Annotated in this window: 52 protein-coding genes and 1 riboswitch (1 of these 53 running past the window's edge); of the genes, 17 read left to right on the plus strand and 35 right to left on the minus strand. The window is 74.3% G+C overall.

Going from position 1 to position 57171, the window contains the following annotated elements; genetic code table 11:
- Nucleotides 1-46: 46 nt before the first annotated feature.
- Together NMK34_RS17110 and NMK34_RS17115 are read right to left on the minus strand one after the other, a co-directional pair.
- Complete coding sequence (locus NMK34_RS17110) at nt 47-1297, minus strand: hypothetical protein (RefSeq protein ID WP_318334255.1); 1251 nt, start codon at nt 1295-1297, stop codon at nt 47-49.
- Nucleotides 1298-1607: 310 nt separating this feature from the next.
- The gene (locus NMK34_RS17115) at nt 1608-2474 is read right to left on the minus strand and encodes a DUF2726 domain-containing protein (protein ID WP_318334256.1); all 867 of its coding nucleotides are present in this window, start codon (nt 2472-2474) and stop codon (nt 1608-1610) included.
- A gap of 107 nt (nt 2475-2581) precedes the next feature.
- Between NMK34_RS17115 and NMK34_RS17120 the strand changes: the two genes are divergently transcribed.
- Nucleotides 2582-3673 (plus strand): DICT sensory domain-containing protein, encoded by a 1092-nt coding sequence (locus tag NMK34_RS17120; RefSeq protein WP_318334257.1) that lies wholly within the window; start codon nt 2582-2584, stop codon nt 3671-3673.
- Between the two features lie 33 nt (nt 3674-3706).
- Nucleotides 3707-4429 (plus strand): helical backbone metal receptor, encoded by a 723-nt coding sequence (locus NMK34_RS17125; RefSeq protein WP_318334258.1) that lies wholly within the window; start codon nt 3707-3709, stop codon nt 4427-4429.
- 30 nt (nt 4430-4459) lie between these two features.
- Here NMK34_RS17125 and NMK34_RS17130 read toward each other — a convergent pair whose 3' ends face one another.
- Nucleotides 4460-5158, minus strand: a complete 699-nt coding sequence (locus tag NMK34_RS17130) for a CBS domain-containing protein (protein ID WP_128139085.1) — start codon at nt 5156-5158, stop codon at nt 4460-4462.
- A 227-nt stretch (nt 5159-5385) separates the two neighbouring features.
- On the opposite strand from NMK34_RS17130, the gene NMK34_RS17135 reads away from it, so the two are divergent.
- Both NMK34_RS17135 and NMK34_RS17140 read left to right on the plus strand, forming a co-directional pair.
- Nucleotides 5386-5958 (plus strand): DoxX family protein, encoded by a 573-nt coding sequence (locus NMK34_RS17135; RefSeq protein ID WP_318334259.1) that lies wholly within the window; start codon nt 5386-5388, stop codon nt 5956-5958.
- 152 nt (nt 5959-6110) lie between these two features.
- Complete coding sequence (locus NMK34_RS17140) at nt 6111-6479, plus strand: FKBP-type peptidyl-prolyl cis-trans isomerase (RefSeq protein WP_013286592.1); 369 nt, start codon at nt 6111-6113, stop codon at nt 6477-6479.
- 106 nt (nt 6480-6585) lie between these two features.
- Here the strand turns inward: NMK34_RS17140 and NMK34_RS17145 are convergent, their stop codons facing one another.
- Nucleotides 6586-6972: an STAS domain-containing protein gene (locus NMK34_RS17145; RefSeq protein WP_318334260.1), complete on the minus strand. Its 387-nt coding sequence runs from the start codon at nt 6970-6972 to the stop codon at nt 6586-6588.
- A 185-nt stretch (nt 6973-7157) separates the two neighbouring features.
- Between NMK34_RS17145 and NMK34_RS17150 the strand changes: the two genes are divergently transcribed.
- Nucleotides 7158-8177 (plus strand): SMP-30/gluconolactonase/LRE family protein, encoded by a 1020-nt coding sequence (locus tag NMK34_RS17150; RefSeq protein ID WP_318334261.1) that lies wholly within the window; start codon nt 7158-7160, stop codon nt 8175-8177.
- A gap of 60 nt (nt 8178-8237) precedes the next feature.
- On the opposite strand, the gene NMK34_RS17155 is transcribed toward NMK34_RS17150, so the two are convergent.
- The 4 genes from NMK34_RS17155 to pdhA form a co-directional block, all read right to left on the minus strand.
- Nucleotides 8238-9509, minus strand: a complete 1272-nt coding sequence (locus NMK34_RS17155) for a L,D-transpeptidase (RefSeq protein WP_318334262.1) — start codon at nt 9507-9509, stop codon at nt 8238-8240.
- A gap of 595 nt (nt 9510-10104) precedes the next feature.
- Nucleotides 10105-11604: a dihydrolipoamide acetyltransferase family protein gene (locus NMK34_RS17160; RefSeq protein WP_318336364.1), complete on the minus strand. Its 1500-nt coding sequence runs from the start codon at nt 11602-11604 to the stop codon at nt 10105-10107.
- A gap of 167 nt (nt 11605-11771) precedes the next feature.
- Nucleotides 11772-12776 (minus strand): alpha-ketoacid dehydrogenase subunit beta, encoded by a 1005-nt coding sequence (locus tag NMK34_RS17165; RefSeq protein WP_318334263.1) that lies wholly within the window; start codon nt 12774-12776, stop codon nt 11772-11774.
- Nucleotides 12776-13975, minus strand: coding sequence for a pyruvate dehydrogenase (acetyl-transferring) E1 component subunit alpha (gene pdhA / locus NMK34_RS17170; RefSeq protein WP_318336365.1), 1200 nt, complete (start codon nt 13973-13975; stop codon nt 12776-12778). The genes NMK34_RS17165 and pdhA overlap by 1 nt, the downstream gene beginning before the upstream one ends.
- A gap of 72 nt (nt 13976-14047) precedes the next feature.
- Here pdhA and NMK34_RS17175 point away from each other — a divergent pair, with 72 nt between their 5' ends.
- Nucleotides 14048-14554, plus strand: a complete 507-nt coding sequence (locus NMK34_RS17175; protein WP_013286599.1) for an Lrp/AsnC family transcriptional regulator — start codon at nt 14048-14050, stop codon at nt 14552-14554.
- A gap of 4 nt (nt 14555-14558) precedes the next feature.
- Here the strand turns inward: NMK34_RS17175 and NMK34_RS17180 are convergent, their stop codons facing one another.
- From NMK34_RS17180 to NMK34_RS17205, 6 genes are read right to left on the minus strand one after another with little or no spacing between them, the layout of a single operon-like run.
- On the minus strand, nt 14559-15539 hold the full coding sequence (locus NMK34_RS17180) for a DNA polymerase domain-containing protein (RefSeq protein ID WP_318334264.1): 981 nt from the start codon (nt 15537-15539) through the stop codon (nt 14559-14561).
- Nucleotides 15540-15573: 34 nt separating this feature from the next.
- Complete coding sequence (locus tag NMK34_RS17185; protein ID WP_318334265.1) at nt 15574-17598, minus strand: hypothetical protein; 2025 nt, start codon at nt 17596-17598, stop codon at nt 15574-15576.
- A 9-nt stretch (nt 17599-17607) separates the two neighbouring features.
- Complete coding sequence (locus NMK34_RS17190) at nt 17608-18720, minus strand: VWA domain-containing protein (protein ID WP_318334266.1); 1113 nt, start codon at nt 18718-18720, stop codon at nt 17608-17610.
- Nucleotides 18717-21017 carry a DUF5682 family protein gene (locus tag NMK34_RS17195; RefSeq protein ID WP_318334267.1) on the minus strand — a complete coding sequence of 767 codons (2301 nt, stop codon included), beginning with the start codon at nt 21015-21017 and terminating at the stop codon, nt 18717-18719. Before NMK34_RS17195 ends, NMK34_RS17190 begins: the two co-directional genes overlap by 4 nt.
- Nucleotides 21014-22117: an AAA family ATPase gene (locus NMK34_RS17200; protein WP_318334268.1), complete on the minus strand. Its 1104-nt coding sequence runs from the start codon at nt 22115-22117 to the stop codon at nt 21014-21016. Before NMK34_RS17200 ends, NMK34_RS17195 begins: the two co-directional genes overlap by 4 nt.
- Nucleotides 22114-25797, minus strand: a complete 3684-nt coding sequence (locus NMK34_RS17205) for a DUF4132 domain-containing protein (RefSeq protein ID WP_318334269.1) — start codon at nt 25795-25797, stop codon at nt 22114-22116. Before NMK34_RS17205 ends, NMK34_RS17200 begins: the two co-directional genes overlap by 4 nt.
- A 22-nt stretch (nt 25798-25819) precedes the next feature.
- On the opposite strand from NMK34_RS17205, the gene NMK34_RS17210 reads away from it, so the two are divergent.
- The gene (locus NMK34_RS17210; protein ID WP_318334270.1) at nt 25820-26341 is read left to right on the plus strand and encodes a response regulator transcription factor; all 522 of its coding nucleotides are present in this window, start codon (nt 25820-25822) and stop codon (nt 26339-26341) included.
- An 18-nt stretch (nt 26342-26359) separates the two neighbouring features.
- On the opposite strand, the gene NMK34_RS17215 is transcribed toward NMK34_RS17210, so the two are convergent.
- Complete coding sequence (locus tag NMK34_RS17215; protein WP_135240406.1) at nt 26360-26689, minus strand: hypothetical protein; 330 nt, start codon at nt 26687-26689, stop codon at nt 26360-26362.
- Nucleotides 26690-26824: 135 nt separating this feature from the next.
- On the opposite strand from NMK34_RS17215, the gene NMK34_RS17220 reads away from it, so the two are divergent.
- From NMK34_RS17220 to NMK34_RS17240, 5 genes are all read left to right on the plus strand, one after another.
- Nucleotides 26825-27556: a histidine phosphatase family protein gene (locus NMK34_RS17220; RefSeq protein ID WP_318334271.1), complete on the plus strand. Its 732-nt coding sequence runs from the start codon at nt 26825-26827 to the stop codon at nt 27554-27556.
- Nucleotides 27540-28403, plus strand: coding sequence for an NAD(P)H-hydrate dehydratase (locus NMK34_RS17225; protein ID WP_318334272.1), 864 nt, complete (start codon nt 27540-27542; stop codon nt 28401-28403). Before NMK34_RS17220 ends, NMK34_RS17225 begins: the two co-directional genes overlap by 17 nt.
- 148 nt (nt 28404-28551) lie before the next feature.
- Nucleotides 28552-30036, plus strand: coding sequence for a S8 family peptidase (locus tag NMK34_RS17230; RefSeq protein ID WP_318334273.1), 1485 nt, complete (start codon nt 28552-28554; stop codon nt 30034-30036).
- Between the two features lie 106 nt (nt 30037-30142).
- Complete coding sequence (locus NMK34_RS17235; protein WP_318334274.1) at nt 30143-30643, plus strand: hemerythrin domain-containing protein; 501 nt, start codon at nt 30143-30145, stop codon at nt 30641-30643.
- 122 nt (nt 30644-30765) lie between these two features.
- A riboswitch (ZMP/ZTP riboswitch) is annotated at nt 30766-30855 on the plus strand.
- Nucleotides 30856-30873: 18 nt separating this feature from the next.
- Nucleotides 30874-32310, plus strand: a complete 1437-nt coding sequence (locus NMK34_RS17240) for a glycine hydroxymethyltransferase (protein WP_318334275.1) — start codon at nt 30874-30876, stop codon at nt 32308-32310.
- A 60-nt stretch (nt 32311-32370) separates the two neighbouring features.
- Here NMK34_RS17240 and NMK34_RS17245 read toward each other — a convergent pair whose 3' ends face one another.
- The 6 genes from NMK34_RS17245 to NMK34_RS17270 all read right to left on the minus strand — a co-directional run bounded on the left by NMK34_RS17245 (nt 32371) and on the right by NMK34_RS17270 (nt 38657).
- Nucleotides 32371-32622 carry a hypothetical protein gene (locus NMK34_RS17245; RefSeq protein WP_013286617.1) on the minus strand — a complete coding sequence of 84 codons (252 nt, stop codon included), beginning with the start codon at nt 32620-32622 and terminating at the stop codon, nt 32371-32373.
- A gap of 27 nt (nt 32623-32649) precedes the next feature.
- A complete protein-coding gene (locus NMK34_RS17250; RefSeq protein ID WP_318334276.1) occupies nt 32650-33993 on the minus strand; it encodes a PLP-dependent aminotransferase family protein in 1344 nt (447 codons plus the stop codon).
- Between the two features lies 1 nt (nt 33994).
- Nucleotides 33995-35098: an alpha-hydroxy acid oxidase gene (locus NMK34_RS17255; RefSeq protein WP_318334277.1), complete on the minus strand. Its 1104-nt coding sequence runs from the start codon at nt 35096-35098 to the stop codon at nt 33995-33997.
- Nucleotides 35091-36059 carry an alpha/beta hydrolase gene (locus NMK34_RS17260; RefSeq protein ID WP_318334278.1) on the minus strand — a complete coding sequence of 323 codons (969 nt, stop codon included), beginning with the start codon at nt 36057-36059 and terminating at the stop codon, nt 35091-35093. Before NMK34_RS17260 ends, NMK34_RS17255 begins: the two co-directional genes overlap by 8 nt.
- On the minus strand, nt 36056-37279 hold the full coding sequence (locus NMK34_RS17265; RefSeq protein WP_318334279.1) for a cytochrome P450: 1224 nt from the start codon (nt 37277-37279) through the stop codon (nt 36056-36058). Before NMK34_RS17265 ends, NMK34_RS17260 begins: the two co-directional genes overlap by 4 nt.
- Nucleotides 37280-37346: 67 nt before the next feature.
- Nucleotides 37347-38657, minus strand: a complete 1311-nt coding sequence (locus tag NMK34_RS17270; protein ID WP_402806737.1) for an SGNH/GDSL hydrolase family protein — start codon at nt 38655-38657, stop codon at nt 37347-37349.
- A 285-nt stretch (nt 38658-38942) separates the two neighbouring features.
- Between NMK34_RS17270 and NMK34_RS17275 the strand changes: the two genes are divergently transcribed.
- Genes NMK34_RS17275 through NMK34_RS17295 form a run of 5 tightly spaced genes read left to right on the plus strand, consistent with a single transcriptional unit; the run spans nt 38943 to nt 43516 of the window.
- On the plus strand, nt 38943-40505 hold the full coding sequence (locus tag NMK34_RS17275; protein WP_318334280.1) for an AMP-binding protein: 1563 nt from the start codon (nt 38943-38945) through the stop codon (nt 40503-40505).
- Nucleotides 40502-41722: an MFS transporter gene (locus tag NMK34_RS17280; RefSeq protein WP_194799265.1), complete on the plus strand. Its 1221-nt coding sequence runs from the start codon at nt 40502-40504 to the stop codon at nt 41720-41722. The genes NMK34_RS17275 and NMK34_RS17280 overlap by 4 nt, the downstream gene beginning before the upstream one ends.
- A 50-nt stretch (nt 41723-41772) precedes the next feature.
- The gene (locus NMK34_RS17285; RefSeq protein WP_318334281.1) at nt 41773-42165 is read left to right on the plus strand and encodes an MmcQ/YjbR family DNA-binding protein; all 393 of its coding nucleotides are present in this window, start codon (nt 41773-41775) and stop codon (nt 42163-42165) included.
- Nucleotides 42162-42794, plus strand: a complete 633-nt coding sequence (locus tag NMK34_RS17290) for an HAD family hydrolase (protein ID WP_318334282.1) — start codon at nt 42162-42164, stop codon at nt 42792-42794. Before NMK34_RS17285 ends, NMK34_RS17290 begins: the two co-directional genes overlap by 4 nt.
- 41 nt (nt 42795-42835) lie before the next feature.
- Nucleotides 42836-43516 carry an SGNH/GDSL hydrolase family protein gene (locus tag NMK34_RS17295; protein ID WP_318334283.1) on the plus strand — a complete coding sequence of 227 codons (681 nt, stop codon included), beginning with the start codon at nt 42836-42838 and terminating at the stop codon, nt 43514-43516.
- Nucleotides 43517-43759: 243 nt separating this feature from the next.
- On the opposite strand, the gene NMK34_RS17300 is transcribed toward NMK34_RS17295, so the two are convergent.
- The 14 genes from NMK34_RS17300 to NMK34_RS17365 form a co-directional block, all read right to left on the minus strand.
- Complete coding sequence (locus NMK34_RS17300) at nt 43760-45109, minus strand: hypothetical protein (protein ID WP_318334284.1); 1350 nt, start codon at nt 45107-45109, stop codon at nt 43760-43762.
- A gap of 3 nt (nt 45110-45112) precedes the next feature.
- Entirely contained in the window at nt 45113-46078 is a 966-nt protein-coding gene (locus tag NMK34_RS17305) for an alpha-ketoacid dehydrogenase subunit beta (protein ID WP_318334285.1), read from the minus strand.
- Nucleotides 46079-47050, minus strand: a complete 972-nt coding sequence (locus NMK34_RS17310) for a thiamine pyrophosphate-dependent dehydrogenase E1 component subunit alpha (RefSeq protein ID WP_318334286.1) — start codon at nt 47048-47050, stop codon at nt 46079-46081.
- Entirely contained in the window at nt 47047-47844 is a 798-nt protein-coding gene (locus NMK34_RS17315) for a DUF3050 domain-containing protein (RefSeq protein WP_318334287.1), read from the minus strand. The genes NMK34_RS17310 and NMK34_RS17315 overlap by 4 nt, the downstream gene beginning before the upstream one ends.
- A gap of 2 nt (nt 47845-47846) precedes the next feature.
- A complete protein-coding gene (locus NMK34_RS17320) occupies nt 47847-48770 on the minus strand; it encodes a phytanoyl-CoA dioxygenase family protein (protein WP_318336366.1) in 924 nt (307 codons plus the stop codon).
- 53 nt (nt 48771-48823) lie between these two features.
- Complete coding sequence (hppD, locus tag NMK34_RS17325) at nt 48824-49924, minus strand: 4-hydroxyphenylpyruvate dioxygenase (RefSeq protein ID WP_318334288.1); 1101 nt, start codon at nt 49922-49924, stop codon at nt 48824-48826.
- Between the two features lie 60 nt (nt 49925-49984).
- Nucleotides 49985-51247 (minus strand): beta-ketoacyl-[acyl-carrier-protein] synthase family protein, encoded by a 1263-nt coding sequence (locus NMK34_RS17330; protein WP_318334289.1) that lies wholly within the window; start codon nt 51245-51247, stop codon nt 49985-49987.
- On the minus strand, nt 51244-52863 hold the full coding sequence (locus NMK34_RS17335) for a class I adenylate-forming enzyme family protein (protein ID WP_318334290.1): 1620 nt from the start codon (nt 52861-52863) through the stop codon (nt 51244-51246). The genes NMK34_RS17330 and NMK34_RS17335 overlap by 4 nt, the downstream gene beginning before the upstream one ends.
- On the minus strand, nt 52860-53360 hold the full coding sequence (locus tag NMK34_RS17340) for a hypothetical protein (RefSeq protein ID WP_318334291.1): 501 nt from the start codon (nt 53358-53360) through the stop codon (nt 52860-52862). Before NMK34_RS17340 ends, NMK34_RS17335 begins: the two co-directional genes overlap by 4 nt.
- A gap of 119 nt (nt 53361-53479) precedes the next feature.
- A complete protein-coding gene (locus NMK34_RS17345) occupies nt 53480-54610 on the minus strand; it encodes a beta-ketoacyl-[acyl-carrier-protein] synthase family protein (RefSeq protein WP_318334292.1) in 1131 nt (376 codons plus the stop codon).
- A complete protein-coding gene (locus NMK34_RS17350; protein WP_318334293.1) occupies nt 54603-54848 on the minus strand; it encodes an acyl carrier protein in 246 nt (81 codons plus the stop codon). The genes NMK34_RS17345 and NMK34_RS17350 overlap by 8 nt, the downstream gene beginning before the upstream one ends.
- On the minus strand, nt 54848-55111 hold the full coding sequence (locus NMK34_RS17355) for an acyl carrier protein (RefSeq protein ID WP_018784085.1): 264 nt from the start codon (nt 55109-55111) through the stop codon (nt 54848-54850). Before NMK34_RS17355 ends, NMK34_RS17350 begins: the two co-directional genes overlap by 1 nt.
- A 180-nt stretch (nt 55112-55291) precedes the next feature.
- Nucleotides 55292-56689, minus strand: a complete 1398-nt coding sequence (locus tag NMK34_RS17360) for a class I adenylate-forming enzyme family protein (RefSeq protein ID WP_318334294.1) — start codon at nt 56687-56689, stop codon at nt 55292-55294.
- Nucleotides 56690-56908: 219 nt separating this feature from the next.
- Nucleotides 56909-57171, minus strand: the end of a protein-coding gene (locus NMK34_RS17365) for a TetR/AcrR family transcriptional regulator (protein WP_318334295.1). The gene runs 397 nt beyond the window's last position; 263 of the gene's 660 nt are visible here — the last part of the coding sequence; its start codon lies off the right edge, out of view; the stop codon is at nt 56909-56911.

Below are 57171 nucleotides of genomic sequence, written 5' to 3' on the forward strand. Positions count from 1 at the left end.
GCGACCGCCCGGAGTGGTCCCCGGACGGCCGCGGCCGTCACGTCGCTCAGTTGACCCGGATGCGCACCACGTCGATGGCGGGGGTCTGGTTCGCCCGCTCCATCATCGGGATGCGGTGCGAGCCGTCACCGGCCCAGACCGCGCACTGCGCCACGCCCGACTGGGCCAGGCCCGGGATCTGGATCAGCACGTCGTCCGGCTGGTTGCCACCCCGGCCGTCCTCGGTGGCGACGAAGAACGCCGGCACGTCCTGCGGGTTCGGGGGCTGCCGGGTGCTGCCGAGCATCCGGCAGGCGGTGTGGAAGTGACCGCGTACCAGGCCCTGGCCGTTGAGCAGCGAGCTCTCCAGGTAGTAGCCGCCCTGACCGGCGGCGAGGAAGCGGTCCCGGACCAGGTTCTTGGTGGTGACCCGGAGCGTGAACGGCTGGTTGCGCCGCACCTGGTTCGGGAACTGCGTGATCAGCAGCGACGGGTTGTTCGCCGCGGCGCCCACCTCACCGAACGCGGTGCTCACGCACCGGTTGCCGTTCTGGAAACCGTCGTGGCCCTGGAGCCGGCTGCCGGAGCAGTCCTTGGCGAGCACGTTCAGGCCGTTGTTGCCGCCGTTGTTCTGGCCGCCACCGTTGTTGTTCCCGCCGCCGTTGTCACCGCCGTTGTTGTTGCCGCCGTTCTGGCCCCCGTTGTTGTTGCCGCCGTTGTTGTTCCCGCCGTTCTGACCGCCGTTCTGGCCGCCGGTGCCGGGGGTGTCGCTCACCGCGCACCGGGCGAACTGGTCCAGGCCCTGCGGGCGCTGCGCGAACCGGCCGATGGCGGTGGCGATCCGGTTGAGCGCCGCCGTCCGCTTGTCCGCGAGCGGGCCGAGGATCGCGTTGTTGATGAAGTCGCCGCCGTTGCGGCCCTCCGCCGCGAGCCGCCGGTTCGCCTCGGCGATCTGGCTCTCCAGCAGCGCCAGGGTGCGATCCACCTCGGCACGGGCCTGGCCGGGCACCTGCGGCAACCGGCCGCGGACGTCCGGGCAGGCCACCGTCGGGGTGCCGGCGCCGGCACCACCGGCGTTGGTCTGCTGGCACTCGGCCGGCGACATCTGACCGTCGCCCCAGTGGTTGCGGACCCAGCGGCCGTTCTGCCAGGTACGGGTGGTGCTGCCCTGGCCGTCCGGGGCGGTCGCCCCCGGGCTCGCGGGCACGCAGGACGCCGAGGCCGCGCGGGTGGTCGTCCGCCGGTCCTGGGCGGACGAGATCTGGGTGACGGCGACGATGCCGCCGAAGACCGCGAGCGTGCCGACAACCGCCAGCATCCGCTTGCTCCGCGCGTTACCGGATGACCGGCGCGCCCGTGTGGACCTGCGCATCGAATTGCTCTCCTTCTCGATCCGGTAGTTGACTGGTGATCCCGGCGGACCGACGAATTCGGGGTGTGAGATCACTGCGACGCTCAGTCGCGCGTCAATGGCCGACGATGCCCTTTCCGCACCGTCTCCGCGCCGTCCGGGCGCGGCGGGGAAGATCTGCGTCCATTCCCGATGAGGTACGGAGCGCCGTCGGCGAAGGTTCAACCGGAGATCGGAAAAAAATCGAGAAGTAGCCGTCCGCGCCGGCGAGGAGGGTTCAGTCGACGCAGAGGTGGTCGAAGGCGAACCCGCCGTCGAAGGAGTCCCGCCGGGCGGCGAGCGCGCGGACCTGCCGGAAAAGCTCGTCACGGTCCAGCAGGGACGGCGCGGCGCCGTCGAGGTCACGCAGCCGCTCCCCCAGCGCCACCACGGCCAGATCCTCGGCGAGCCGCCCCGCGTCGACCCCGCAGGCGAAGCCGCGCGACGTCAGCCGGACCCGCTCCAGCAGGCAGCGGCCGGGCCGCACCTCGACCCAGGCCCAGCCCTCCGCCGGCCCGTCGGTCCAGCGCACATGCAGGCCGCGCACGATCGGGTCGGCGATCCGGCCCGCCACGTACGCCTCGACCGCCTCGACCCGGGCCAGCGCGCCGAGGTCGTTCACCGGTCCACGCCGGCCGTCCGGCAGCCGGCCGATGATGTCCCGGAAGCCCACCGCGTCGCCGGCCTCCGGGTCGGTGCCGTCGGCGTAGGCCCGCGCGTCCAGCACGTACTCGGCGAACCGGCGGACCTGCTCCGCGCCGCCCAGCGCCGGCGACTCGACGCGCACCAGCGGCAGGCCGACGGCGGAGCAGACCGCGTCGGTGAGCCGTTCCTCCCGCCGGGCCGGCGACCCGTCCGGGGCGGGCGCGGTGAACCGCACCGCGAAGCGCGGCAGCCCGCTGTCGGCGGCGCAGACCACCAGGTCGAGCGACGCCCGCCCGGCGGTGCTCCACTGACTGCCGGTGACCCCCGGCGGGCGGCCCTGCACCAGGTCACCGAGCCGACGGCCGGCATGGCCGAGGTGGCCGGCCCGGACCAGGGACGGCGCGACGCCGGGCGGGACCGGCCGCAGCCAGGAGGCCGTCACACTGCCTGTGCTCGTCATCTCGCCCCGATCCCCCCTCGCCCGGTCGACGCCCGAGTGTAGGCGGTGCGGCGCAGTCGGTACGGCCGACCGGTGCGCTACCGCGCCCGTCCCTCTAGGCTCTGCCCGTGCCCAGCGGACGGACCCCGGAACAGTTCACCAAACGCAGCCTCGTCGCCGTCTCCCACGCCATCGAACGCGCCGCGCTCGCCGAGGCCGAGGACGGCCCGCTCGTCGTGCTCGCGCTGTTCCAGCGGCTGCCGTACTTCACCCGGGAGCGCGAGGTCTACCGGCGCATCGCCGGCCGCGCCGCCGTGACGGTGGTGGCGATGGTCGGCGGACCGCCGCCCGACCTGCCCGAAAGGGCGCACGGCGTGACCCTGGACGAGGCGGAGACGCTGGCCCGGGAGTGGACGGTGGTGGCGCTGAGCCCGCGTTTCGGCGCCACACTCGTCGCGCACGACCGGGCCGAGGTGGCGCCCGCGCCGACGCTGGAGGCCGGCCGGCTGTTCGAGGGACGCTGGGGTTTCCGCCGCGACGAGGCGCTGCACGAGGTGATCCGGCTGCGCGAACAGCTCGCCGAGCGGCTGCCCGCCGCGGCACGTACCGCGCTGGACGAGGCGATCGCCCGGGTGCGGGACATCCCGGCCGGGCCGGGCGAACCGCGCGCCGAGGCGGCGCTGCGGATGCTGGCCCGCCGCGGCGACCGGAACCACCAGCCGGTCGAGCCGGCCGAGACGATGCTGGACGAGTCAGGCCTGGCCCGGTGGTCCGGCGCGGACGGGGTGACCTCCTCCGGCACGCTGCCCGTGGCGCTGGTCGGCCTGCGGGTGGAGGCGCCGCCCGGCTCGCCGGAACGCTTCGGCCGACGCGGCGTCGCCCGCGAGGGGCACGCCGTGCTCACCGCGATCACCGCCGTGCTGCGGCCGGTCGACCGCGCGGTACGCGTCACCGAGAACGAGTTCCAGCTCGTCCTGCCGGGGCTCGACGAGCCGGCCGCGCTGGAGGTGGTACGCCGGTTGCACGACGGGATCGGCGCGCTGGCCCGGTCGTACCCGTTCATGGCGTACATCGTGCACGCGGCGGTCGGGGTGACCACCCGGCGGCCGCTGCCCACCGCGGACCTGCGCGCCGCCGTCGACTGGGCGGTACGCAAGGGCCTGCCGGTGGCGGGCCTGCCGCCGGAGAACGCCGACGCCGTGGCCGCGCCGGCCCACTGACCGGCCGGTCCGGTTCGAGGAGAGGGAGACGCGGTGCGGGTGGTGTCGCTGGTGCCGTCGCTGACCGAGGCGGTCGCGGCCACCCGCCCGGAGGTGCTGGTCGGCGCGACCGACTGGTGCACCCACCCGGCCGGGCTGGACGTCGCCCGGGTCGGCGGGACGAAGTACCCGGGCCTGGACCGGGTGCTCGCGCTCGAGCCGGATCTGGTGCTGCTCAACGAGGAGGAGAACCGGCTGGCCGACGCCGAGGCGCTGCGCGCGGCCGGGGTGCCGGTCCGGGTCACCTTCCCGCGTACCGTGCCGGAGGCCCTCGACCAGCTCGGTGAGCTGGTCGACGCGCTCGGCGTGCCGGCCGAGCCGCACTGGCTCCGGGAGGCCCGCCACGCCTGGGCCGCGCTGCCCGCGCCGGGACACGTCCGCACCGCCGTGGTGCCGGTGTGGCGGCGCCCGTGGGTGGTGCTGGGACGGGACACGTTCGCCGGGGACGTGCTGGCCCGGCTCGGTGTGCGCAACGGCTGGGCCGACGACGCGGAACGCTATCCCCGGCCCAGCCTGGACGAGCTGCGCGCCCGGGCGCCGGAGCTGGTGGTGCTGCCCGACGAGCCGTACCGGTTCACCGCCGAGGACGGGCCGGAGGCGTTCCCCGGCGTGCCGGCGGCACTGGTGTCCGGCCGGCACCTCACCTGGTACGGCCCGTCGCTGGCCGAGGCCCCGGCGCTGCTGGCCGCCCAGCTCGCCACCGCAGGCCCCACCTGACCGGTGAGGCCCGGGTGGGGCCCGCGGTGCTCAGGCGACAGGGGTGGCGTGCACCGGGTCCAGCTCCATCAGCGTGGTGTCGTCCACGTCGTACCCGATCGCGTTGTGCACCGCGACCACGCCCGCGACCTGCGCGGCGAGACGGCCCGCAAGCTCGACGGCGCTGCGCCGGTCCAGCCGCCCGTCCATGGTGACCTCGCCGCCGCGGACCTGGACCGTGACCAGGCCGTCGCGCACCGACAGCACCCGGCGCAGCACCTCGTGCACGACCTCCTCGCGGATCTCCGCGTCGGTACGCAGGTGCACGCGCAGCAGGTCACCGCGGGTGACGATGCCGGCGAGCCGGCCCAGGTCGTCCAGCACCGGGAGCCGCTTGACGGCCTCGTGGTCCATCAGCCGGGCGGTCGCCGCGAGCGACGCCCGCTCGTGGGTGGTGACCGCGGGCGCGGTCATCAGGTCCCGGGCGACGAGCGCGCCCGCCTTCTCCCGCGCGGTCCGGCGGCGCCGTCCCTCGAAGACCCGCCGCTCGTCCGGGTGACCGGACCGCTCCACCTTGTGCAGCAGGTCCGCCTCGGAGATCACCCCGAGCACCCGGCGGAACGAGTCCACCACCGGCACACCGCTGATCCGCTGCCGCACCAGCACGTCGACGACCTCGCGGTACGGGGTCTCCTCCGTCACCGTGGCGACGTCCCTGGTCATCACGTCGGCAACCTGCCACGTCCTCATCACGACCTCCTCGTGCCGGTTCTCCACCTGCGACGGTAGGCCGCCGGCGTACGGCCTGGTCAGGGGCGGCGGACCGGCCGTGAGGGGCCGACCGGACCGGGTGCGGACGGGACCAAGGACCCGGTCACGAGGGCACCTCTCGGCCCTGCTCCCGGACGGCGCGCGGCGGTGGAATGAATGTGCCACCGGGAAGCGCGGTGCGAGGCACAGGAAGGGACGTGGACACCATGACCGCGACAATCGAGCGGACCCCCGCCGTCGAGCGGACCCCCGCCGCCACCATCGCTCCGGCGGCGCACACCGAGACCACCCGCCAGAAGGCCACCCGGTACGTCTGGGCCGGGCTGCGGCTCGCCCTGGGCTGGGTGTTCCTCTGGGCCTTCCTCGACAAGATGTTCGGCCTCGGCCACGAGACCCCGGCGAAGAACGCCTGGATCAACGGCGGCAGCCCCACCAAGGGCTTCCTCGGACACGCCGTCGAGGGACCGTTCGCGGGCATCTACCAGAACCTGGCCGGCGCGGCCTGGGCGGACTGGCTGTTCATGGTCGGCCTGCTCGGCATCGGTGTCGCCCTGATGCTCGGCATCGGCATCCGGGTCGCCGCCGTCGCGGGCGGTCTGCTCCTGGTCCTGATGTGGACGGCGGTGCTGCCCCCGGCGAACAACCCCTTCATGGACGACCACCTCATCTACGCGGGCCTGCTGGCCGGCCTGGCCCTGGTGGGCGCCGGCAACACCCTCGGCCTCGGCCGGGCCTGGGCGAGGCTCCCCCTGGTCCAGCGTCTCCCCTGGCTGAAGTGACCAGCTCGCCCCGGGGCGGGCGTCGCCGACAGGCGACGCCCGCCTCTTTCGTGTCCCCGCCACGCCGGTGTGCGGGGACCGGCGCGTATCGGCCGGTCGCGATCCGGCAGGATCGACGGTGACCACACCGTCAGCACCGAGGAGACCCGCTCATGGACAAGCCCCAGATCGGCCCGATCGAGGGCGCGCCGCCCGCCGATCTGGTCGTCGAGGACATCACCGTCGGCGACGGCCCGGAGGCCCGCGCGGGCCAGCTGGTGAGCGTGCACTACGTGGGCGTGGCCCACTCGAACGGCCGCGAGTTCGACGCCTCGTGGAACCGGGGTGAGACGTTCGAGTTCCCGCTCGGCGGCGGCCAGGTCATCGCCGGCTGGGACCAGGGCGTCGTGGGCATGAAGGTCGGCGGCCGGCGCAAGCTCACCATCCCGCCGCACCTGGGCTACGGTGCCCGGGGCGCGGGCGGCGTCATCAAGCCGAACGAGACGCTCGTCTTCGTGGTGGACCTGCTCGGCGTGCGCTGAGCGCGGCGCCTTCCCGTCGGGCCGCCGGCTTCCGGGCCGGCGGCCCGGCGTGTGTCTCTGGCCTGCTGCGTGCCGGGGTGCAGCGTGCGCCCGGGCCGTTGGCGGTTCAGGCCGCGCAGGCCACCAGCTCGCGAGGGCGACCGGGCAGGTCCGGCAGACTCTGGGTGCTCCCGGTGCAGCGCACCGGGACCACCCGGTGCAGGCCGGTCACCCGCAGCACCCGGGCCACCACCGGGTCGGGGTCGGTGAGCACCAGCTCGCCACCGCGGGAGCGGACCCGCAGGTGGGTGGCGACCAGCGCGCGGACCCCGGCCGCGGAGAGCAACCGGACACCGGACAGGTCGACCCGCAGCACCGGCCGGGCCGGCGCCGCCCAGAGCGCGGCCCGGAACGCCGTCACGGTGGCGATGTCGATCTCGCCGACCGGTCGCAGCTCGACCACGTGGTCGTGCACGTCCATCGCCACGAAGAAGCGCTCACCGCTGTGTACCATGCGGCCAACCTACCCGCGCCCACCGACATTTCCGGGCCTCGCGGCGGGGGGTTCCGGGTAGTGTCCGGGAACCGACCCCGAGCCGTCTCAGGGTCATCCCGCAGCCGTGCCGCCACGCCGCGCGGGAAGCGGCGAAACGCCGTCCGGGACTGCCCTGCACGACGCCGCGGGGCCACAATGAGCCGATGGTCGTCCCCCGCCCGCGCGCCCCACTGCTGATCCGGCCGGTCCGCGAGCCGGCGACGGTGCCGCCGCCGCTCACCGGCCCCTGGTCGCCCGCTGACACCCGGCTCGACCGGGCTGACCTGCTGCCGCTGCCGGCCGGCGGGCACGGCCCGGAGGACGTGGTGGTCGACGGCGACGGCCGGGTGGTCAGCGGCGACGAGGACGGCCGGCTCTGGTGGTGGCCGGCCGACTCGCCGCCCGGCACGCCGCCGACGCTGCTGGCCGAGACCGGCGGGCGGCCGCTGGGCATCGAACGCGATCCGGTCGACGGCGGGCTTCTGGTCTGCGACGCCTACCGGGGGCTGCTGCGGGTCGACCCGGCCGGCCGGGTGCACGAGCTGACCGGGACCGCGCCGCCGGTGCACCTGGCCGACAACGCGGCGGTGGCGCGCGACGGCACCGTCTACTTCACCGACTCGTCCGACCGGTTCCCGCTCTCGCACTGGAAACGCGACCTGCTGGAGCACCGGCCCAACGGGCGGGTCCTCGCCTACGACAGGCGCACCGGGCGCACCGACGTGGTCGCCGACGGGCTCTACTTCCCCAACGGGCTCGCGCTCACCCCGGACGAGTCGGCGCTGATGCTCGCCGAGACCGCCACCCACCGGCTGCTCCGGGTCGACCTGCCCAGCGGGCGGGCCACTGTGCTCACCGACCTGCCCGCGTACCCGGACAACATCTCCGGCGTCGGCGACGGCACCTACTGGGTGGCGCTGCCCAGCCCGCGGCTGCGGGCGATGGAACGGCTGCTGCCGCATCCCCGGGTCCGGCAGATCGTGGCCCTGCTGCCCGGCGCGGTGCAGCCGCAGCCGCGCCGCTACGGGCTGGTCGCGCTGGTCGACGGCGACGGCCGGGTGCTGCGCACGCTGCACGGCCCGAGCGGGGCGTACCCGATGGTCACCGGCGTGCGGCAGCACGGCCGCCACCTCTGGCTGGGCAGCCTCACAGCGGCCGGGGTGGCCCGGGTCGGCCTGGACTGAGACGACGCGGGGCCGGCCCGCGCGGACGCGGGCCGGCCCCGTGGCCGTTCCTCCCCAGGTTCAGCCGCCGCTGTTGCTCCGCGAGGGGGCCGGGGCCGGTGACGACCCGCCGGCCACCGCGCCCGGGTGCGGCGTGGCGCTCTGCGTGGGCTTCAGCCCCGCCGGTACGGGCAGCGCGCTGCCCTTGGCGAACTCGTCCCAGCTGACGTTCCAGGCGGTGAAGCCGTTGCCCTGGTCCAGCTTCACCTCGGTGCCCTTGACCGTCACCAGGTCACCGACCTGCGTGAAGCCCATCAGCCAGTCCGCGGCGGTGGCCGAGACGTTCGTGCAGCCGTGCGAGGTGTTGGTGTAGCCCTGTTCTCCCTCCGACCACGGCGCGGAGTGGATGAACTCACCACCCCAGGTCAGCCGCTGGGCGTCGTCCACGTCGACCACGTAGCCGCCGTTCGGCTCGCCCCGGGTGTCGAAGGTGGTGTGCTCGTGCTTCTCCATGATCACCATGGCGCCGCTGGACGTCGGCGTGCTCTCCTTGCCGAGGCTGACCGGGATCTTCTTGACCGCCTTGCCGTCCTCGTAGGCGGTCATCTGCTTGGTCGCGTTGTCGATGTCCAGCGTCACCTCGCGGCCGACCTTGGCGCTCGCGACCCGGTCGGAGTCGCCGACCGCCTCCTTGCCGATCGGCAGCCCCTCCAGGGCGCTGCGCACGCTGATCTTCGTGCCCGGCTTCCAGCGGTCCGGCGCCCGGTACTCGGCCTGCTTGCCGTCGGCCACCCAGGACCAGGTGCCCGGCTGCGGTGGATCGGTCTTCACGAACAGCCGGCGCTGGACGTCCGCGCGGGCCTCCTTGGGAATCGGCGGGTCGAATCCGAGCACGACCGGCATCGCCGTCCCGTACGTCTGATTCGGCCGGAAATACAATTCGCTGGTGACTGCCGGTTTGGTGGATTTGGCCATCGTCGTGAACGTCGTCTTCTGCGTGGCGGTCCTGCCGGAATCGCCGGTCGCGGTCACCTCCGCGGTGTACGTCCGGGAATTGGCGAGCGGCCGGTCCGGCACCCAGCCGGAACCGTCCTCCCGCGGCTGGGCCGGCACCGCGTTGCCCTTGTCGTCGGTCAGCTTGACGGCTGTCACCCTGCCGTTGCTCACCTTCGTGCCCACCTCCGCGCTGATCGGCACGTCCCGGGTACTGTCGGCCGGCGTCACGGAGACCGACGGCGGCGCCGCCTCGGCCCGCTTCGCCACCGACTTCGGGCCGGCGGTGCACGCGCCAACCGCCAGCGGCGCGGCTGCGACGGTCATCGCGAAAAGCGTCAGTCGGCGCCTCGCAAACATATTTCGCCCCCCATTTCCGAACCCTCTCGCCCACATTCTGTAGGCGCGGGATCACGCCGTGGCTCCTTCGGCGGAATTGCTCGGAAACAGCTGCGCGAATTGTGCCGGACAGGTAATTCCCGTCCCCGGTTGCGCCCCACGCGCCCTCCGCCCGGTTCCCCACCCCCTCACCCACCGCCGGGCTCGCCCCCGGTCCGTCGATCATGAGGTTGGCGGCGGATAGCGTCCATTTTGTCCCCGTCAACCTCATGATCGACGGACGGAGGCGCGAGGCAGAGCGCGATCTTGGTACGAAACGGCCCCCATAGGGGCACTTTCGTACCAAGATCTCGACCGGTCCCACCCGTCGGAACAACGATCTCGCAAGGGCGGCGCTGGACACCGCAGGCCGGCCGAGCCCGGCTCTCGTCCGCGCCACCCGCACTGCCGCCGCGCCGCCCGCACCACTGCCGCGCGATCTTGCAGTTTCGGCCCTGGAGAAGGGTGCGAATCGGGCACACCGCGGGCCGCAAGTGCAAGATCGCGAGCGGGCGGGCGGCGGGGACGGAAGCGGCCCCGGCTCTCCGTGGGGAGGGCCGGGGCCGGGACGGCGGGGTCAGACGTTGGCTACCAGGAGGGCGGGCTGCTCGACGCAGTCCGCCACGTGGCGCAGGAAGCCGCCGGCCACGCCGCCGTCGCAGACGCGGTGGTCGAAGGTGAGGCTGATCTGGGTCACCTTGCGGACGGCGAGCTGCCCGTCCACCACCCACGGCTTGTCCACGATCCGGCCGACGCCGAGCAGCGCCGCCTCCGGGTGGTTGATGATCGGCGTGGAGCCGTCCACCCCGAACACGCCGTAGTTGTTGAGCGTGAACGTCCCGCCGGTCAGCCGCGCCGGCGGCAGCGTGCCGGCCCGGGCCGCCGCAGTGGTCTCGGCGAGCGCGGCGGCCAGCTCCCGGGTGGTGAGCCGCTGCGCGTCGCGCAGCACCGGCACGACCAGGCCCCTGTCGGTCTGCGCGGCGATGCCCAGGTGCACGCCCGCGGACTGGATGATCCGCTGGCCCTCGGTGTCGACGTGCGCGTTGAGCTGCGGGTACCTCCGCAGGCCGCTGAGGCAGATCCGGGCCAGCAGCGCCAGGATGCTCACCGGCGTGTCAGGGGTGGCCGCGTTGATCGCGGCGCGCGTCTCCAGCAGGCCGGTGGCGTCCACGTCGACCCAGATGGTCACCTCGGGGATCTCCCGCCGGCTGCGGGAGAGCTTGTCGGCGATCACCTTGCGGATGCCGGTGAGCGGGATGACCGTGTCGCCGTCGCCGGCCGGGACGAGCCCGACGTGGGCGGCATGGGCGGCCGGGGCGTCCGGCACCGCTGCGAGCCGGGTCGCCGGTGCGGGGGCGGCCACGGCGGCGTCCAGGTCGGCCCGGCGGATCACGCCGCCCGGCCCGGTGCCGCGCAGCGACGCGAGGTCGATGCCGTGCTCCTTGGCCAGCCGCCGCACGATCGGCGAGATGACCAGCGGCGCCGACCGCACGCCGGTCGGTGCCGGCTCAGCCGAGCGGTCCGCCGGGGCGGCCGTGCCGTTCAGAGCCGGCAAGCCCGCCGAATCCGGGCCCGCCGGACGCGACGAACCCGCCGGAACCGGACCCGCCGGAGCGGGAGAGCCGACCGGAGCCGGAGCGCCGGCCGCCGGACCGGACACGGGGTCCGCCGCGGCCGGCGTACCGGGCTCGGGGGCCAGCGCCAGCCGGGGCCGGCGCCGTCGGCGTCCCGTACCGCCGTGGCCGGTGCCGTACCCGATCAGGACGTTGCCCGACCCAGCCCGCTCCTCCTCACGGTAGGTGGCGTGCGGGTCGGGAGCGTCGTCGAGCGGGGCGATGGTGATGAGTGGCTGGCCGACCGGGCGTACCTCACCGGCCGCGCCGTGCAGGGCCACGACCCGTCCGGCGTACGGGCACGGCACGTCGACCACGGCCTTGGCGGTCTCCACCTCGACCACCGTCTGGTCCACGGTGACCACGTCGCCGACGGCGACCCGCCACTCGACGATCTCCGCCTCGCTCAGCCCTTCCCCGAGGTCCGGCAGAAGGAAGTCCCGGGGTCCGACCGCCGCTGTCATGCCGTGCGGGCCGGGCATGCCCTCACGGCCCTCGCTCCGCTCGGTGCGTTCGGTCATGCCGTGCTGACCGGGCATGCCCTCACGGCCCTCGCTCCGCTCGGTGCGTTCGGTCATGATGTGCCGGCCGGGCATGCCCTCACGGCCCTCGCTCCGCTCGGTGCGTTCGGTCATGCCGCCACCCACCTCGTGTCGGGCTGGTCGTCCCACTGCAGCCGGGCCACGGCGTCCAGCACCCGGTCGACCGACGGCAGGTGGGTGTGCTCCAGCATCGGCGCCGGGTACGGGATGTCCAGGCCGGACACCCGCAGCACCGGGGCGTGCAGCGCGTGGAAGCAGCGTTCCTGCACCCGGGCGGCGATCTCCGCGCCGACGCCGGCGAAGCCCTGCGCCTCCTGGATCACCACGCACCGGCCGGTACGGCGTACCGAGGCGGTGACTGTGGCGTCGTCGAACGGCACGATGCTGCGCACGTCGACGACCTCCAGGTCCCAGCCCTCCTCGCGGGCGGCCTCGGCGGCGGCCAGCGCCACCGGCACCGCCGGCCCGTACGCGATCAGCGTCGCGTCCGTGCCGGGGCGGCGTACCACGGCGCTGCCGATCGGCGCGGTACGGGCGGGCAGCTCCGCCTCGGCGCTGGTGAAGTAGAGCTTCTTGGGCTCCAGGAACACCACCGGGTCCGGGTCGTCGATGGCGGCGCGCAGCAGCGAGTACGCGTCGTCCACGGTCGCGGGCGTGACCACCTTCAGGCCGGGGGTGTGCGCGTAGTACGCCTCGGACGAGTCGCAGTGGTGCTCCACGCCGCCGATGCCACCGGCGTACGGCACCCGGATGACGATCGGCACGCTCAGCGCGCCACGGGTGCGGTTGCGCAGCTTCGCCACGTGCGAGGCGATCTGCTCGAACGCCGGGTACGCGAACGCGTCGAACTGCATCTCGACGACCGGCCGCAGCCCGGACATGGCGAGGCCGACGGCGAACCCGACGATGCCGGCCTCGGCGAGCGGGGTGTCGAAGCAGCGCTTGTCGCCGAACCGGGCCTGAAGCCCGTCGGTGATCCGGAAGACGCCGCCGAGCTGGCCGACGTCCTCGCCGAAGACGAGCACGCGGTCGTCGTCGAGCATCGCGTCGGCGAGCGCGGCGTTGAGTGCCTTCGCCATGGTCATGGTGGCCATCAGTCGTCCCCCTCCGCGTCGGCGGCCAGCTCGGCCCGGACCATCTCGCGCTGCTCGACGAGTTGCGGCGTCGGCTCGGCGTACACGTGGTCGAACAGGCTCAGCGGGTCCACTGTCGGCTGGGAGTCCATCCGGCGGCGCAGCGTCGCGGCGTACTCCTCGGCCTCCTCGGCGATCGCCGCGACGGCGGCGTCGTCGAGGACGCCCTTGGCCCGCAGGTACGCCTCGAGCCGGGCGATCGGGTCGCGGTCGCGCCACGCCTCGACCTCGTCGGCGTCGCGGTAGCGGGTCTGGTCATCGGCGTTCGTGTGCGGTTCCATCCGGTACGTGTGCGCCTCGACCAGGTAGGGGCCCTTGCCGGCGCGGGCGTGCGCGACGGCGCGCTCCAGCACCGCCAGGACGGCCACCGGGTCGTTGCCGTCTACCTGCTCGCTGGGTACGCCGTAGCCGACGCCCTTGTACGCGAGGCTGGGCGCGGCGGTCTGCCGGGACAGCGGCACGCTGATCGCGTACTTGTTGTTCTGCACCAGGTAGACGACGGGCGCCTTGAACACGGCGGCGAAGTTGATGCCCTCGTGGAAGTCGCCCTCGCTGGTGGCGCCGTCGCCGATGAACGCCAGCGCCACGGTGTCGCGCCCCTGGTACGACTCGCCGTAGGCCAGCCCGGCGGCGTGCACGCACTGGGTGGCGAGCGGCGTGCACTGCGGCGCGGTGTGCGTGGCGGCCGGGTCGTACCCGCAGTGCCAGTCGCCGCGCAGCAGCGTGAGCACCTCGACCGGGTCGAGGCCGCGCGCGGTGAGCGCCATCGACTCGCGGTACGTGGGGAACACCCAGTCGTCCTCGCGCAGCGCGAGGACGCCGCCGATCTGGCACGCCTCCTGGCCACGCGCGGACGGGTAGACGGCGAGGCGGCCCTGCTTGGTCAGCGCGGTGGCCTGCACGTCGAAGCGGCGGCCGACGACCATCCGCCGGTACATCTCGCGCAGCGTCTCGACCGGCGGCTCCGGGTAGTCGTCGCGGGCCGGCAGCGGGGTCCCGTCGGGTTCGAGCAGCCGGACCGGCTCCCGCTGCGGCATGAAGCCGGCCGACGGGTCGGGTGCGGCCGGGGTGGACTTCCGGCGGGTGCGCGGGGATGCCCTGCGGACCGCCTGGGGTGTGGTCGTCACGGCGGGGACCTCCTGGACGTGTGGTGGCCCTATGCTCCCGGTCGTGGATGATTGACTCAACATGCGGGATGAACGCGGGACGAATGGCACAGGAGGGCGGCTGAGGTGAGCCAGGAGACCGGCGCCACACCGGGCGCGGCGGGCGGAACGGGACGTTCGGCCGGGCCGCTGGACGAGGTGGATCGGCGGATCCTGCGCGAACTGGTCCGCGACGCCCGCACGTCCATCCGTACGCTCGCCGAACGGGTGCACGTCTCCCGCACCAACGCGTACGCCCGGGTGGAGCGGCTGCTGCGCGACGGCGTGCTGACCGGGTTCACCGCGCGGGTCGCGCCGGAGCCGGCCGGGCTGGGCACCTCGGCGTACATCGCGCTGACCATCGAACAGAACACCTGGCGGGAGGTCTCCGCCGAGCTGGCCCGGGTGCGCTACATCGAGCACGCGGCGCTGCTCAGCGGCGAGCACGACGTCCTCGCCCTGGTCCGGGCACCGGACAACGCGACGTTGCGGGACGTGGTGCTGGACCGGGTGCAGAGCATCGCCGGGGTGCTGTCCACACGTACCTGGCTGGTGTTCGAGGAGTTCGACGGTACGCAGAGCCCCTGGGACTGACCGGTCAGCGTTCCGGCGGCGACTCCAGCCCCTCGGCGTCGGCCCGCTCCAGCAGCGCCTCCAGCGAGTACCGCCGCCCGTCCAGCCCGGCGTGCGGGTCGCCCCGCCCGGCGAACCGCGCGGGCATGCTGAGCACGTCGAAGTCCTCCGGGCGGGCGTCGTCCAGCTCGGACCACTCCAGCGGCGCCGAGACCAGCGCCGCCGGCGTCGGCCTGATCGAGTACGCCGAGGTCATGGTGTGGTCGCGGGCCATCTGGTTGTAGTCGACGAAGACCGGCCGGTCCCGCTGGTCGCGCCACCAGGTGGTGGTGACCAGGTCGGGCAGGCGGCGCTGCATCTCCCGGCCCAGCGCGAGCACCGCCCGCCGGCACTCACCGAAGCTCCAGCGCGGCTCGATCGAGACGTAGACGTGGATGCCGCGCCCGCCGGTGGTCTTCGGGAAGCCCTCCAGGCCCAGCTCCGTCAGGAACGCGCGTACCTCGTGCGCCACCGGCACCACCCGCGCGAAGTCGACACCCGGCATCGGGTCGAGGTCGATGCGCAGCTGGTCGGGGTGTTCCACGTCGTCCTTCGACACCGGCCACGGGTGGAACCGCAGCGTGCCCAGGTTGGCCGCCCAGATCACCACGGCCAGCTCGCTCGGCGCGACCTCGTCGGCGGTACGCCCACTGGGGAACGTGATGTGCGCGGTGCGGACCCAGCCGGGCGCGCCCGCCGGGAGCCGCTTCTGGTAGAACGCGTCGCCCTTGTTGGTCTGCCGGGTGGCGACCTTCGCGCCCTCGAACACGCCGCGCGGCCAGCGTTCCAGCATCGTCGGCCGGTCCCGCAGCGCGCGCAGGATGCCGTCGCCGACGGACAGGAAGTAGCTGATCACGTCCAGCTTGGTCAGCCCGCGCTCCGGGAAGTAGGGCTTGTCGGGGCTGGAGACGCGGACCAGCCGCTCCCCCACCTGGATCTCCTGCGCCGCCGTGGTCGCCACCGTCACACCGTAGCGACCCGGACCGGCCGTGGGGACCGGCTCACCGGGACTCCGCCGTCAGCGACAGCCGGATCCAGGCGTCCACCCAGGCCCGTACCGCCGGTTCGCCCGGGTCGGCGCCGAGCGCACCGGCCAGGGCGGACACTGTCGCGCCGCAGCGGTCCAGGCCGACCGCGGCGAGCCCGGCCGCCGTCGCGTGCAGCCGTTCCGGGAACCCGGCCGGCAGGTGCCGCAGGCCGGTGTGCGCGGCCTGCGCGAGCAGCGCCGACGCCGCACCCAGCGCCGCGGCGACCGGGTCGGGCCGGGCGTCGACCGCGCCGGCCAGCCGGCCGTCGCCCACCCCGGGTGCCAGATCGGGTACGACCACAGCGTCGGCGACCACCGCCAGCGGCTCGACGACGAGCCCGTCGGCGCCCCGGCGCACCGTCCCGCTGACGTAGCGCGGCGGCCCGTGCGTGCCGTCCAGCGCGGCCGCGAGCGCGTCGAGTGCACCAGGGGCGGCGGCGTGGTGGGCGGCGGTGATCGTCGCCGTGCCGCCGTCGGCCCCGGCCACAGTGGCGTGCAAACGCTGCTCGCCGGCCACGTACCCGATGGCGCGCACCTCGCCGAGCGCGAGCACCCGCACCGACTCGGCGGCGGTGCGGGGACGCAGCAGCCGGGGTGGCCGCCCGGCCAGCTCGGCGGCGAGCGCGTCCGGGTCGCGGGTGAGCAGGCCGGGCGGGAGGCCGGACCACTCCCCCGCCCCGGGGGTGACAGTGGTGCGGGCCAGCCGGCCGGCGGCGATCCGGAGCCGGTGCGCGGCGCTGCGCACCGCCGACTCGGAGACCACGTTGCCGGTGGCGAGCGCGCCGAGCGTGGTGCCGGTGACGCGCCGCCCGGCCAGTTCGTGGCCGGTGGGCGGGCCGTCGTCGGTGACCGGGTAGGCGCGGCGCAGCACCAGCACCGAGACGGCCGCCGGATGGGCGAGCACCACGTCCACGCCCACCTCGCCGCCACTTTCGCGGACCCGGGCACCGAGGCCGGTCAGGCGTACCCGCCGCAGCGGCGTCTCCGCCGGCTCGTGGGTGCCGAGTACCCGCTCCGCCGGGGTGGCGCCGGCGTTGACGACCGCGCGCCGCCGGGCGGGCAACTCGGCGAGCAGGTCGGCGAGGGTCTCCGGCCGGTACCGGGCGCCGCGCGCGGCGTACGCCTCCAGTTGCCCGGCCACGTCCTCCACGGCGAGCAGCGGCCAGCGCAGACCGGCCGCGTCGAGGTCACGGCGGACGGCGGCGAGCCGGGCGTCCACGCCGGAACCCAGGTGCGCGGCCCCGGTCAGCAGCACGTCGGCGGCGAGCCCCACCGCCGCGTCCAGCGCCGGATGCTCCGTCACGGTGGCGGTTCCGCCGACGTGTACCTGCGCCTCGGGACGGTCCGGGTGTTCCCGGTCGGCCGCCCGGCACGCCCACACGGCGAGCGCGATCGCCTCGCCGCCGTCGCCGGCCGCGTCGCCGCGCGCGTACCCGATCCGGCGGGGCACCAGGAAGCGGACCGTGCCGGTGGGCAGCTCCACACGCGGGACCGGGTCGGCGGCGTCCGGCCGGTGGACCACGGCGGCGTAGCCGCGCCGCAGCCGCCGTCGCGCGGCCGTGAGCGCCGGGGTGCCGATCGCGGCAGCCAGTTCCTCGTCGGTGACGTCGCCCGGCGACCACCGCCACGCCTCGCTCCCGGCTGCGGTGTCCTCCCGGGCCCGCGCGGCCTCCCCGTCCCGCGGGGCCTCGCGGTCCGGGGCGGCCTCGCGGTCCGGGGCGTCGGCGTACGTGCGCTGGTACGTCAGCACGACGGCGAGCAGGTGCCGGCACACGCCGGGCGCCGGGCAGGAGCAGATCCCGGCCGCGAGGCCGCCGCCCACGGGCAGCGTCACAGTCACCCCGTCCGGGTACGCGGCACGCACCGCGCCGCCGGCGTCCTCGGTGAGCGCGGGCAGCTCGCCGGCGTCGACCTCCTTCGTGGCGCGCTTCACCAGGCCCCTGTTGCTCAGTGCGGCCAGCACGTCCGGGGTGAGCGCGATCAGGTCGTCACGGGTCATCCGGTCCCCCTACCGGCCCACGTGCTCGGCCACGAACGCGGCCAGCTCGCCCGGCGTCATCGCGCCTACTGCCGCGCCCACGTCGGCCAGCCGCTGGGCGGTGGCCCGGTCGTACGCCGGGTCGGCCTCCTCGTCCAGCGCCGCGAGGGCGAGCACGTGCGTGCCCTGCTCCACGAGCTGCTTCACCGACCGGACCAGGCGTCCGGCGTCGCCGCCCTCGTAGAAGTCCGACACCAGCGCGACGATGGCCCGGCGTGGGTTCTCCACGAGTTGCGCGCCGTACGCGACCGCGCGGGCGATGTCGGTACCGCCTCCGAGCTGCACCTTCATCAGCAGCTCCACCGGGTCGTCCACGTCGGAGGTCAGGTCGACCACGTCGGTGTCGAACGCGACCAGGTGGGTCCGTACGCCGGGTAGCCCCCACAGGCAGGCGGCGGTCACCGCGGCGTGGATCACCGAGCCGAGCATCGAGCCGGACTGGTCCACCAGCAGGATCACCTGCCAGCGGTCCAGGTGCCGGCGGGTACGGGAGAAGAAGTGCGGCTGCCGGACGTGCAGGCGGCGCTCGTCCGGCCGCCAGTGCGCCAGGTTCGCCCGGATGGTGCGGCGTACGTCGAAGTTGCGGGCCTGCCGGAACCGGCTGGGGCGTCGCGCGCGGGGCCCGGAGAACGACTGCCTGATGTCGGCGGCCAGCCGCTCGACCAGTTGCCGCACCACCGCCTCGACCAGCTTGCGGGCCAGCCGCAGCACCTGCGGATCCATCAGGTGCTTGGTGCGCAGCACCGCGCGCAGCAGCGCCGGGTTCGGCTCGACCCGGGCCAGCACCGCCGGGTCGGTGACGACCTCGTGGATGCCGTACCGCTCGACCGCGTCGCGTTCCAGCCGCTGCACCGTCTCCTTCGGGAACAGCCGCGTGATCCCGTCCAGCCAGTCCACAGTGGTCAGCGCGGACGGGCCGGACCCCCCACGCCGCACGTCGCGGCGGCCGAGTTCGGCGTCCCGGCCGTAGAGCCAGTCCAGCGCGGCGTCCCGGCCGGCCGCCTCGGCTGACAGGCCGCCCAGGCTGTCCTGCGCGGCGTCGCCGAGCACCAGCCGCCAGCGTTCCCGCATCGGGTCGGTCACGTCCGGTCCCCCTCCCACAGCCCCTCCCGGGTCAGCACCGCGTCGACCCGTTCCTCCACCGCGCGGGCGGCGGCCACCAGCAGCGGGTCGGCGTCCAGCCGCAGCAGGTCACCGGGCGGCGCGCCGCCGCCGTGCAGCGCCTGCACGTGCCGGGCCACCTCCGCCCGCTCCCGGGGCGGGAACCAGCCGAACGCCTGCCGCAGCGCGGGCAGCGCCACCAGGAAGTCGTGCGCGCCCATCGCGGCAAGCAGTTCGTCCACCACTGTGAGCAGCGCCGCGTCGCCGCTGACCACCTCCTCCCGGGCCAGCGCGAACAGCCCGGACAGCCAGTCGCCGAGCGTGTCCGGCGCGGCCACGGCCCGGACCGCGCGGGCCGCGTCCGGCACGTCCCCCAGCGACCAGGCCAGGCCCAGCGCCGCGCCGCGCAGGTCCGGCGGGGCCGCCGGGTCGGCCGCCACCCGCCCGGCCACGGCCAGCGCGCCGTGCCGGTCGAGCCCCAGCGCCGGGCCAGCGTGACGGACCGCGTCCCGGACCGCGACGAGCGCGGCGAGCCGGCCCGGGTCGGCCGGTGCGGCCGTGGCGCGCACACCCTCGACGAGCCAGAGCGCCCGGCGTACGGCGGCGGTGATCAGCGCGCCGAGCGGGGCGGTCCCGGCGCTGCCGAGCAGCCGGTCGTGCCGCCACAGGGCCAGCGCCACTGCGAGCGCCCGGCCCAGCGCCCGCAGGTCGGTGACCGAGCCGGTGGCACGGGCGATCGCGGTGAGCGTCCGGTTGGAGTGCTCGGGCAGCCCGGCCAGCGCGGTGTCGAACAGCGTCGTGGCGAGCGCGTCGACGTCCGCGCCGAGCAGCGTCACCCGCTCCTCGATCCGGGCGGTGACGGCGTCCAGGACGGTCGGCCCGTACCCGCCCGCCTCGATCACCCGGGCGAGCCGGTCCGCCGACGGCGCCGGCGACCAGCGTTCGGTGAGCAGCGCGTCCGCGCCCACCCGGGGGCCGCGTTCGCGGACGTGACCCGGTACGTCGAGCAGCCGCAGCCGGTGCAGCAGGCGGCTGCGGGCCAGGTCGTCGGCGGCTGTCAGGTCCAGTTCGGCCGCCTCGTGCGGATCGATCCGGTGCCGTGCCAGCTCGGCGTCGACGTCGTGGACGAGCGGCGGCAGCGGCGTGTCCGGGTGCAGGCGGCCGACCCGGTCGCCGCTGAGCGCGGCCACCATCTCCACCACCACCGGGTGGGCGCCGGGTGCCAGGGTGCCCCGGGTCGCCCACGGCAGCGGCTGGTCGAGCGCATCGGTGACCAGCGCGGACACCAGGGCGTCGAGCACGTCGACCCGGCCCGGGTGGGCGTGGCCGCGCAGCCGGGCCAGGCCGCCGGCCATGCTCCGGGCGGCGATCAGGTCGGCGGTGGAGACCTGCTGCCGCCGGGTGCGCAGCCGGGCCGCCACCGCCTCGGTGAGCGCCTCCGCGGCCCGGCGCGGGCCGTCCTCCCACACCCGCTGGTAGTACGCCGGTGACGGCATCCCGGACTGGTAGCCGACGAACGCGTCCAGGCGCCGGAACGAGTACGGCACGAGGTAGCTGCCCGCCACCGCGTCCGGTGCGGGAGCGGGAACCTCCGGCCAGTCGTCGTCCGCTGCGTCGTCGCCGGCGGTCAGCCGGACCAGGGCGGGACGGTGGAAGCCGCCGGTCACCACCAGCACCGGCCGGCCGGCGGCCCGGCGCCGGGCGGCGCGTACCCAGCGGGCCATGTACGCCTCCCGGGCGGTGTCGTCAGCCCCGGCCGCCGACTCGCCGCGCAGCACGTCGAAGTATGTGTCCAGGCGCTCGGCGAGCCCGTCGTCCGGACCGATCTCGAACAGGTGGTCCCACAGCGCGTCCACGTTGTCCACGGCGAGTGTGGCGCACAGCCGGCGCACAGCCTCGGCGTACCGCTGGTCGGCGTCGGCGTACCGGTTGGCGCGGTCGGACAGCGCCGGATGCCACGCGGGCAGGTCGATGAAGCGCAGCTGCGCGCCCACCTCTCGACCGGCGGTCAGCGCCACCCACTCCGGCGAGTACGCGCAGAACGGGCTCCACGAGGCGTGCCGCCGGGTGCCGTCGCGGTGCGCGGTGAACACGGCGATCGGCAGCTCGTGGTCTAGCAGCAGCTCGTCCATCCGCCCGTTCAGGTCAGCAGGCCCCTCCACCAGCACGTACGCCGGGCGCAGCCGCGCCACCGTGGCCGCGACCAGCCGGGCGCAGGCCGGGCTGTGGTGCCGGACGCCGAGGAACGTGACGCCGCCGGGCGCCTCGACGGTGCTCACCCGGGCAGCAGGTGGCGGGCGTCGTGCACCGCCCGCCACTGCGCGCCGGAACGGCGGGACACCTGCTGCTCCAGGTAGCGCCGCAGCCGGGCCAGGTCCTCCGCGTCGTCCTTCGCGGCGGTGCCGGCCAGGCAGGCGACCAGGTCGGCGGCGTCGCCGGGTTCCCCGCGCAGGAACCAGCCGCGCAGCCCGACCGCGTGCGCCACCGACACCGCCTCGGCGGTGCTCATCACCGCCGACAGCCGCTCCATCGCGTCGCCGCGTTCGGTGATCCCGGTCCGCAGCTCCCGGAACGTGGTGACCAGCACCTCCAGCAGGTCGCGCCGGGGCGGCGCGGTCACGCCGGAGCGGCGCAGCAACTCGCCCGCCTCGGCCTCCACCAGTTCCAGCTCGGTGCCGAGGTCGGGGATCGGGAAGACGGTCTCGAAGTTGAACCGCCGCTTGAGCGCGGCGCTCATCTCGTTGACGCCCCGGTCCCTGGTGTTCGCGGTGGCGATCACGTTGAAGCCCTCACGGGCGAACACCATGGCGTCGGCGCCCGGCAGCTCCGGAACGGCGAGCACGCGGTCCGACAGCGGGGAGAGCAGGCAGTCCTGAACCTCCAGCGGGCAGCGGGTGATCTCCTCGAAGCGGACCACCCGCCCCTCGGCCATGCCGCGCAGCAGCGGCGCCGCCACCAGGGCGCGCGGCGACGGGCCGTCGGCAACCAGCAGCGCGTAGTTCCACGAGTAGCGGATCTGGTCCTCGGTGGTGGCCGCGCCACCCTGGATGGTCAGCGTGGAGTCGCCGCTGACCGCGGCGGCGAGCAGCTCCGACAGCAGCGACTTGGCGGTGCCGGGTTCGCCGACCAGCATCAGGCCGCGGCTGGTCGCCAGCGCCACCAGCGCCCGGTCGATCAGCGACGGGTCGCCGACGAACTTGCGCCGGACCCCGGCGGCCGGGTCGCCGAGGATGAACCGGCGCGCGGCGCGCAGGCTCAACCGCCAGCCCGGCGGGCGCGGGTCGCTGTCGTTCGCGGCCAGCGCGGCCAGCTCGTCGGCGTACCGCACCTCGGCCGGAGGCCGCTGCGCTCGCTCGGCGGACGGGTCGAGCGCGGTCACCGGGTCACCTCCGCCAGGTCGCGCAGCACCTCGGAGAGGGTGACGTCGTCCAGGTCGCCGAGGCGGACCTTGCCGTCGCGCTGGAACCAGCCGCCGTACGGCACGTCGTTGACCCAGATCGCCTCGATCTTCTGGTCCGGGAACATGTCGACGATCCCGACCGCGATGCCGGGGTCGAGGTCGATCACCACGGCCCGGCCGCCGGGAACCTCGCGCTCCAGCCAGCTCTGGATGCCCGCGTCCTGCGGGTCGCCGCGCCGCCAGCCCCGCCGTTCCAGGCTGAGCAGCCGCCCGGCCGGGACCGTGACACCCGCGTGCCGCCGCAGCAGCGTCTCCGCGCGCTCGGCCGCGTCCAGCCGGAACACCTCCCGGCCGAGCTGCGGGAACGGCTGGAGGATCTCGTAGTCGGCGAAGACCTCCGCCCAGGCCGGCACCGCCGCACCGAGGCTCAGCGGATGCGCGATGGCCACCGTCGCGTCGTCCGGCAGCGTGTACGCCTCGTCGTCGACGTCGGCGAGCGTGCGGTCCTCGGCGACCCGGAACGCGCTGACCACCTGACCGGCGTCGTCCACAGTGGCCCAGACCAGCCGGCGGACGACGTGCCAGAGCAGCGGGTGGGACAGGAAGTAGCGGCGGAAGTCGGCAGCCGGCCAGCGCCGCCCGATCACCATCGCCGACTCGAAGCGGCGGATCTGGTCGGCGGCGAGCGTGCGTACGTCCTTCTTCAGGCCGGCGAAGCGCTTGTGCGCGGCGGGCGCCAGCGTGGCGTCGTCCCGCGCGCCGGGCTTGGGCAGGTCCTTGCGGCGGGCGCCGGCGCCGTCCACCACGTACGGCTTGAGCTGCTCGTCGAAGCCGACGGTGAACCGGCGTGGCCCGTAGTCGAGGACCAGGCTGCCGTCGGCGTCCAGCCCGAGGTCGGGCACCAGACGGTCGCCGAGCTGCTCGGGCGTCAGGCCCAGCCCGTCGGCGACCTCGGTGACCTTGCGCGCCGCCTGTTCCCGCAGGCCCCGGAACTTCACCTTCTGCGAGATGCCGTAGAGGTGCATCAGCGCCACATCGGTGCCGATCTGCGCCAGCACCTCCAGGCCGGTCACCGCCCGGGTGTGCTGGCTCTCGCCCGGCCAGGCCCGCACCAGCGGCGCGAGCCGCCGCGCGGTCGAGTCGTCGCCGAGCAGCCCCAGCGCGGTGAACGCCCAGCCGTCCTTCGACGGCGCGCCGGCGCTCTGCCAGCTCTCGAACAACGCCCAGACGAACTCCGTCAGGGAGTCCGTGTCGCACGCCGCGCGGACGACCTCCACCCCCGGGTACGGCTCGCCGGGCGCGGAGATGGCGAGCATCGTGCAGAGGTGGCGTACCGCGTCGGCGGGCAGCGCCGCCGAACGGTCCCGCAGCAGCACCTGCGGCAGCACCGCCGGGTCCAGCCACGCCGGCAGGCTCGGCATCCGGGCCGGGAGCTGGGCCAGCGGGTCGGCGTCGAGCATCGCCGTGGCGGCGGCGAGTGCCTCCTCGCCGTGCTCCCGGGCCACGTCGAGGAGCACCTCCCGGTGCTCCGCGGCGACCAGGCGCAGCGCCCGCTCGGCGGCCCGGCGGCGCGGGCCGGGCGTGCCCAGGGCCGCAGGCAGCAGCGCCCGCGCGGCGTACTCCGGGTGCCGCCGCAGCCAGGACCGGGCGACCGGGCGGACCGTCTTGAGCCGGTCGAGCCAGTCGGCCATCAGGTCGGCGACCTCACCGTCGGCGTACGGCAGCAGCACCTCGCCGACGCTCTTCGGCGCGGTGCGGGCCAGGTGCAGGGCGGCGGGCAGCGCGTCCAGCTCGTACCGGCCGGCGAGGCGGGTCATCCACCCGTCGGCGCCCCAGGACTCGTCGGGACGCCAGGCCGGCAACAGCGGCCGGGCCAGCTCCTCGGTGGCCCGGACGAAGAAGTGGATCGCCGCTGACGATCCGGCTCGCCCGGCGGCGACCTCGGCGGCAAGCACGGTCAGGTCGTCGCCCCGCCACCAGCCGGACCAGCGGGGCACGACCGCGGCCCACCGCTCCCGCTCGCCCGGCAGCCAGGCCGTGGCGGACCCGGCGGGAGGGGCCAGCCCGTCCACCACCGGCGGGGTGGACCGTGGGCGCCGGACCGACCACGGCGGGGACACCAGCACCGGCGGCAGCCGGTCCGGCCCGGCGACCGGCAGCGCGGACGCGTCGTCGCGGATCCGCTCGACCCGTTCCCGCGCCGCCGGATCCAGCGCCGGCAGCGCCGCCTCGACGGCGGCCGGATTGGCCAGCACGTGGGCACGCAGCAGGGTGGCGGCCTCCCGCGCGGCCGGGCTGCGCCCCTCGGCGGCGGCGGACAGCAGGCGCACGCCGCGCACCGGGAAGCGGCGCAGCATCTCCGTCATCGCGGGCGGGACGTACTTACGGTCCAGCCGGTCGAGCAGCGCCGCCATCGACTCGTCACCGGGCAGGGCGGCCAGCAGCGACACGAGCCGCTGCCGCGCGTCCGCGCCGACGTGTTCGTCGTCGAACCACCCGGCCAGCACCGGCGCGATCGGCGGCCCGACCGCCGCCGTGACGGTGACGATCGGCGCCTGGTCGTACATCAGCCGGTAGACCTGCAGGTGCCCGGCGAGGTTGTGGATCGCGTCCACGTCGTCGACCGCACCGAGCAGCAGTTCCGCGAGCAGCGGACCCCCCTCGCGCGCCACGTCGGCGACGTCCTGGGCCACCCACTCCCGCTCGGTCGGCAGCAGGAACGAGGTGACCACCCGCGCCGCCAGCGGCCCGGACCGGTACGGGACCAGGGCGGCGCGGGCCGCTGCGTAGTCGGCCTCGCGGGCCGCCGCGAGATGCGCGCGGACCCGGCGTAGCACCCCCTGGCGCAGGCGCCAGTGGCCGTAGTTGTGCGCCTTGTTCACCTCGGCGCGGCCCAGCGAAAGCGGAGACGCCGACCCGGTGGCCGCCACGGTGATCTGCTCGGTCGCGGCGACCGCCGCGCCGGCCGGGCCGAGATCGGCGGCCAGCAGGTCGGCGAGGGCCACCCCCTGCTGGTCGCGTGCGTGATAGCCGAGCGCCACGGCCACTGCCGCCACCAGCGCGGCACCGCCCAGCGGACCGGGCTGGCCGTCGAGGTAGCCGCGCAGCGCCGGGCCCAGCTCCGGATCGTCGGTGGCCCGTGCGGTGGCGGCGACCGGTGCGGCCACCGAGTCCAGCACCTTGCGGCCGGCGGCACGGCCCTTCGCGGCGCTCGGCAGGCCCGGGCCGGGTGTGCCGCCCCGGCGCGGGACCAGCATCCGCCGCCAGGCGGTCGGAACCTCGAACGCGTCCTCGTCCGGCAGCTCGCCGGCTTGCGATGTGGCCGACGGCGCCCCGGCCAGGACGCTACCGGCCGAACCGGCGGCGGCCGGATCGGAACCGGCCGTTTCCGGGCCGCGGCTCGACGCAGCCGGCTCGACGGCGGGCGTTCCGGTGTGCCCGGCGGACGGCGCGACCGTCGCCTCGGCGTACCCCTTGCGCAGTTTCTCCGCGATCAGCCGGTCGGCGTGCGCGGCGGCCTCGGCCGGCGAACCCAGTTCCTTGACCTGGGTGCGGCCCTGCGCGCCGATCGATCCATAGCGGACCGTCACCGTCGCGTCGCTCTGCCCGACCTCCCAGAACTTGGCCGAACCGCCGCCCACGAACTCGAATCTGCGCACACCGTCTCCTTGATCGCCCGCAGTGTGCGGGGACCATAACCGGCCCCACCGACACCCGCGACGCCGCCGGGCGCGCTACTCGCTCCGCAGTGCCGTCGCGGCGCCCCGGATCGTCATCCTCACCACGTTCGACCTGGACCAGTACGTCTACGCCGCGCTCGCCGCCGGGGCGAGCGGCTTCCTGCTCAAGGACGTGACGCCGGAACATCTGGTGGCGGCCGTACGCATGGTGCAGGACGGTGACGCGCTGCTCGCACCGGCCATCACCCGCCGGCTGGTGCGGCGCTTCGCCCGCCGCGACCCGGAGACGGCGGCCGTGCACCGCGACCTGGCCACGCTGACCCGGCGCGAGACGGAGGTCCTGCGCCTGCTGGCCGGCGGCCTGAGCAACGCCGAACTCGCGGAGGCGCTGCACCTGTCCGAGGCGACGGTGAAGACCCACGTCGCCCGCATCCTCGCCAAACTCCGCCTGCGCGACCGGGTTCAGGCGGTGGTGGTCGCCTACGAGACGGGCCTCGTGAGTCCCGGCTCGCCGGAGGGCTGACCGGTCCGGCGACGGCCGTCAGGTGATCAGCAGCGCACCGACGACGATCAGCGGCACCGAGACGAACAGGAAGATGCCGACGCCGGTGAGCACCCGCCCGCCGCCGCCGTCCTCCCGCTCGGGCGCGAGACCGAAGGTCGAACGGGCCGGCAGCATGCCGATGCGGCTCAGCGTGAGGTCGCCGGTCATGCCGATCACGGCGCCGACGATCATGAACGCCACGCCCAGCCGGTGCGTGAAGTCGCCGCCGCCGACCGCCACCCAGATGCCGACCGCCGCCGCGATCACCACGGCGGCGATCAGGAAGAGCACCAGCGCCTCCCGCAGGCCCCGCACCACCGTCGCCATGTGCGCCTCCCTCGGACCCGGGCCGTCCGTCCCGCGTCGTGGGACATTGTGCCGGGTCGATGCACCGCGGCGCAGTCCCGCGTCGGGCCGGTCCGGCACGGTTATCCCCGGTCGAGCCCGGGTACCGGGAGCCGCATGGCGGAGTTGGGATCGCTCTGGATCGTCCGGCACGGCGAGAGCACCGCGAACGTGGCGGCCACGGCGGCCGAGACGTCCGGCGCCGAGCTGATCGACCTCACCCACCGGGACGCCGACGTGCCGCTGTCGCCGACCGGCGAGGAACAGGCACGGGCGACCGCCCGCTGGCTGGCCGGGCTGCCGGAGTCGAGGCGGCCGGACGTGGCGGTGGTGTCGCCGTACCTGCGTGCGGTTCGCACGGCCGAGCTGGCGCTCGACGGCACCGGGATCCCGGCGAGCGTCGACGAGCGGCTGCGCGACCGGGAGCTGGGCGTCCTCGACGGGCTCACCGCCCACGGCGTGACCCGGCGCCACCCGGAGGAGGCGCAGCGGCGTACCCGGCTCGGCAAGTTCTACTACCGCCCGCCCGGCGGCGAGTCCTGGACCGACGTGGCGCTGCGGCTGCGGGCGCTGCTCGGCGACCTGCGCCGCGACCACGAGGGGGGCCGGGTGCTGCTGTTCGGCCACGACGCGCTGGTCTTCCTGCTGCGCTACCTGGTGGAGGGGCTCACCGAGGCGGAGCTGATGGCGCTGACCCGTGAGCACGTGATCGCCAACTGCTCGGTCACCGCCTGGCACGCCGACGACGCCGGCCGGCTCGTGCCGGAGGTGTTCAACGACGTCGCCCACCTGCACCGGCAGGGGGCGAAGCCCACCAGGGAGGACGAGGTCAATGCCGAGCCGGTCTGACGTGATCACCCCCGCGCTGCTGCGGGACTGGGCGCTGCCGGTGCCCACCGGCGGCAAGGAGGCGCGCGGCACCGTGCTGGTGGTCGGCGGCTCCCGGTTCACCCCCGGCGCGGTGCTGCTGGCCGGGGTGGCCGCGCTGCGGGCCGGCGCCGGTGTGCTCCAGCTAGCCGCGGCCGAGTCGACTGCGGCGTCGCTGAGCATCCAGGTGCCCGAGGCGCTCGTGATCGGCCTGCCGGAAACCGGCGACGGCGCGGTCCGCGGCGACCCGGGCGACCTGCTCCGCGGCCTGGTCACCGAGGCCGACGTGGTGGCGGTCGGACCCGGCCTGACGGACATCGAGGCCACCGGGGAGCTGCTGCGCCTGGTCCTGGACGCGGCCGGCCGCCAGACCGCGTTGGTGCTCGACGCGTACGCGCTCGGCGCGCTCAGCCACGCGCCGGACCTGCTGGCCGGGGCCGGCCGCAAGGCGGTGCTCACCCCCAACCTGACCGAGGCGCGGCACCTGCTGGGCCGCGACCCGGGCGACGACCTGGACGCCGAGGCGATAGAACTGGCCGGCCGGTACGACGCGGTCGTCTCGCTGTACGGGCACATCGCGACGCCGGACGGCCGGGCCTGGCGCGAGGAGAGCGGGGACGCCGGACTGGGCACCTCGGGCAGCGGCGACGTACGGGCCGGGCTGCTCGCGGGCCTGCTCTCCCGGGGCGCCGACCCGGCGCAGGCGGCCTGCTGGGCGGCGTTCGCGCACGCGGTGAGCGGGCAGCGGCTGGTCCCCCGGTACGGGCGGATCGGCTTCCTCGCCCGGGAACTGCTCGACGAGATCCCCTACACGATCGCCACCGTCTGACGATCCACGTCACCGGACTCCCCCGACGTGTAACACCCCGGGAGGCGGTGGCGCTGGTCCGGGCGAGGCCGGTACTGCGCCGAGCCTCCGCCCGGACCGCAGCCCGCCCAGGGGTGCGGTCCACCCGCACGAACCCCTGGGAGTCTGTGTGAACAACCTCCGTCGCAAGACACTCGCCGCGGCGTCGGCAGTGACGCTCGGCGCCGGGCTCGCCCTCGTCGGCGGCACGGCACCGGCCGCGGCCGTCGGACCGGAAACCTCGTACCTCGTGCTCGCCCCGCAGGGCAACGGCACCGCCAAGGCCGCCGCCCGCGTGGCGGCCGCCGACGGCACCGTGGTGGCCGCGTACGACAAGATCGGTGTGCTGGTCGTGCGCTCGTCCGCCCCGGACTTCGCCACCCGGGTGGCGGGCGCCGGCGTCGAGTCGGTCGCCTCCACCGCCGGCCTGGGCACCGCCCTGGACGAGGGCGAGACGGTCGAGGTGCCGGCCGCCGCCGTCGCCGCGGCCACCGGCGACCCGACCGCCGAGCCGCTCTACAACCTGCAGTGGGACATGCCCCAGATCCGTGTCCCGCAGGCGCACGCCGTGACCGGCGGCAGCCCGTCGGTCGTGGTGGGTGTGCTGGACAGCGGCATCTCCAGCAGCCACCCGGACCTGGCGACGCAGATCGCCAAGGACAAGAGCGCCTCCTGTGTGGGCGGCGTCCCGAACACCGCCGAGACCGCGTGGAACCCCACCACCAGCGACCACGGCACCCACGTGGCCGGCACCATCGCCGCCGCCGTGAACGGCGTCGGTGTCACCGGTGTCGCACCGGGCGTGAAGGTCGCCGCGGTCAAGGTCGTCAACGACGAGGGCTACATCTTCCCGGAGGCCGCGGTCTGCGGGTTCATGTGGGCCGCCGAGCACGGCTTCCAGCTCACCAACAACAGCTACTACATCGACCCGTGGGAGCTGAACTGCCGCAACGACGCGCGTCAGCGCCCGGTGTGGAAGGCCGTACAGCGGGCCCTGCGCTACTCGCAGTCCCAGGGCGTGCTGCACGTCGCGTCGGCAGGTAACTCGAACTACGACCTGGCCCACAAGATCACCGACACCGGCAGCCCGAACAACGGGACGCCGGAGGAGCGCGAGAACCTCACCAACGCCTGCCTCGACCTGCCGGCCGAGGCGCCGGGCGTGGTGACCGTCGCCGCCGTCGGCCCGACCGGGGAGAAGAGCTACTACTCCTCGTACGGCCAGGGCGTGATCGACGTGACCGCGCCGGGTGGCGACACCCGGTTCCGGACGCAGGGCGCCCGCTCGACGTCCGCCGACGGCATCCTGTCCACCACCTTCAACACCGCCACCCGCACCAACGGGTGGGGCTACAAGCAGGGCACCTCGATGTCCGGCCCGCACGCCACCGGCGTCGCGGCGCTGGCGCTGTCCGCGCACCCGGGCATGACCCCGGGCCAGCTGGCCTCGTTCCTGGAGCGCACGGCGGTGGCGAAGTCCTGCCCGTCGGGCGTCTACAACCCGGTGCCGCTGATCCCGGCGGGTCCGAACGCGTACGACGCGACCTGCTCCGGCGGGAACCGCAACGGGTTCTACGGCGCCGGCGTCGTGGACGCGTACAACGCGGTGAAGTAACCGGTATGCGCGTGGACCGGGCCCGGCGAGCACGCCGGGCCCGGTCTGTTTGTCCTGGTGGGGCGCCGGGTAGGGGGGCACCGTCAGCCGACCTAGGAGGTAACCGGTGTCCACCGATGCGATCGTCCTGCTCAAGGAGGACCACAAGGAGATCCGCCGCCTGTTCAAGGCCTTCCAGGAGGCCGAGGAGGGACCGGCGAGCAAGCGCGGGAAGATCGTCGGGCAGATCCTCGAAGCCCTCACGGTGCACACCTACCTGGAGAACGAGGTGATGTACCCGGAGGTCCGCAAGCTGGTGCCCGACGTCGAGGACGACGTCCTGGAGTCGTACGAGGAGCACCACGTCGCGGACGTGCTCTGCTTCGAGCTGTTCACGATGGACGCCGGCGACGAGCGGTACAACGCCAAGACGACGGTGCTGATCGAGAACGTGCTGCACCACATCGAGGAGGAGGAGCAGGAGTGGTTCCCGAAGGTCCGCGAGGCGCTCGGCCGTAACCGGCTCCAGGAGATCGGCCAGCGGATGCTCGACCTGCGCCCGAAGGCGCCGAAGACGCCGGCCGCCCCGAAGGCGCTGAAGAAGTCCCTCGATGCCGTGGTCGCCTGAGACTGAACGCCGCGACGCGAGCGGGACCGCCCCTGCCTCGGGGCGGTCCCGCTCGCGTCGCGGCGTTCAGTCGCCGGGACGGGCGGCCCAGCCCCGCAGGTCCCGGCCGGGCCGGTAGGATCGGCACGGGCCGTGACTGGCGCGTGGAGATGGAGCACCATCGGGGAGCGGCCTCGTCATGAGGACGCATGCCGAGCGCCTGGGCCTTCCGCACGTCACCTGGAGGTCGCATGTCGCGCAACGCCGAGTCCACCGCCTTCCGCAGCGCGCTGGAGGTCGTCCGCGGCGTCGAGCCGCGCGTGGCCGACGCCATCGCCGCGGAACTGGCCGACCAGCGCGAGTCGCTCAAGCTCATCGCCAGCGAGAACTACGCGTCCCCGGCGACGCTGCTGGCGATGGGCAACTGGTTCAGCGACAAGTACGCCGAGGGCACGGTCGGGCGCCGGTTCTACGCCGGCTGCCAGAACGTCGACACCGTCGAGGCGCTCGCCGCCGAGCATGCCCGGGAGCTGTTCGGCGCGTCCCACGCGTACGTGCAGCCGCACTCGGGCATCGACGCCAACCTGGTCGCGTTCTGGGCGATCCTGGCCGACCGGGTCGAGTCCCCCGCGCTGCGCAAGGCGCAGGCGCGCCAGGTCAACGACCTGACCGAGGCCGACTGGTTCGCGCTGCGCCGTGAGCTGGGCAACCAGCGGATGCTGGGCATGTCGCTTGATGCCGGTGGGCACCTCACCCACGGTTTCCGGCCGAACATCTCCGGCAAGATGTTCGACCAGCGCAGCTACGGCACCGACCCGGCCACCGGCCTGATCGACTACGACCGGGTGGCCGAGGCGGCCCGCGAGTTCAAGCCGCTGATCCTGGTCGCCGGCTACTCCGCGTACCCGCGGAAGGTCAACTTCCGGATCATGCGGGAGATCGCCGACTCGGTCGGCGCCACGTTCATGGTCGACATGGCCCACTTCGCCGGGCTGGTCGCAGGCAAGGTCTTCACCGGCGACTTCGACCCGGTGCCGCACGCCCACATCGTCACCACCACCACGCACAAGTCGCTGCGCGGCCCGCGCGGCGGCATGGTCCTCTGCGGGCCGGAGCTGGCCGACCAGGTCGACCGGGGCTGCCCGATGGTGCTCGGCGGGCCGCTGCCGCACGTGATGGCCGCCAAGGCCGTCGCGCTGGCCGAGGCGCGCCGGCCCGACTTCGCCGACTACGCCCAGCGGATCGTGGACAACGCGCAGGCGCTCGCCGACGGGCTGCTGCGCCGGGGCGCGACGCTTGTCACCGGCGGCACCGACAACCACCTGGTGCTCATCGACGTGTCCGGGTACGGCCTGACCGGCCGGCAGGCCGAGCAGGCGCTGCTGGACTCGGGCATCGTCACCAACCGCAACTCGGTGCCGCAGGACCCGAACGGCGCCTGGTACACCTCCGGCATCCGCATCGGCACGCCGGCGCTCACCACCCGGGGCCTCGGCGCCACGGAGATGGACGCCACCGCCGAGCTGATCCACACCGTGCTCAGCCAGACCACGCCCGGCACCGGCCCGGACGGCGCCCCGTCGAAGGCGAAGTACGTGCTGGACCCGGCCGTCGCCGAGTCCGTCGGCAAGCAGGCCGCCGACCTGCTCACGCCGTTCCCGCTCTACCCCGCCGTGGACCTGACCTGACCTGATATGACGGCGGCGCCCCGGGAGAACGAGTCTCCCGGGGCGCCGGTGTGAACGGGGTCAGCGCAGCGGGCGCTTCAGGTGGTAGCGGTGGACCTCGGTGCTGCCCTGCACGTTGTTCACGTCCTCGGCGGCGGAGACCAGCTCCCAGCCCTCCCGGCCGACCCGGTTGAGGTGCGCGATCGCGGTGTCGCCGTACGCGGTCACGTCGGTGCGTGACCCGTCCGGGCCGTACCACACGAACGAGACGTGGAAATTGCGACCCTGACCCTGATACCGACGAACGAGCAACGCGTACTCCCAGGCAACCATTCGTCCATTATCAACAGACGAACGGCGTCAGGAAACACGCACGGTGCCGGAACCCTGACACTCCGGCGTCACGTCGCCGTTCATGGTGTCCGTGACCAGCGCGGCGAGCCGGTCCAGTCCCCGATCGATCGACTCCGGTGTGACGGCGCTCACCGACAGCCGCAACGCGTTGACCGGGGTGCCCGCGTCGTAGAAGTGCGCCATCGGCGTCCACAGCACGCCGTACTCGCGCGCCGAACGGTGCAGCAAGGCGTCGTCGACAGCGAACGGCACGCTCACCACCACGAAGAACCCGCCCGCCGGCACGGTCCAGGAGACCGGCCCGCCGGCCGGGAAGCGCCGGGCCAGGCCGTCGGCCAGGTGGCGCAGGTTGCGGGCGTACGCGGCCCGTTCCCTGGTGTTCGCGGCCACCAGCGAGCAGTCGTGCGCCAGCAGCGCGCCACCGATCACCGCCTGGCTGATCGGCGACGTGTTCACGGTGACCATGCTCTTGATCTTCGCGAGGTGGTCGGCGAACGGGACCACGGTGCCGTCCGCCTCCCCCACCCGCTGGTCGGCGACCACATATCCGACCCGGGCGCCGGGCAGCACGGTCTTGGCGAACGAGCCGAGGTAGACCACCCTCCGGGCGGTATCAAGCGCCTTGAGCGTGGGCCGCCGCTCGGTGCCGTCGGCAGGGAACAGGCCGTACGGGTTGTCCTCGATCAGCAGCAGGTCCTCCTCGGCGGCCAGCTCCAGCAGCCGCCGCCGCTGCGGGGTGTCCATGCTCACGCCGGACGGGTTGGCGAAGTCGGGCATCACGTAGCAGCCCCGGGGCCGCAGCCCCTCCGCGCGGGCCCGGCGCACCCCGGCGCGCAGGTCGGCCAGGTCGACGCCGTCGGGTCCGCCGGCCACCGGGCGCACCGGCAGGTCGACCAGGCGGGCCGCGCCGGTGAGCCCGACGTAGGTGGGCGCCACCGCGAACAGCACATCGGCCGGGCCGGTCCGCAGCGCGCGCAGCACCAGGAACATCGCCTCCTGGCAGCCGACCGTCACCACCACCGACTCCGAGTCGGCGGTGAGCCCCTCGTCCACGGCGAGGTGCCGGGCGATCAGGTGGTGCACGATGCCCTTGGTGCGCCCGTACTGCAACAGCGTCCGGTCCACGCCGGCCCGGTCCAGCCCGACGTCCTCGGCGAGGTGGCGGCGGAAGCGGTCCAGGTACGTGTGCAGCAGCGCGGAGTCGAAGAACTCCTCGTACGGCCGCCCGGCCGCCAGCGACACCGCGTCCGGGTAGTGCTGCGCCACCTCGTTGAGGAAGTTCATCGAGTTCAGCGCCGGGTCGCCGACGCTGCCGTGCAGCGCCGAGACGGCCAGGTCGACGGGTTCCACGTCAGCCTCCGATCCGGGTGTGCAGCCGCCGGGCCGAGGCCGGTTCGGGGCAGCCGCTGAGGATGAGGGCGTCGCGCAGCTCCGCCGCGAGCAACGCCAGCGCCGCCTCGGCGCCGGCCCGGCCACCGGCGGCCAGCGCCCAGAGCAGCGGCCGGCCCAGCAGCACGCCGTCCGCGCCGAGCGCCAGCGCGCGCAGCACGTCGACGCCGCCGCGGACGCCGCTGTCCAGCAGCACCGCGCACCGCTCGTCGACCGCCTCGACCACCTCGGGCAGCACGGCCGCGCTGGCCGGGGCGGCGTCGAGTTGCCGGCCGCCGTGGTTGGAGACCACCACGGCGTCCACGCCGGCGTCCGCCGCGCGGACCGCGTCGCGCGGGTCCAGGATGCCCTTGACGAGCAACGGCACCCGGGTACGCTCCCGCAACCACTCCAGGTCCGCCCAGCTCAGCGCCGGGGCGAACACCGCGCCGGTGTGCACCGCCACCGCCGAGACGCCGGGGGTGCCCTGGTGCGCCAGGTCGTCCCGCCCGCCGGGCAGGTTCGCCGCGGTGACGTGCGGCGGCAGCGCGAACCCGTTGCGGGCGTCGCGCAGGCGCCGCCCGAGCACCGGCACGTCCACAGTCACCATCACCGCCGCGCAGCCGGCCGCCTCCGCCCGGTCGAGCAGGTCGGCCACCAGCGTCCGGTCGCGCAGCCAGTAGAGCTGGAACCACACCGTCGCGCCGGTCGCCGCGATCTCCTCGATCGGCGTGCTGGACAGCGTGCTCGCCACGTACGGCACGCCCGCCGTCCGGGCCGCCGCCGCGAGCGCCGGCTCGCCGTCGGGGTGCAGGAGCCGCTGGTACGCCATCGGCGCGACGGCCACCGGCAACGCGGCCCGGCCGCCCGGCAGCACCGCCTCGGTGGACGGGTCGTCCACCCCGGCCAGCATCCGGGGCAGCACCGCCACCCGGTCCAGCGCGGCCCGGTTCGCGGCCAGGGCGGTCTCGGTGCCGCTGCCGCCGTCGACGAAGTCCCACACGTCGGCCGGCAGGACCGCCCGGGCGAGCGCGGCGAACTCGGCCAGGCTGGCCGGCGGCACGAACCCGTCCGCCGGGTCAGCCATGGTCGGCACCGGTCGCCGCGTGCGCCGGGTCGAGCCCGAGGACGCGGCGCAGGAAGGCGGCGGCCCGCTCCTGGGCCTGCCGTCCGGCGTCGAACACGCCGGGCATGGCGAAGAACCCGTGCACCATGCCCGGGTAGTCGTCCGTCTCGGTGGGCACGCCGGACTCGCGCAGCCGCTCGGCGTACCGCAGGCCCTCGTCGCGCAGCGGATCGTGCCCGGCGGTGACCACGAACGCCGGGGGCAGGCCGGACAGGTCCTCGGCGAGCAGCGGTGACGCGAGCGGGTGGGCGGCGTCGCCGGGGTTGGTGAGGTAGTGGCCGCGGTACCAGCCGACCGAGTGCCTGTTGAACAGCATCGGATCCTCGTCGTCGCCCGGCCGGTGCCCGGGCCGCTGGTCGGTGTTCGGGTAGACGAGCAACTGGGCGGCGAGCCGGGGACCGCCGTCGGCGCGGGCCAGCAGCGTCACCGCGGCGGCCAGGTTCCCGCCCGCGCTGTCGCCGCCCACCGCCAGCCGGTCGGCGTCGACGCGGAACTCGGCGGCGTGCGCGGCGAGGTGCCGCAGCGCGGCGTGGCAGTCCTCCACCGCCGCCGGGAACGGATGCTCCGGGGCGAGCCGGTAGCCGACGGTCACGGTCTGGACGGCGGCGAGGTTGACCAGCCGCCGGCAGATCCCGTCGGCCGTGTCGACGCTGCCGAGCGTCCAGCCGCCACCGAAGAAGTAGACGAGCGTGGGCAGCGGACCGTCGCCGTCCGGCCGGTGGATCCGCACCGGCAGCGGCCCGGCCGGGCCGGGCACCGTCGTGTCGCGTACCTCGGTGACCGGCTCGACCGCGCCGGACCCGGCGCGGATCGCGGCGAGGTCGGCGGCGCGGGCCTCGGCGAGGGTCTGGGTGTAGAGCGGCACGGTGCCGGCGGCGGCGCGCGCGGCCCGCCACGCGACCACCTGCGGATCGAGTGTCATCCGGCCTCCCCGGTGGTGACGAAGAGTTTGTCGATTCCGCGCAGGAACAGGCTCCCGCTGTACGTGTAGGGCTGGGTGACGGCGAGCCGGGGGAAGCGCGCGAACAGGCGCGGCAGCGCCAGGCGGCCCTCCAGCCGGGACACCGCCGAACCGAGACAGAAGTGCAGCCCGACGCCGAATGCCAGTGACGGCGGGCCGGCGCGGTGCGGGTCGAAGCGGTCCGGGTCGGGGAACCGCGCCGGGTCACGGTTGGCGGCGGCGATCAGCAGCAGCACGTTGTCGTCGCGGCTGATCGGCACGCCGCCGAGGTCGACGCCGGCGGGCGCGGATCGGGCCAGGAAGTGCACCGGGCTCTCCATCCGCAGCACCTCCTCGACGCAGCCGCGCGCCAGCTCGTCGTCGCCGGGCAGGGCGGCGGTGACGTCCGGGTGGTCCAGCAGCAGCGGCAGGCCGTTGCTGAACATGTAGACGGTGGTGACGAAGCTGGCGTTGAACAGCACGATCAGATTGCTGATCAACTCCTCCTCGGTGAGGTCGACGCCACCCGCGTCGAGCACCTCGACCAGCCCGCTGATCAGGTCGTGGCCCGGCGTGCGGCGGCGGTGGGCGATCAGGTCCCGGTAGTAGACGCGCAGCTCCTCGGCGGCCTGGTTGGCCCGGGCCAGCCGCTCCGGCGTCTTGCCGGAGACGTCCATGTACTCGTCGATCCAGTCGACCCGCTGCCGGTACCAGGTCAGGTCGGCCGCGGGCAGGCCGATGAACTCGGCCATCACCAGCGCCGGGACCGGATACGCGAAGTCGGCCACGAAGTCCACCTCGTGCCCGTCCGCGCCCGCCTCGGCCAGGTGGTCCAGACGTTCGGCGACGATCCGCTCGATCACCGGTTCCAGCGCGCCGAGGCGACGCGGGGTGAACGTCTTGGCGAACACCGCGCGCATCCGGGTGTGGTCCGGCGGGTTGACGAACATCATCGAGGTGAGGAACGTGCGCAGGATCTCCTGCTCCTCCCAGCCCGGCGGGAAGCCCTTGTACCAGCCGGGATCGCGCAGGATCTGGTCCACCACGTCGTACCCGCCGGCGACCGCGCTCACGGTGCTGTGCTCGGCCCGGGCCGGAACGGCGTTCATCGGCCCGTGCTCGTGCAGGGCCGCGTAGAAGGGATAGGGGTTCTGCCGGCCCTGTTCGCTGTAGAGGCCGGTCAGGATCTCGCTGACGTCCACTGTCTGTTCCTCCCCAGGAAAACGGCGGCGGGGGCGGCGTCGTGTCGACCGCCGCCCCCGCCCGGTGTCACAGTCCGAGCAGCTTCAGTGGTACGGCGTTCGCCATCACCGCGGCGCCCGTGTCGTTCGGGTGGATGTGGTCACCCGAGTCGTACGCCGGCAGCAGCCGGCTCGGCTGCGCCGGATCCCGCATCACCGCGTCGAAGTCGACGATGCCGTCGAACTCGGCCCGGCCGGGCCCGCGCAGCCACGTGTTCACCGCCTGGCGGGTGGCGTCCTTCTCCGGCGTCCACACGCCCGGCCCACCGTTGCCCTCGTACGGCATGAGCGTGCCGGCGATGCTGGTCAGGCCGCGCGCCTGGACCTGCCGGTTGAGCTGGCGCAGCGCGGCGATGATCGCCTCGGGGCTGTCGCCGTTCATCCAGATGTCGTTGATGCCCAGGTGGGTGATGACGGTCCGCACCCCGGTCTGCGGGAACACGTCCTCGTTGAGCCGGGCCAGCGCGTTCGGGCCCAGCTCGTAGTAGCCGGGGAAGTTGTCCGCGCCGGGCTCGGGGCCCTCGTGGTTGAGCCGGTTGCCGGCCAGGCTGAGGTTGAGCACACCCGGCGTACGCGGCTCCGGGCGGGCGTCGATCAGCCGCTTGGCCAGCAGGTCGGACCAGCGCTGATCGGCGTTGACGGTGCTGCCGTTGCCGTCGCTGATGGAGTCACCCAGCACCACCACCGAGCCGGGCGTGGCCTTGCGTTCCACGTCGATGCCGGACAGGAACATCCAGCAGCAGTTGGGCCGGATGGTGAAGCCGGTGCCCTCGGCGGCCGAGGTGAGGTCGGTGGCGCCGATGAAGTTGGTGACCCGGGACTGGCCGTGGAACGTGACCGGCCCGGTGAGCACCGGGAAGTACAGGGTGACGACCAGGTCCTCCTGCTCGGCCACCGGAAAGGCCACCGGGTCGCTGAGCAGTTCGGCGCCCTTGTTGATGGTCGCCGAACCGGCGCCGGAGAACGTCAGCTGGCGGACGCTCGACCCGACGATGTCGGACAGGTCGTCGGGGGTGGCGGTGTTCGGCCGGGCGATCGTGGCGCGGCCGACCTGGACGGCCTGCTCGCCGTACAGGTTGGTCAGCCGCACCCGCAGGCGCGGGCCGCCCACCGAGGTCTGCACGGTCATCCGGATGCTCTGGTTGTTCAGGCCGGTGTTGGTCAGGCCCACGGTGTTCCCGCGGGTCACCGCGGCGGCCCAGGTTCCGGCCCACTCGGCGCGCCCGTGCCCGGCGCGGTCGTTCCCGGTCGGGCCGGCGCTCGCCGTGACCGCCGGGGTGGCGGCGATCAGCAGCGTGACGGCGGAAGCTATGACGTGCCATCTCTTCGGGGTCGGCATCGATCCTCCATGGTCGGCAGCCCCGGGCGTGACGCGGTCGGCGGCACCGGCCCGGGCGATGGACCGGAAACTAGCTTCCGGCTGTGACGAGCGTCAATCAACCTGATCGACATGATCAAATGCCCGCGGGACGGGACGCAGCGACGATCGGCTCTGTCCGCCGTGGACCGCGGCTGCCTAGGCTCGGGGCTGGCGGCGGTGCGGTCGCCGACCCTGGCACCTGCCGTCTTGTCCCGGCCCTGACCTGGCCGGACGCCGCTCGCGGACCATGATGGGGGCTGCCCGATGACCGACCGGCCGAACTATGTGCACGAGGCGCTGGAGCTGTTCGCCGGGTTCGGCGACCGGGAGGCGCTCGTCGGCGGCGGACGCCGCCTCACCTACCCCCAGGTCGCCGCGCAGGTGCGCGGCCTGGCCGCCGCGTTGCACCACCACGGGGTACGCCCCGGCGCCGCGGTGCTGGTGATGCTCGGCAACACGGTCGAGGGGCCGCTGCTGCAACTGGCCCTGCACCTGCTCGGCTGCCGGAGCATGTGGGTCGCCCCGGTGACCTCGCGGCGGGAGGTCGACGAGTTCGTCGCACTGTCCGCGCCGGAGGCGTTCGTCCACGACCCACGGGACGCGCAGGCGGTGGAGATCGCGGCGGGCCTGTCCGGCGTGCCGGTGCTCTGCCTCGGTCCCGGCGGCACCGGACCGGACCTGACCGCCCGGGCCGCCGGGCCGGTCGCGGAACCGCCCGCCGGGGTGCCCGCGCCGGAGTCGTTCCTGCAGACCAGCGGCACCACCGGCACGCCGAAACTGGTGCACCACCGGGAGAGCTTCTACCGGCAGGTGCTCGCGCTGGCCGCCGACTTCCGGGGCGCCGGGTTCCCGCTGCTGCGGCACCTGTCGCACTCCCCGATGTGGCTGGCCAGCGGCCAGATCACCACACTGTTCAACCTGTTCACCGGCGGCGTGCTGTTCCTGCGTGAGCAGTGGGACCCGGCCGCGTTCATCGCCACCGTGGACGCCGAGCGGCTGACCTCCACGTTCGTCACCCCGCCGATGCTCTACGAGGTGCTCGACCACCCCGACCTGCCCGGCGCCGACTTCTCCGCGATGTTCATGTTCAACGTGGGCGCCGGGCCCGCCGCGCCGGCCCGGCTGCGCCAGGCCATCGCCCGCTTCGGCCCGTGCCTGCGCATCGTGTACGGACTCAGCGAGGCGGTGGTCATCTGCGCGCTGCCGGGGCTCACCGAGGACCCGGAGCACCCGGAGCGGCTGCGGTCCTGCGGCCGCCCGTACGGCGACGTGACTGTGGAGATCCGCGACGCCGACGGCCGGGTGCTGCCGACCGGCGAGGACGGCGAGGTCTGGGTACGCACCAGGCTGAGCTTCGCCGGCTACCACGGCCGGCCGGAGCTGACCGCCGAGACGCTCGTCGACGGGTGGGTCCGCACCCGCGACATCGGGCACCTCGACGCCGACGGCTACCTCTACCTGGTCGACCGGTTACAGGACCGCATCCTCACCCGGCAGCGCAGCTGGCCGATCTACTCCCGCCCGATCGAGGACGTGCTCGCCGGCCACCCCGAAGTACGCGCCGCCGCCGTCATCGGCGTACCCGACCCGGTGGCCGGGGAACTGCCGCACGCGTACGTGGTGCCCGCGCCGGGCGCGTCGGTGACCGGCGACGAGCTGATCGCGCTCGTGGTCCGGGAACTGAGCGAGACGTGGGCGCCCGGCGCCGTCGAGTTCGTCGACGCGCTGCCGCTGAACCGGTCCGCGAAGGTGGACAAGCGCGCCCTGCGGGCCCGGTACGCGGCGGCCCACCCGGCCGGCGCCGACCCGATCGGCAGTCCGGCGTGAACCCGCGCCGGGAGTTGTACACCCTGGTCGGCGCCGACCTGCTGTCCAACCTCGGCACCCGGATCTCGGTGGTCGCCATCCCCTGGCTGGTGCTGGAGACCACCGGTAGTCCCACCAAGATGGGACTCGTCGCGGCGGCGGAGACGCTTCCGTACATGCTCTCCAGCGCGCTGGCGACCCCGTGGGCGGACCGGTTCGGGGTACGCCGTACCTCGGTGTTCGTGGACGCGGCGAGCGCGGTCGCGATGGCCGTGGTGGCGCTGGCGCCCTGGCTCGGCTTCGGCACGCTGCTGGTGCTGGTGGCGATCGCCGGCGGGCTGCGCGGCATCGGCGACCGGGTCAAGCACGTGCTGTTCAAACCGGCGGCCGAGCGGGCCGGGGTGCCGCTGATCCGGCTCACCAGCGCCTACGACGGCCTGGCCCGGGGCATGACGCTGTTCGGCGCGGTGCTCGGCGGACTGCTCATCGACTGGGTCGGGCTGACCCGCGCCATCTGGATCGACGCGGCCACGTTCGCGGTCTGCGCGCTGCTGATCGGCGTCCTGGTCCGGCCACCGGCACCGGCGCAACCGGCGCCCCGGGAGCCCTACCTGCGGGCGCTGCGCGGCGGCTTCGCGTACCTGCGCACCGACCGGACTCTGATGATCATGCTGATCGTGGTCTCGGTGTCGAACATGTTCGCCAACGCCAGCGTCGCGGTCTGGATCCCGCTCTGGGTCAACCAGGTGCTCGGCGACCCGGCCGGATTCGGTCTGCTGCTGGGCGTCTTCTCGGCCGGCGCGCTGCTGGGCAACCTGCTGTTCACGATGTTCGGCACCCGGCTGCCGGCCGGGACGACGTTCGCGCTCGGGCTGACGCTCAGCGGCGCACCCCGGCTGCTCGCGCTGGCGCTCAGCGACGACCTGGTCGTGGTGCTCGTGGTGACGTTCCTGTCCGGCATCGGCATCGCGGCGGTCAACCCGCTGCTCGGCGCGGCCCTCTACCAGCGGGTGCCGGGCGAACTCCAGACCCGGGTGCTGGGCATCTCCGGGTCGGTGGCGTTCCTCGGCCTGCCCGTCGGCGCGCTGCTCGGCGGGTGGTCGGTGGCGTTGCTCGACCTGACCCCGGCGCTGCTGGTGATGTCGGTGGTCTGCCTGGTGCTGACCGTCGGGCCGCTGCTGCTGAACCGCGCGTCCCGCCGCCCCGCCGCGGAACCCGCAACGCCCACCCCGGTCTGAGCCCGCCGGTCCGGGCCACGGTGTCGGGGGTCGGCGGTAGGGTCGGGGCCATGGCGACCTGGGACGACGTGCGGCGCATCGCGCTGGCGCTGCCGGAGACCACCGAGCGACCCACATACGACCAGGCACCCGCCTGGCGCGTCCGCGACAAGTCGTTCGTCTGGGAACGGCCGCTGCGGCGCGGCGAACTCGAGTCGCTCGGCGACACCGCGCCGGACGGCCCGATCCTCGGCGCGCGGGTGCCCGACCTGGGCGCCAAGGAGGCGCTGATCGCCGACGACCCGGCGGTCTACTTCACCACGCCGCACTTCGACGGCTACCCCGCCGTGCTGGTCCGGCTCGACCGGATCGACGTGGACGAGCTGACCGAGCTGGTCACCGAGGCGTGGTACGCACGCGCCCCGAAGCGGCTCGCCACCGCGCACCGGGCGGAGACCGCGTGACCGGCCCGGTGGAGGCGATCGTCTTCGACATGGACGGCACGCTCGTCGAGTCGCACGCGGTCGTGCCCGCGGCGTACCGGGCGGCGGTGCGGGCCGGCGGCGGTCCCTCGTACACCGACGCCGAGGTCATCGCCGGCTACTCGATCGGCTCCCCGGCGGACCTGCTGACGCACCTGCTGCGGCGGCCGGCCTCCGGCGACGACCTGGACCGCTACCACGCCGAGCTGGACGCGCTCGCCGGGCGGGTACGCGTCTACCCCGGCGTCGCGGACGCGCTCGCCGCGATCGCCACCCGGGTGCCGGTGGGCGTGTTCACCGGCGCGAGCCACCGCGCCGCCGAGATCCTGCTCGACCGGGCGGGCCTGCTCCGTCACTTCCAGGTCGTCCTCGGCGGAGACCAGGTCGACCGCCCGAAACCGGCGCCCGACGGCGTGGAGGCGGCCTGCCGGCACCTCGGCGTGCCGCCCGGCCGCGCCGCGTACGTCGGTGACTCACCACTGGACGTACGCGCCGCCCGGCACAGCGGCGCGGTGGCGGTGGCCGCCGCGTGGGGCCACCAGTACGACCCCGGCGAGCCGGCCGACCTCAGCCTGTCCCGGCCCGGGGAGCTGCTGGCCCTGCTGCCCTGAGCCTCTTTCCCGGCGTGGGACGCTCGGCTAGCCTGCCGGGCATGCCATCGACGTTGACCGAGGCGACCGACCCGTGGTGCCTGCGTCCGGGAGAGGCCGCCGACCTGCTGCGCGGGCACCCGTGGCGGCGGTTCGTGGTGCTGGGTGACAGCGTCGCGGAAGGACTGTGCGAGCCGGCCGACGGTTACCCCGACCTCCAGTGGGCCGACCGGATCGCCGCCGAGCTGCGCGCGGTCCGGCCGGAGCTGGCCTACCTGAACCTGGGCCGGCGCGGGCTGCGCGCGCACGAGGTCCGGGCCACCCAGCTGGCCGGCGCGCTGGCCTTCGAGCCGGACCTGGCCCTGGTGGTGTGCGGCGGCAACGACGCGTTCCGGTCCGCCTACGACCCGGACGCTGTCGACGCCGAGCTGACCGCCATGATCACCGCGCTACGGGAGGCGGGCGCGGACGTCATCACCGTGGGCATGTTCGACGTGTCGCACAGCCCGGCGGTGCCGGACGCGCTGCGCGCGGGCCTGGGCGAGCGGATGCGCCGGCTGTCCCGGCACACCCGGGCCGTGGCCGAGCGCCTGGGCACACTGCACGTCCACCTGACCGACCACCCGCTGGTGGCCGACCCGTCGCTGTACAGCAGCGACGGCCGCCACGGCAGCGCCCGCAGCGACGCGGTAGCCACCGCCGAAACCCTGAAGGTCCTCTCCACCCACCTCCCCCACCCCTGACCCGCCCCCTGACCCGTCCCCTGCCCTGCCCTGCCCTGCCGATCATGAAGTTGACCGCACTCCGCGTCCGTTTTGTCGCCGCCAACTTCATGATCAGCGGAATCAGAGGGCCGAGGGCCGAGGGCCGACCTGCGGGCCGGATCCACTTTGTCGACCAAGGAGTTCGGGTCGCTGACACCTCCTCGTGAGGACGCAAACTCCTTGATCAACGCTGGGAGTGAGGGGAACCGGGGATGGAGCGGGTCAGTCCGTCAGCAGGATGCCGGTCAGGAGGACACCTCTCGCCAGGTTGAGCACCTCGTCGCACCCCGGGTAGCCGACCCGCGCGAGCGCGCCGGACCCGGTGCGGTCGAACAGGTACGGGGCGAGGCTGTACGGGACGTCGGCGGTGACCGTCTCACCGGTCTCGATCTGCACGAAGTCCATCGCCACCCGGTCCGCCTCGTGGTAGCGCTGCAGGATGTTGCCGCCCTCGTCGATCGCCGCACGTACCCCGTCCGCCCACGCCACAGGTGTCATCTCCCGGCCGATCAGCACGCCGTGCCCGGCCGAGCCACCGGCCGGCTTGGCGACCAGGTCGGCCTGTTCGGCGAGCGCCCGGTCGAGCTGGTCGGCGGTGAGCGCCACGGTGTGCGGCACGTACCGGCGGATCAGCGTGCGGTCGTCCTCCGGCAGCAGCTCCAGGTCGTCCCAGAGCCAGGCGTAGTTCAGCTTGTTGCTGAGCAGCCAGGCGGCGCTGCTGACGAACATCGGCAGCGTGCCCGCGGCGAGCGCGCCGGCCACCGCGTCCAGGCCGGCGCTGGGCGTGACCCGGTTGGGCACGAACAGCCGGAACAGGGCGTCCACCGCGGCGCCGCCGACGACCAGCCGGTTCTGCGCGTCCAGGGTGGCGGTGGCGACCGGCGCGATGACCAGGTCGATGCCGAACGGGCGGGCCTGGTCGATCAGCGGGGACAGGATCCGGATGAACGTCTCCGGGTCGTCCAGTCCCGGGTAGTCGGCGTCGAAGTCCATCAGCAGCGCCACCCGGGCGCCGTCGGGCAGGCCGAGAGTGTCCCGGATGGCCACGAACCGCTGGTCCAGCAGGGACGGGGCGGGCCGGGCGCCGTCGAGCAGGTCATGGGTGCGGTACAGCTCGGCGTACCGCTGGATCACGGTGTCGGCGTCGAAGCCGCCGCCGAGGCTGCTGTCGATGTTGTACTCGACGATGCAGGGCACGCCGCCGGAGAACAGCACGTCCGGCCGGTACGCGGCGAGCAGCCCCTCGTGCAGTTCCTCCTCCGGGTCGAGCAGCCGGGTCTCGCCGTCCGGCACGTCGAGCAGCAGGCGCAGCTCGCCGGCGGTGCGGGCACGGCGCCGGCAGGCCTCCAGGATGAGCTGGGCGATGCGGTCGCAGACCTCGTTCAGCTCGCGGAACGCGTCGGCGGTGAACACCGGCGGGCGGGCCAGCCGCCACTGCTTGTTGTACGTGGCCCGGCCGTGGAAGATCTTCTCCCACGCTTCGGCGCCGGTGGTCACCATCGCGGTACGGGTGGACTCGGGCAGGTCGGTCCACGCCTGGCCCAGCGGCGGCCACGTGTAGTTCGGGTCCATCGTTCATCCGTCCTTGAGGGTCAGTTGGATGGCGGCGGTGAGCTGGTCGCGGCCGGGTTGCACGGCGCGGTCCAGGGCGGGCGCGAAGGGCAGCACCGCGCCGTCGGGGCGGGTCACGCGCCGAGGAGACGCGGCCAGCCGGACCCGCTCGACCACCGTGGCGATGATCTCCCCGGCGATGCCGCAGGAGCGGTTGCCGTCGTCGACGACGACGAGCCGCCCGGTGCGGCTCACCGACTCGACCAGCCCGTCCCAGTCGAACGGGTAGAGCGTGCGGGGGTCGAAGACCTCCACGGACGCCTGGCCGGCGAGTTCCTCGGCGACGGCGAGCGCGTCGTGCACCAGGTGCCCGACCGCCACCACCGTCACGTCGGCGCCGGGGCGGCGGACGACCCCCCGGCCCAGCGGCACCGGCGCCGGGTCGGTGACGTCGGCGCGCAGGTCCAGGGCGCCCGCCGGGGCGAAGACCACCACCGGGTCGTCGCAGCGGATCGCGGAGACCAGCAGCCCGTACGCGTCGGCCGGGGTGGCCGGTACGACTGTGGTCACGCCGACGTGGGCGAACAACGCGTACGGGTGGTCGGAGTGCTGCCCGGCCCAACCGGTGCGGGAGCCGGAGCCGGGCACCACGTAGGTGACCGGCACCGCGCACTGGCCGCCGGTCATCAGCGGGAACTTGTGCGCGTGGTTGACGATCTGCTCGAAGACCAGGAACAACAGCGACGGGATCTGGAACTCCACCACCGGGCGGGCCCCGGCCAGCGCCGCGCCGGTGGCGAAGCTGGTGAACGCCTGCTCGGACAGGGGCGTGTCGCGGACCCGTTCCGGGCCGAACTTCTTCAGCAGTCCGGTGGTGACGTTCGCGGCGGCCACCCGGATGTCCTCGCCGAGCACCACGACCGACTCGTCGCGGGCCATCTCGTCGGCGAGGGCCCGGGTGAGCGCCCTGCGGTAGGAGAGCCGGGGCATTCAGCCACCTCCGGTCCGGGCGGTGAGCCCGCTGGCGTACAGGTGGTCCAGGGCGGTCGCCGGATCGGGGTGCGGCCCGGCGAGCGCGAAGTCGACGGCGGCGTCCAGTTCGGCCTCGACGGCGGCGTCCACCTCGGCGCGTACCGCCGGGTCGAGTCGTGCTCCGGCGATGTCCACCGGATCGCGGGACCGTCCCTCGGCCACCTCCTCCGGCGGCCGGTAGTCGAGGCGTACCTGATGTTCGAAGGTGTGGTGGGCGTCGAAGCGGTAGGTGCGGGCCTCGACCAGCTCGGGGCCGCCGCCGGCGCGCATCCGCGCGACGGCGGCGGCGGTGACCTCGCGTACCGCCTCGGGGTCCTGCCCGTCGACGACGGCCGCCGGCATGCCGAAGGCGGCGGCACGCCCGGCGATGGTGCCGGCGACCGCGCCGTCGACCGGCATGGTGGTGGCGTAGCCGTTGTTCTCGCAGACGAACAGCACCGGTATCCGCCAGAGCGCGGCCAGGTTGAACGCCTCCAGGAGCATGCCCTCGTTCACCGCGCCGTCGCCGAAGAAGGTGGCGCCGACGATGCCGGCGCCGCGCCGCCGGCGTTCCCACACCGCTCCGGTGAGGATCGCGCCGGCGGCTCCGACGATGGCGTTGGCGCCGAGGACGCCGACGCCGAAGTCGGCGGCGTGCATCGACCCGCCCCGGCCCCGGTTGAGCCCGGTGACCCGGCCGCACAGTTCGGCCAGCATCCGGGCCGGGTCGGCGCCCTTCGCGAGCACGTGCCCGTGCCCGCGGTGGGTGCCGGTGACCAGGTCCTCGGCGCCCAGCGCCGCGCAGACACCGGCGGCGATCCCCTCCTGGCCGAGGTACGGGTGGATGCCGCCGACGATCTCCCCGGCGCGGACCAGCTCGATCGCGCGTTCCTCGAAGCGGCGGATCAGCCGGACCGTCCGGTAGAGCCGGAGCGGGTCGGAGCCGGTCACGCCGGACGGCCCTCCTTGACGGCGGCGAGGATGTTGTCCCAGAGCCGGGCGCGGGCGGCCAGCGCGGCGTTCACCGTGTCGGCGCACTCCTGCCACTTGGTGTCGTCGTCGCCGCACAGGTCGGCCAGCATCTGCATGGCCATCGGGGTGTGCTGCTCGCCGTCGACCTCGATGTGCCGCTCCAGGTAGTCGACAAACTTGTTCAGCCGGTTGCTGCGTTCGTTGACGGCGACGACCTGGGTGAACATCTCCGGGATGAGGTCCTCGCGGCCGAACGCGAAGGCCGCGGCCTGGCAGTGCACCGGGGTGGTCTCGATGATCCGCCAGGTGGTGCCGGCGAACGCCGCCGACGCCGCGGGGACGCCGGCGGCGCCGAGCGCCTCGGTGACCGGGGTGCCGTCGCGCAGCAGGTCGACCAGCTTGTTGACGGCTGTGGTGTCGGCGCCGGCCTCCGTCATGCCCTGCACGTACAGCTCGAAGTGGCTGATGTAGCCGTCGCCGAGTTCGTCGCTCTCCTCGACCATGACGATGTCGTTGATCAGGCGGCGGCTGCCGGTGGGGCCGGTCGGGATCCACGGCACCGTGACGCAGGTGAGCTGCCGCTGCAGCGACTTCAGCAGGGACATGAAGTCCCAGACGGCGAAGACGTGGTGCTCCATGAACGTGACGAGCGCGTCGTGGGTGTCGAGGTTGGCGTAGAGGGGGTGCTTGACCACCACGTCGCGGCGCTCGGTCACCGCCCGCTCCAGCCGCTCGATGCCCGGGTGCGTCTTACCCCAGTCGTACCGTGACATTGTCAGCCTCCCTGCTGGGCGCGGTCGCGCCAGATGACCGGGCAGTAATCGGGGTCCGCGTAGTCCGGCCGGCCCTCGTGGGTGCGGCGGACCAGCACGTCGTGGTTGTACGCGGCGAGCGTGCCGTCGGAGAGCGGATACTCCCGCCAGGCGTTGTCGCCGTCCTGCAGGTGCAGCGAGATGGCCCGGCGGGGCCGCCCGCTGACGTTCGCACCGCTGCCGTGGTAGGTGCGGCAGTGGTGGAAACTCATGTGTCCCTTGGGGATCACCATGGGGATCTTGCGGATCTGCGCGCCGTTGTACGCCGCGTTCTCGGCGAGCATCACCTCGAGCTGGTCGCGGTCCCGGTCGGCGAAGTGCCGGACCACCGTGTCGTCGGCGCCGATCTCCCGCCAGCGGTGGGAGCCGTCGACCATGGTGATGGTGCCCATCTCCTCGCCGCAGTCGTGGAACGGGATGAACGCGGTGAGCATGTTCTCCGACGACGAGGACGCCCAGTAGTGCTTGTCGAAGTGCCAGGGCACGATGTTCGACGGTTCACCGGCGATCGGCGGCTTCCAGATCAGCGTGGACTGGAAGATCCGGATCTCGGCGGCCCGGGCCAGCCGGGCGGCGACGGCACCGATCAGCGGCTTGCGCAGGATGCGGGCGATGCCGTCGTGCTCGTGGTGGACGTAGTCGTTGTGCCGCTGCACGTCACCCTTCGAGGGCTCCCAGTAGGCCAGCTTCGGCGGGCGTACCGGCAGGCGGCGGTCGCGGTCCCCGGCGTAGTAGCTGTCGGTGGCGGCGACGAGTTCGTCCACCTCGTCGTCGGTGAGCAGCTTCTTCGACAGGTACCAGCCGTGCTCGGCGTAGTGCCGGACGTCCTCGTCGGAGGGAAGCAGCGCCTCCTCCTCGGCGGTCAGCCCGGGATCGATGGTGGTCATGCCGTGCCGGCCGATCATGGCCTCACGGCCCTCGCTTCGCTCGGTGCGTTCACTCATGCCGTCACCCCTCCGGCTGCGACGCCGGGGGTCGCCCCCGCCGCGGCCAGCTCGCGTTCCTTCGCTTCGTAGAGCGCCTTGATGTTGCCGCTGCCGAAGGTCCGTGCTCCGCGCCGCTCGATGAGTTCGAGGAAGAGCGTGCGGCGCACGTGCATCGACTCGGTGAAGATCTGCAGCAACTGCCCGTCGTGGTCGGAGTCGACCAGGATGCTCAGCTCGCGCAGCCGGTCCACCGGCGCGTCCAGCCGGCCGACCCGCTGCTCCAGCCCGTCGTAGTAGGCGCCGGGCGTGCTGGCGAAGCGCACCCCGCGCCGGGCGAGCGCGCCGACGGCGGTGACGATGTCGTCGGTACGCAGACCCAGGTGCTGCACCCCGGCGCCGGCGTGCCAGCGCAGGAAGTCCTCGATCTGCCCCGGCCGGGCGCCGGTGTCCGGCTCCAGCAGCACGAACGTGACGGTCCCGGACGGGCTCTGCACCACCTTGGAGTTCATCGCCTGACCGGCGACCTCGATGTGCTCGGTGAAGATGTCGGCGAAGCCGAACACCTTCTCGTAGTGCGCGACGGTCTCGCCGAGCTGCCCCGGCGGCACGCAGATCGCCAGGTGGTCCACCTCGGCGAGCAGCGTGTCCGTGCCGTCCGGCGCGGGCACCGGCTCGATCGCGCCGGGCAGGAACACACCCGGGTCGCCGCGCCGCTCGACGAGGCGGTGCACCACGTCGCCGAAGCCGCCGACCTCGGCCACCACCACCTCGGCGTCCGCGCCGGTGAAGGTGCGCGGCGGGCTCAGCGCCGTCGCGCCCCGATCGACCAGTTCCGCGTACGCCCCGGCGGCGTCGTCCACGGCGAGCGCCACCACGGCGATGCCGTCGCCGTGCCGGTGCACGTACGTGGCCGCCGGATGCTCGGCGGACAGTCCGGTGGTCAGCAGCAGCCGGATGCCGGCCTGGGCCAGCAGCAGCGAGCGCTGCCCGTCCAGCCCGGTCTCCGGACCGCCCTGCCCGCACAGCCGGAAACCGACGGCGTTGTCGAAGTAGAAGGCCGCCTGCCGGGCGTCCCCCACGTACAGTTCGAGATGATCTATCCCGTTGATGGTCATGGGCTTCCCCTGTTCCCCCCGTGATCGCGACCCGGACGGACGCCCGGGACTGGAGTCCGGTCAGCCCGCGGCCGGGGTGGCGGCCCGGCGGGCCGGCCCGGAGAGCCGGCGCAGGAGCAGGCTGACGTTCTGGCCGCCGAACCCGAACGAGTTCGTCAGCGCGTGGCCGGCCCGGGTGGGCCGGGGCACGGCGCGGACGTGGTCCGCCTCGCACTCCGGGTCCGGGTCGTCCAGGTGGTAGGTGGGTGGCAGCAGCCCACTGTCGAGCGCCAGCGCGGTGGCGGCGGCCTCCAGCACCCCTGACGCGCCGAGCAGGTGCCCGGTGAGCGCCTTGGTGGAGCTGACCGGCACACCGCCGGTGCCGAACACCGCGGCCAGCGCGATCGTCTCGGCGACGTCACCGAGCTTGGTGCCGGTGCCGTGCGCGTTGACGTACCCGACGTCTGCGGGCTCGACCCCGCCTGCCGCCAGGGCCCGGCGCATGCACGCCGCCGCGCCGGCACCGTCCGGTCGAGGCGCGGTCGGGTGGTACGCGTCGGTGTTCGCCCCGAAACCGGCGACCTCGGCGTAGCCGCGCACGCCCCGGCCGTCGGCGTGGCCGGCGCGCTCCAGCACCAGCAGCGCCGCGCCCTCGGCCAGCACGAAACCGTTGCGCCGCTTGTCGAACGGGCGGCTCGCCTCGGTCGGTTCGTCCCAGCCCCGGGCCAGCGCCCGGGCGTTGCCGAACGTGTCGGCGAACGTGCCGAACAGCGGCGCCTCGCTCGCCCCGCACACCACCACGTCGGCCTCGCCCGCGCGGATGAGGCGTACCCCGTCGGCGACGGCCTGGGCACCCGAGGCACAGGCCGTGCCGACCGACGAGCTGTAGCCGCGGATGCCGTGCGCGATGGCGATCCGCGCCGAGGGCATGTTCGGCAGGATGCCGGTGAGCAGGTACGGGCTGACCGCCGCCCGGCCCCGGGCCGCCCGCGCCAGCACCTGGCCCTCCAGCGTGGACATGCCGCCCACACCGCCGACGATCACCGCGATCCGCTCCGGGTCGACGTCGCGCCCCACCTCGATGCCGGCGTCGGCGAGTGCCTCGGCGGCGGTGATCAGGGCGAGCAGCACCACCCGGTCGAGCACCTTCGTCTCCGGTCCGGAGGCGACGCTGCGCGGGTCGATGTCCGGCAGCACCCCGGCCACCTCCAGGCTGCCCGCCGCCGGGTGTCCCTCGGGCGGGCGGCGCAGCCCGGACCGGCCGGTGAGCAGGGCGTCGAACGTGTCCGCCACGCCACGCCCGGCCGGGGTGAACAGGCCCATGCCGGTGATGACGGCGGTCACGACGGCGCCTCGGTCAGGTAGCGCTCGCGCAGCGCCACCTTGCGGACCTTGCCGGTCACGGTGACCGGGATGTCGTCGGCGCGTACCGGGACGATCCGGCGCAGCGTGGCGGCCACGTCCGGGCCGAGCGCGGTGCGGATCCGCTCGGTGCGGTCCGCGTCCGGGTCGGCGCCGGCGGCCAGTTCCAGCAGCACGTCGGTGGTCACGGTGCCGTCGTCCGCCTTGACGATCACCACTGTGCAGTCGGTCACGTCGGGGCTGGCGGCGAGGATGCGTTCCTCGGACAGCGCGGTGAAGAACCGACTGCCGTCGCCGGCCTCGACCGAGTCGACAGCGCGGTCCAGGTGGTAGTAGCGGCCGTCGTCGTCGGCGTACACCAGGTCGCCGGTGAGGTACCAGCCGCGCAGCCGGAACCGGTACGTGGTGACCGAGTCGTTCCAGTAGCCGCGGAACAGCGACGGCGAGTCGATGCCGAGCCAGCCGACCTGCCCGGGCGGTAGCTCGTTGCCGTCGGCGTCGAGCACGGCGACCCCGGCGAACCGGTACGGGCGGCCCACGCAGCGGCCGTACCGGTCGGTGTCCGCGGTGTGGGTGATGTGGAACATCGAGTGGCCCATCTCGCTGGAGCCGAGCCCGTCGATGAACACCGACCCGGGTACCCGGGTCACCCCCTCCCGGGTCACCACGTCGCGGGAGCCGACAGCGACCAGGCGCCGTACGTGCGGCTCGTGCGAGCAGTCACCGGTGTTGAACCACAGCCGCACCGAGTCCAGGTCGTAGCCGGACAGGTCGAAGCGGGCCAGCTCGGCCCAGGTGACGGAGAAGCCGAACACGCCGTCCGGGCGCCAGCGCTGGATCGCGTCCAGCACCCGTTCGCCGCCCTGCTCGGAGAGCAGGAACATCTCCGCCCGGTTGCCGAGTGCCTGGTTGACCATGAGCACGGTGGCGGTGTGCGGGGCGGGCAGCGCGTTGAGGATGCGTGTGGTGCCCTGCGCCTGCGGCATGGACAGCAGGTGGCGGGTGGCGGCGAACAGGCTGGCGTGCGAGTGCAGAACCGCCTTCGGCACGCCTGTGGTGCCGGAGGTGTGGGTGATGACGATCGGGTCGTCCGGGTGGTGCCGGTAGTGCGCGGGCGCGGCGTCCGGGTCGCCGGTGCCGGCCTGCGCGGGTTCGCCGAGCATCGGCGCACCCAGGTCGTGCCCGGCCAGCGCCTCGGCGTGCGCGGCGTCGGCGAGCACCCCGGCGGCGCGCAGCCGGCGGATGTACTCGGCGGCGATCTCGGGGCGCAGCCTGCCGTTCATCAGCGCCGGGATGGCGCCGAGGCGGGTCAGCGCCAGGAACGACAGCACCATGTCGGCGGCCGTGCCGGCCCAGACCGCTACCGGGTCGCGCGGTTTCACCCCGCGTTCGTGCAGCCAGGCCGCCCGGGCGGCGACCATCCGGTCGAGCCGGCCCAGGGTCAGCGGGGTCTCGGCCGGGTGGCCGTCGATCTCGGTGTCGAACGTGAGCCCCGGCCCGTCCGGGTCGGCGCCGTGGGCCAGCACCCGGGCGAGCACGTTGCCCGCGCCCAGTTCCGCGTCGGCCGCGAGCGCGCCGCGCAGTCCCTTCGTCCTCATTGACGTGTTCCCTCCCCCAGCAGCACCGCGGTCGCCTCGCCCGGCGTACCGTCCGGTGCCAGTTCGATCAGGATCAGCAACGCCTGTGCGGCGTCGCCGTCGTACAGCAGCAGGTCCGCCTCGGCCTCCCCGTCGGCCCGCGGGTCGCCGGTCGGGCTCAGGCACACCACCGGCCCGTCCAGTCCCCAGCGCGCCGCGACGTGCCCGGCCACGCTGTTCGGCACCGACTGGAAGAAGAACAGCGGCCCGATCCGCCCGCCCGCGTCCACAGTGGCGCGGACGTGCGCCGCCCCGGCGGTGTCCCCACCGGCGCTGACCAGCACCACGGCCGTCCCGTTGCCCGGCGGCAGCGGCCCGTCGGGGTACCGCCGCGCGAGGCACCGCTCGGCGACCGCCACCACCAGCGGCGCGAACGGCGAGTGCACGAACCCCGCCACCCCGGCCGGCCCCGAACCCTCGTCGCCCGCCTCGGGCCACCGCGCCTCCGCGAGCACCACGACCCCGCCGTTGCGCGATCGTGCGGTTGGTGCCCCGGGCGGGGGCGTTGTGCCCGTTTCGCCGGGGCCGGAAGTGCAGGATCGCGGGAGGCCGGGGTGGGGGGTGGGCGCGGGGGCGGTCATGAGGTGCTCACCAGGAGAGCCGTGTCGGCGCCGCCGAAGGCGGCGTTGAGGGTCAGGGCGTGCGCGGTGCGCGCGGGGCGCGGGGCGTCGCGGATGACGTCCAGCGGGCACTGCGGGTCGGGGCCGAGCCAGCCGGCGGTGACCGGCAGCTTGCCGTGCCGCAGGGCCAGCACGGTGACCAGCAGTTCCAGCAGCCCGGACGCCTCCAGCGCGTGCCCGTGCACCGACTTCGTGGAGCTGACCGGCAGCCGCCCGGCGTCCTCGCCGAACACCCGGGTCAGCGCCGCCGCCTCGGAGGCGTCGCTGAACGGGGTGCCGGTGGCGTTGGCGTTGACGTAGCCGATCGCGTCCGGTGGCAGCCCGCCGCGGCGCAGCGCCGCCTCGACCGCCCGGGCCAGCCCGAGCCCGTCCGGGTGCGGCTGGCACGGGTGGTACGCGTCCCCCGCCCGGCCCCACCCGGCCACGACCGCCAGCGTCTCGGCGCCCCGCCGGGCGGCCGCGCCCGCCGACTCCAGCACCACGGCGGCCACCCCGTCGCCCAGCAGCAGGCCCTTGCGGCCGGCGCTGAACGGGCGTACCGCGCCGTCGGCGGCGAGCGCCCGGCCGGCGTCGAACAACGCGTACTGGTCCGGTTCGACCAGGTATCCGGCCGCGACCACGACCCGCTCCAGGTCACCCCGGCGGATCAGCGCCGCCGCGTCGGCGACCGCGCTGCTCGCCGACACGCAGGCGGTGGTGTAGATCCGGGTCCGCCCGCCCAGGCCGCACCGCGCGGCCAGGTGACCGGCCAGCGCCGGCACCGTCGGCTCCTCCCACCCCTGCGGTACGGGCAGCGAGTACGGCCCGCCGTGGGTGGCCAGGAACAGCGCCGACTCCGCCCGCCCGGCCCGGTCCAGCCCGGCGGCCCGGGCGGCCGTGTCGATCGCGTCGGCCAGCTCGCCGGCGAGCGTGCCGACGTCCGGCACTGTGGCCGCCACCGTCACCCGGCGGCCGGAGGTGTCGAAACGGCGCACCGGCGCGAACGCCGGGGTGCCGCTGAGCACCCCGGCCAGCAGCGCGTCCGCGCCCCTGCCGAGGGCGCTGAGCGCGTACGTGCCGGTGATCCGTACGGTCTCCCGCTCAGCCATCTGCGGGAGCGGTCAGAGAGCCACGGAACACCGCGAGCGCGTCGTCGACGGTGCGGATGCCGGCGAGATCGTCGTCGCTCAGGTCCAGCCGGCGCTCGTAGCGCTGCTCGACCATGTGCACGAGCCAGGCCAGCTCCATCGAGCCGAGCCGGTCCGGCACCTGGTCGGCGGGTTTGGCGGTCAGTTCGGCGAGCATGCTCACCAGGTCAGCTCGCCCCAGGTCGGGCTGACCGGACATCAGGACTTGTCGCTGTTCGCGGCCACCCGGTCGGCGACCATCGTGGTGAACTCGCCGACCGTCATCAGCGCCAGCTTCTCCGACTCGTCGTCGGCGAACTTGAGGCCGTAGCGGTCCTCGACGCGGACCGCCAGGTCGGCCAGGGCCAGCGACTCCAGGTCGACGCCGGAGGGGCCGAGCGTGGTGTCGTCGTCGAGCTCCTCCACGTCGTAGTTCATGTCGGCGAGCTGTTCGACGACGAAGGTGCGGACCTCGTCTCGCATGGGTTCAGACCTCTTCTCCGTGTACCGGCTGACGGTGCCCGGTCGGGACACCGTGTGCGTGGGAACCGGCGGGGTCGGGCGCGCGGGTGGCGCGTCGCCCGGCCGGTCCGGGGCGGGGATCGGGGTGTACGGGACGCCCGGCGGGCGTCCGGTGGGTGCGCGGCTCGTACAGCGGGCCGGTCACGACGCCGCGTCCCGCAGCGCCGGCACGGACCGGACCAGCTTCCCGGTGGTGGTGCGGGGCATCTGGTCGAGCAGCCGCAGGGTGCGGGGCCGCTTGAAGCCGGCCAGCCGCTCGGCGATCAGCTTGTCCAGCGTGTCCTCGGTCAGCGAACCGTCGGTCTGGACGTACGCGGTGATGCCGTCGTCCCAGACCACGACCGCGGCGACGACGCCGGGCAGCCCGGCCACAGTGGCCTCCACCTCGGTCAGGTCGACCTTCAGGCCGCCCACCGACACCTGCGAGTCCAGCCGGCCCTTGATGGTGACCAGACCGGTGTCCGGGTCGACCACGCCGGCGTCGCGGGTGTGCAGCCAGCCGTCGGCCCACCGGGTCGGGTCGGCCAGTCCGACGTACGGGTTGTCCGGGCAGCTCACCCACAGCTCGCCGTCGCGCTCCCGCACCTCGATGCCGGGGGCGGGCGCGATGGCGGGGCGGTGCCGCCCGTACAGGTCGGTGCCGATGACGCCGACCTCGGTCATCCCGTACATGTTGCCCAGCGGCACGCCGTAGCGGTCGGTGAACGCGTTCGCCACGGCGGCGGACACCAGCTCACCGCCGGTGGTCATGCGCTTGAGCTGCGGCAGCGGCCCGGCGGGCGTGGTGGAGGCGAGCAGGCCGATGTGGAACGGGACGCCGAGCACCGTGGCCGGGGTGTCCTGGGCGGCGACGGCGGCGAGGATCGCGTCGCCGCTGAGCCGTTCCGGCGGGCACAGCTCGACGCCGGCGTGCAGCCCGTAGAGCAGGCCGCCGACCAGGCCGAGCACGTGCACCATGCTGGGCAGCAGGATGATCCGCTCGCCGGGCAGCGCGACGCCGTCGATGCGGGTGTAGCGGTGCACCTCGGCGACCAGGCCGGCGGCGGTGCGGCCGATGACCTTGGACGGCCCGGTGGAGCCGGAGCTGAGCTGGATCACCGCGTGCGGGCTGCCCGCCGGGCGGTCGGAGTACGCGGTGACCCCCGCTGTGACGTCGACGAAGATCCGCAGCGCGCCGCCGCCGGAGCGGACCGGTGCGACCACCACCTGCGGGCTCAGCCGGCGCAGCGCCTGGTCGACCTCGTGGTCGGTGAGCCGGTGGTCGAGCAGCACCGCCTGGGCGCCGGTACGCCAGGTGGCGAGCAGGTGCGCCACGTACGCCAGCGAGGGCGGCAGGCGCAGCGCGGCGGCGCCTCCGGCGCGCAGCCCGGCCCCGGCGAGCCGGTCCTGCGCCTCGCCGACGAGCCGGCGCAGCGTGCCCTTGTCCACCGGTTCGGGCAGGCGCAGGCAGACGTCGGTGTCGCGGCCGGTGAACAGGATGTCGTCCACCCAGTCCACCGTCGTCGAGGCAGGATCTTCCGCCACGGGATGTGCAGTCACGACCAGCCACCGTTCCACTGAGGAACTGGGCGGATCCGCCCAGCGGGTACGTCGTTCGGGGTATGGCGGAACCCTACGACGACCCTCTTCTGCATCGCCAGATGCAAATGGCTAGATCCAAAACAGCGGCTGGGTGGATTGCTCAGGCTCGATCGGACAGGCAGGATCGGGCCACGCCGGCAAGGTAGTCCGCCGGCCGCCGGATGCTGCCCTCCAGCCTCACCCCGGTACCCGCCCACCCGCCGGGCGGACGGCGTAGTCCGCGAGCGCGGGCGCGAGGGCGTCGAAGGCGACGTGCGCGTAGCCGGTGACGGCACGCGCGATGTCGTCGTCACCCTGCCCGGCGATGGTGCGGCGCATGGTCTCCTCGAACAGCAGCCGGTGGACGCCGGCCAGCTGCGCGGCGGCGACCCGGGGCAGGACGTCGCCCTCCGGGCTCCCGGTCTCCTCGGCCAGGGCGGCGGCCAGGGCCTTCTCCCGGT

Origin of the sequence: Micromonospora sp. BRA006-A, from assembly GCF_033433935.1 — a bacterium.
GTDB classification, from domain to species: Bacteria; Actinomycetota; Actinomycetes; order Mycobacteriales; family Micromonosporaceae; genus Micromonospora; species Micromonospora aurantiaca.

Excerpts from the sequence above, each read along its gene's own strand:
- NMK34_RS17130 (WP_128139085.1), bottom strand. The coding sequence starts at position 5,158 with ATGAGGACGTGGCAGGTTGCCGACGTGATGACCAGGGACGTCGCCACG.
- NMK34_RS17305 (WP_318334285.1), bottom strand. The coding sequence starts at position 46,078 with ATGCCCCGGCTCTCCTACCGCAGGGCGCTCACCCGGGCCCTCGCCGAC.
- NMK34_RS17155 (WP_318334262.1), bottom strand. The coding sequence starts at position 9,509 with ATGTTTGCGAGGCGCCGACTGACGCTTTTCGCGATGACCGTCGCAGCC.
- NMK34_RS17165 (WP_318334263.1), bottom strand. The coding sequence starts at position 12,776 with ATGGCCACCATGACCATGGCGAAGGCACTCAACGCCGCGCTCGCCGAC.
- NMK34_RS17225 (WP_318334272.1), top strand. The coding sequence starts at position 27,540 with ATGCCGAGCCGGTCTGACGTGATCACCCCCGCGCTGCTGCGGGACTGG.
- NMK34_RS17285 (WP_318334281.1), top strand. The coding sequence starts at position 41,773 with ATGGCGACCTGGGACGACGTGCGGCGCATCGCGCTGGCGCTGCCGGAG.
- NMK34_RS17315 (WP_318334287.1), bottom strand. The coding sequence starts at position 47,844 with ATGTCACGGTACGACTGGGGTAAGACGCACCCGGGCATCGAGCGGCTG.
- NMK34_RS17275 (WP_318334280.1), top strand. The coding sequence starts at position 38,943 with ATGACCGACCGGCCGAACTATGTGCACGAGGCGCTGGAGCTGTTCGCC.
- NMK34_RS17345 (WP_318334292.1), bottom strand. The coding sequence starts at position 54,610 with ATGGCTGAGCGGGAGACCGTACGGATCACCGGCACGTACGCGCTCAGC.
- NMK34_RS17255 (WP_318334277.1), bottom strand. The coding sequence starts at position 35,098 with ATGGCTGACCCGGCGGACGGGTTCGTGCCGCCGGCCAGCCTGGCCGAG.
- NMK34_RS17140 (WP_013286592.1), top strand. The coding sequence starts at position 6,111 with ATGGACAAGCCCCAGATCGGCCCGATCGAGGGCGCGCCGCCCGCCGAT.
- NMK34_RS17295 (WP_318334283.1), top strand. The coding sequence starts at position 42,836 with ATGCCATCGACGTTGACCGAGGCGACCGACCCGTGGTGCCTGCGTCCG.
- NMK34_RS17350 (WP_318334293.1), bottom strand. The coding sequence starts at position 54,848 with ATGTCCGGTCAGCCCGACCTGGGGCGAGCTGACCTGGTGAGCATGCTC.
- NMK34_RS17335 (WP_318334290.1), bottom strand. The coding sequence starts at position 52,863 with ATGAGGACGAAGGGACTGCGCGGCGCGCTCGCGGCCGACGCGGAACTG.
- NMK34_RS17355 (WP_018784085.1), bottom strand. The coding sequence starts at position 55,111 with ATGCGAGACGAGGTCCGCACCTTCGTCGTCGAACAGCTCGCCGACATG.
- NMK34_RS17300 (WP_318334284.1), bottom strand. The coding sequence starts at position 45,109 with ATGGACCCGAACTACACGTGGCCGCCGCTGGGCCAGGCGTGGACCGAC.
- NMK34_RS17110 (WP_318334255.1), bottom strand. The coding sequence starts at position 1,297 with ATGCTGGCGGTTGTCGGCACGCTCGCGGTCTTCGGCGGCATCGTCGCC.
- NMK34_RS17220 (WP_318334271.1), top strand. The coding sequence starts at position 26,825 with ATGGCGGAGTTGGGATCGCTCTGGATCGTCCGGCACGGCGAGAGCACC.
- NMK34_RS17260 (WP_318334278.1), bottom strand. The coding sequence starts at position 36,059 with ATGACACTCGATCCGCAGGTGGTCGCGTGGCGGGCCGCGCGCGCCGCC.
- NMK34_RS17185 (WP_318334265.1), bottom strand. The coding sequence starts at position 17,598 with ATGACCCGTGACGACCTGATCGCGCTCACCCCGGACGTGCTGGCCGCA.
- hppD (WP_318334288.1), bottom strand. The coding sequence starts at position 49,924 with ATGACCATCAACGGGATAGATCATCTCGAACTGTACGTGGGGGACGCC.
- NMK34_RS17115 (WP_318334256.1), bottom strand. The coding sequence starts at position 2,474 with ATGACGAGCACAGGCAGTGTGACGGCCTCCTGGCTGCGGCCGGTCCCG.
- NMK34_RS17215 (WP_135240406.1), bottom strand. The coding sequence starts at position 26,689 with ATGGCGACGGTGGTGCGGGGCCTGCGGGAGGCGCTGGTGCTCTTCCTG.
- NMK34_RS17150 (WP_318334261.1), top strand. The coding sequence starts at position 7,158 with ATGGTCGTCCCCCGCCCGCGCGCCCCACTGCTGATCCGGCCGGTCCGC.
- NMK34_RS17320 (WP_318336366.1), bottom strand. The coding sequence starts at position 48,770 with ATGACCACCATCGATCCCGGGCTGACCGCCGAGGAGGAGGCGCTGCTT.
- NMK34_RS17160 (WP_318336364.1), bottom strand. The coding sequence starts at position 11,604 with ATGACAGCGGCGGTCGGACCCCGGGACTTCCTTCTGCCGGACCTCGGG.
- NMK34_RS17245 (WP_013286617.1), bottom strand. The coding sequence starts at position 32,622 with ATGGTTGCCTGGGAGTACGCGTTGCTCGTTCGTCGGTATCAGGGTCAG.
- NMK34_RS17135 (WP_318334259.1), top strand. The coding sequence starts at position 5,386 with ATGACCGCGACAATCGAGCGGACCCCCGCCGTCGAGCGGACCCCCGCC.
- NMK34_RS17240 (WP_318334275.1), top strand. The coding sequence starts at position 30,874 with ATGTCGCGCAACGCCGAGTCCACCGCCTTCCGCAGCGCGCTGGAGGTC.
- NMK34_RS17145 (WP_318334260.1), bottom strand. The coding sequence starts at position 6,972 with ATGGTACACAGCGGTGAGCGCTTCTTCGTGGCGATGGACGTGCACGAC.
- NMK34_RS17270 (WP_402806737.1), bottom strand. The coding sequence starts at position 38,657 with ATGCCGACCCCGAAGAGATGGCACGTCATAGCTTCCGCCGTCACGCTG.